The organism is Peribacillus acanthi (assembly GCF_003073175.1).
Lineage (GTDB): Bacteria > Bacillota > Bacilli > Bacillales > DSM-1321 > Bacillus_BN > Bacillus_BN acanthi.
Genome location: NZ_QBBX01000001.1, coordinates 201,774 through 259,444, shown reverse-complemented (window position 1 = coordinate 259,444; position 57,671 = coordinate 201,774). Strand labels below are relative to the sequence as shown.

49 protein-coding genes and 2 riboswitches (1 of these 51 only partly in view) are annotated in these 57,671 nt (G+C 36.0%); of the genes, 11 read left to right on the top strand and 38 right to left on the bottom strand.

Going from position 1 to position 57,671, the window contains the following annotated elements; genetic code table 11:
* Positions 1-24: 24 nt before the first annotated feature.
* A complete protein-coding gene (locus tag DBX25_RS01315; RefSeq protein ID WP_108668976.1) occupies positions 25-348 on the bottom strand; it encodes a hypothetical protein in 324 nt (107 codons plus the stop codon).
* 171 nt (positions 349-519) lie between these two features.
* Here DBX25_RS01315 and DBX25_RS01310 point away from each other — a divergent pair, with 171 nt between their 5' ends.
* The 3 genes from DBX25_RS01310 (at position 520) to DBX25_RS01300 (ending at position 2,248) form a co-directional block, all read left to right on the top strand.
* Positions 520-1,689, top strand: a complete 1,170-nt coding sequence (locus DBX25_RS01310; RefSeq protein ID WP_157950838.1) for an SEC-C metal-binding domain-containing protein — start codon at positions 520-522, stop codon at positions 1,687-1,689.
* A gap of 20 nt (positions 1,690-1,709) precedes the next feature.
* Entirely contained in the window at positions 1,710-1,970 is a 261-nt protein-coding gene (locus DBX25_RS01305; protein ID WP_240620102.1) for a hypothetical protein, read from the top strand.
* Between the two features lie 83 nt (positions 1,971-2,053).
* Positions 2,054-2,248: a hypothetical protein gene (locus tag DBX25_RS01300; RefSeq protein ID WP_108668974.1), complete on the top strand. Its 195-nt coding sequence runs from the start codon at positions 2,054-2,056 to the stop codon at positions 2,246-2,248.
* Between the two features lie 400 nt (positions 2,249-2,648).
* On the opposite strand, the gene DBX25_RS01295 is transcribed toward DBX25_RS01300, so the two are convergent.
* From DBX25_RS01295 to DBX25_RS01270, 6 genes are all read right to left on the bottom strand, one after another.
* On the bottom strand, positions 2,649-3,929 hold the full coding sequence (locus tag DBX25_RS01295) for an S-layer homology domain-containing protein (RefSeq protein WP_108668973.1): 1,281 nt from the start codon (positions 3,927-3,929) through the stop codon (positions 2,649-2,651).
* 196 nt (positions 3,930-4,125) lie between these two features.
* Positions 4,126-6,399: an S-layer homology domain-containing protein gene (locus tag DBX25_RS01290; RefSeq protein WP_108668972.1), complete on the bottom strand. Its 2,274-nt coding sequence runs from the start codon at positions 6,397-6,399 to the stop codon at positions 4,126-4,128.
* 99 nt (positions 6,400-6,498) lie between these two features.
* Positions 6,499-6,969 carry a transposase gene (locus tag DBX25_RS01285; protein ID WP_108668971.1) on the bottom strand — a complete coding sequence of 157 codons (471 nt, stop codon included), beginning with the start codon at positions 6,967-6,969 and terminating at the stop codon, positions 6,499-6,501.
* Between the two features lie 241 nt (positions 6,970-7,210).
* Positions 7,211-8,212 carry a VanW family protein gene (locus DBX25_RS01280; RefSeq protein WP_108668970.1) on the bottom strand — a complete coding sequence of 334 codons (1,002 nt, stop codon included), beginning with the start codon at positions 8,210-8,212 and terminating at the stop codon, positions 7,211-7,213.
* 144 nt (positions 8,213-8,356) lie between these two features.
* Positions 8,357-9,778: an outer membrane protein assembly factor BamB family protein gene (locus DBX25_RS01275; protein WP_108668969.1), complete on the bottom strand. Its 1,422-nt coding sequence runs from the start codon at positions 9,776-9,778 to the stop codon at positions 8,357-8,359.
* Between the two features lie 102 nt (positions 9,779-9,880).
* Entirely contained in the window at positions 9,881-10,612 is a 732-nt protein-coding gene (locus DBX25_RS01270) for a glycerophosphodiester phosphodiesterase (RefSeq protein ID WP_108668968.1), read from the bottom strand.
* Between the two features lie 91 nt (positions 10,613-10,703).
* Positions 10,704-10,804: riboswitch (purine riboswitch) on the top strand.
* A gap of 153 nt (positions 10,805-10,957) precedes the next feature.
* On the opposite strand from DBX25_RS01270, the gene DBX25_RS01265 reads away from it, so the two are divergent.
* Together DBX25_RS01265 and DBX25_RS01260 are read left to right on the top strand one after the other, a co-directional pair.
* Positions 10,958-12,151: a NupC/NupG family nucleoside CNT transporter gene (locus DBX25_RS01265; protein ID WP_108668967.1), complete on the top strand. Its 1,194-nt coding sequence runs from the start codon at positions 10,958-10,960 to the stop codon at positions 12,149-12,151.
* A 148-nt stretch (positions 12,152-12,299) separates the two neighbouring features.
* A complete protein-coding gene (locus DBX25_RS01260; protein WP_108668966.1) occupies positions 12,300-12,572 on the top strand; it encodes a hypothetical protein in 273 nt (90 codons plus the stop codon).
* A gap of 170 nt (positions 12,573-12,742) precedes the next feature.
* Here the strand turns inward: DBX25_RS01260 and DBX25_RS01255 are convergent, their stop codons facing one another.
* From DBX25_RS01255 to DBX25_RS01235, 5 genes are all read right to left on the bottom strand, one after another.
* Positions 12,743-15,541: an S-layer homology domain-containing protein gene (locus tag DBX25_RS01255; protein WP_108668965.1), complete on the bottom strand. Its 2,799-nt coding sequence runs from the start codon at positions 15,539-15,541 to the stop codon at positions 12,743-12,745.
* Positions 15,542-16,012: 471 nt separating this feature from the next.
* Positions 16,013-16,879, bottom strand: a complete 867-nt coding sequence (locus DBX25_RS01250; protein ID WP_108668964.1) for a hypothetical protein — start codon at positions 16,877-16,879, stop codon at positions 16,013-16,015.
* A 33-nt stretch (positions 16,880-16,912) separates the two neighbouring features.
* Entirely contained in the window at positions 16,913-18,295 is a 1,383-nt protein-coding gene (locus DBX25_RS01245) for a S41 family peptidase (protein WP_240620101.1), read from the bottom strand.
* 220 nt (positions 18,296-18,515) lie between these two features.
* Entirely contained in the window at positions 18,516-20,459 is a 1,944-nt protein-coding gene (locus tag DBX25_RS01240) for a lamin tail domain-containing protein (RefSeq protein ID WP_108668963.1), read from the bottom strand.
* A 319-nt stretch (positions 20,460-20,778) separates the two neighbouring features.
* On the bottom strand, positions 20,779-23,277 hold the full coding sequence (locus tag DBX25_RS01235; protein WP_157950836.1) for a hypothetical protein: 2,499 nt from the start codon (positions 23,275-23,277) through the stop codon (positions 20,779-20,781).
* 112 nt (positions 23,278-23,389) lie between these two features.
* Positions 23,390-23,479: riboswitch (cyclic di-GMP riboswitch) on the bottom strand.
* A 752-nt stretch (positions 23,480-24,231) separates the two neighbouring features.
* Between DBX25_RS01235 and DBX25_RS01230 the strand changes: the two genes are divergently transcribed.
* Both DBX25_RS01230 and DBX25_RS01225 read left to right on the top strand, forming a co-directional pair.
* Entirely contained in the window at positions 24,232-25,143 is a 912-nt protein-coding gene (locus tag DBX25_RS01230; protein WP_157950834.1) for a uracil-DNA glycosylase, read from the top strand.
* A 96-nt stretch (positions 25,144-25,239) separates the two neighbouring features.
* Positions 25,240-25,887 (top strand): hypothetical protein, encoded by a 648-nt coding sequence (locus DBX25_RS01225; protein ID WP_108668960.1) that lies wholly within the window; start codon positions 25,240-25,242, stop codon positions 25,885-25,887.
* 187 nt (positions 25,888-26,074) lie between these two features.
* On the opposite strand, the gene DBX25_RS01220 is transcribed toward DBX25_RS01225, so the two are convergent.
* From DBX25_RS01220 to DBX25_RS01185, 10 genes are all read right to left on the bottom strand, one after another.
* Entirely contained in the window at positions 26,075-27,604 is a 1,530-nt protein-coding gene (locus DBX25_RS01220) for a YifB family Mg chelatase-like AAA ATPase (protein ID WP_108668959.1), read from the bottom strand.
* A 2-nt stretch (positions 27,605-27,606) separates the two neighbouring features.
* Complete coding sequence (locus tag DBX25_RS01215) at positions 27,607-28,191, bottom strand: transposase (protein ID WP_240620100.1); 585 nt, start codon at positions 28,189-28,191, stop codon at positions 27,607-27,609.
* 344 nt (positions 28,192-28,535) lie between these two features.
* The gene (locus DBX25_RS01210) at positions 28,536-29,231 is read right to left on the bottom strand and encodes a hypothetical protein (protein WP_108668958.1); all 696 of its coding nucleotides are present in this window, start codon (positions 29,229-29,231) and stop codon (positions 28,536-28,538) included.
* Positions 29,232-29,688: 457 nt separating this feature from the next.
* Entirely contained in the window at positions 29,689-29,823 is a 135-nt protein-coding gene (locus tag DBX25_RS21595) for a hypothetical protein (protein WP_276309560.1), read from the bottom strand.
* A 64-nt stretch (positions 29,824-29,887) separates the two neighbouring features.
* Complete coding sequence (locus tag DBX25_RS01205; protein WP_108668957.1) at positions 29,888-30,091, bottom strand: hypothetical protein; 204 nt, start codon at positions 30,089-30,091, stop codon at positions 29,888-29,890.
* A gap of 767 nt (positions 30,092-30,858) precedes the next feature.
* Positions 30,859-31,176: a JAB domain-containing protein gene (locus DBX25_RS01200; protein ID WP_108668956.1), complete on the bottom strand. Its 318-nt coding sequence runs from the start codon at positions 31,174-31,176 to the stop codon at positions 30,859-30,861.
* 137 nt (positions 31,177-31,313) lie between these two features.
* Positions 31,314-31,574: a JAB domain-containing protein gene (locus tag DBX25_RS21730; protein WP_420812885.1), complete on the bottom strand. Its 261-nt coding sequence runs from the start codon at positions 31,572-31,574 to the stop codon at positions 31,314-31,316.
* The gene (locus DBX25_RS21725; protein ID WP_420812884.1) at positions 31,574-31,744 is read right to left on the bottom strand and encodes a hypothetical protein; all 171 of its coding nucleotides are present in this window, start codon (positions 31,742-31,744) and stop codon (positions 31,574-31,576) included. Before DBX25_RS21725 ends, DBX25_RS21730 begins: the two co-directional genes overlap by 1 nt.
* Positions 31,745-32,036: 292 nt before the next feature.
* Positions 32,037-32,408: a hypothetical protein gene (locus DBX25_RS01190; RefSeq protein WP_108668955.1), complete on the bottom strand. Its 372-nt coding sequence runs from the start codon at positions 32,406-32,408 to the stop codon at positions 32,037-32,039.
* A gap of 359 nt (positions 32,409-32,767) precedes the next feature.
* Positions 32,768-33,004, bottom strand: a complete 237-nt coding sequence (locus tag DBX25_RS01185; protein ID WP_108668954.1) for a hypothetical protein — start codon at positions 33,002-33,004, stop codon at positions 32,768-32,770.
* A gap of 87 nt (positions 33,005-33,091) precedes the next feature.
* On the opposite strand from DBX25_RS01185, the gene DBX25_RS01180 reads away from it, so the two are divergent.
* A complete protein-coding gene (locus tag DBX25_RS01180; protein WP_108668953.1) occupies positions 33,092-33,316 on the top strand; it encodes a hypothetical protein in 225 nt (74 codons plus the stop codon).
* A gap of 312 nt (positions 33,317-33,628) precedes the next feature.
* Here DBX25_RS01180 and DBX25_RS01175 read toward each other — a convergent pair whose 3' ends face one another.
* The gene (locus DBX25_RS01175; protein ID WP_157950832.1) at positions 33,629-34,591 is read right to left on the bottom strand and encodes a hypothetical protein; all 963 of its coding nucleotides are present in this window, start codon (positions 34,589-34,591) and stop codon (positions 33,629-33,631) included.
* Positions 34,592-35,512: 921 nt separating this feature from the next.
* Entirely contained in the window at positions 35,513-38,179 is a 2,667-nt protein-coding gene (locus tag DBX25_RS01170; RefSeq protein WP_157950830.1) for an Ig-like domain-containing protein, read from the bottom strand.
* Between the two features lie 393 nt (positions 38,180-38,572).
* Here DBX25_RS01170 and DBX25_RS01165 point away from each other — a divergent pair, with 393 nt between their 5' ends.
* From DBX25_RS01165 to DBX25_RS01155, 3 genes are all read left to right on the top strand, one after another.
* On the top strand, positions 38,573-39,217 hold the full coding sequence (locus DBX25_RS01165; protein ID WP_108668950.1) for a hypothetical protein: 645 nt from the start codon (positions 38,573-38,575) through the stop codon (positions 39,215-39,217).
* 168 nt (positions 39,218-39,385) lie between these two features.
* A complete protein-coding gene (locus DBX25_RS01160; RefSeq protein WP_108668949.1) occupies positions 39,386-40,531 on the top strand; it encodes a uracil-DNA glycosylase in 1,146 nt (381 codons plus the stop codon).
* A gap of 19 nt (positions 40,532-40,550) precedes the next feature.
* Entirely contained in the window at positions 40,551-40,790 is a 240-nt protein-coding gene (locus DBX25_RS01155; RefSeq protein ID WP_108668948.1) for a uracil-DNA glycosylase family protein, read from the top strand.
* A gap of 299 nt (positions 40,791-41,089) precedes the next feature.
* On the opposite strand, the gene DBX25_RS01150 is transcribed toward DBX25_RS01155, so the two are convergent.
* The 14 genes from DBX25_RS01150 to DBX25_RS01080 all read right to left on the bottom strand — a co-directional run.
* Complete coding sequence (locus DBX25_RS01150; protein WP_157950828.1) at positions 41,090-41,890, bottom strand: hypothetical protein; 801 nt, start codon at positions 41,888-41,890, stop codon at positions 41,090-41,092.
* Between the two features lie 54 nt (positions 41,891-41,944).
* The gene (locus DBX25_RS01145; protein WP_108668946.1) at positions 41,945-42,853 is read right to left on the bottom strand and encodes a tyrosine-type recombinase/integrase; all 909 of its coding nucleotides are present in this window, start codon (positions 42,851-42,853) and stop codon (positions 41,945-41,947) included.
* A 96-nt stretch (positions 42,854-42,949) separates the two neighbouring features.
* Positions 42,950-44,761, bottom strand: coding sequence for a DUF927 domain-containing protein (locus tag DBX25_RS01140; protein ID WP_108668945.1), 1,812 nt, complete (start codon positions 44,759-44,761; stop codon positions 42,950-42,952).
* A gap of 127 nt (positions 44,762-44,888) precedes the next feature.
* A complete protein-coding gene (locus tag DBX25_RS01135; RefSeq protein WP_108668944.1) occupies positions 44,889-45,428 on the bottom strand; it encodes a hypothetical protein in 540 nt (179 codons plus the stop codon).
* 174 nt (positions 45,429-45,602) lie between these two features.
* Positions 45,603-46,025: a hypothetical protein gene (locus DBX25_RS01130; RefSeq protein WP_108668943.1), complete on the bottom strand. Its 423-nt coding sequence runs from the start codon at positions 46,023-46,025 to the stop codon at positions 45,603-45,605.
* A 531-nt stretch (positions 46,026-46,556) separates the two neighbouring features.
* The gene (locus DBX25_RS01125; protein ID WP_108668942.1) at positions 46,557-46,982 is read right to left on the bottom strand and encodes a hypothetical protein; all 426 of its coding nucleotides are present in this window, start codon (positions 46,980-46,982) and stop codon (positions 46,557-46,559) included.
* A 193-nt stretch (positions 46,983-47,175) separates the two neighbouring features.
* On the bottom strand, positions 47,176-48,054 hold the full coding sequence (locus DBX25_RS01120) for a tyrosine-type recombinase/integrase (RefSeq protein WP_108668941.1): 879 nt from the start codon (positions 48,052-48,054) through the stop codon (positions 47,176-47,178).
* Between the two features lie 411 nt (positions 48,055-48,465).
* On the bottom strand, positions 48,466-48,726 hold the full coding sequence (locus tag DBX25_RS01115; RefSeq protein ID WP_108668940.1) for a hypothetical protein: 261 nt from the start codon (positions 48,724-48,726) through the stop codon (positions 48,466-48,468).
* The gene (locus DBX25_RS01110; protein ID WP_108668939.1) at positions 48,723-49,037 is read right to left on the bottom strand and encodes a hypothetical protein; all 315 of its coding nucleotides are present in this window, start codon (positions 49,035-49,037) and stop codon (positions 48,723-48,725) included. Before DBX25_RS01110 ends, DBX25_RS01115 begins: the two co-directional genes overlap by 4 nt.
* A 15-nt stretch (positions 49,038-49,052) precedes the next feature.
* Positions 49,053-49,562, bottom strand: a complete 510-nt coding sequence (locus DBX25_RS01105; RefSeq protein ID WP_108668938.1) for a JAB domain-containing protein — start codon at positions 49,560-49,562, stop codon at positions 49,053-49,055.
* Between the two features lie 441 nt (positions 49,563-50,003).
* On the bottom strand, positions 50,004-51,311 hold the full coding sequence (locus tag DBX25_RS01095; protein WP_108668936.1) for an IS4 family transposase: 1,308 nt from the start codon (positions 51,309-51,311) through the stop codon (positions 50,004-50,006).
* Between the two features lie 120 nt (positions 51,312-51,431).
* Positions 51,432-55,001 carry a beta strand repeat-containing protein gene (locus DBX25_RS01090; protein ID WP_108668935.1) on the bottom strand — a complete coding sequence of 1,190 codons (3,570 nt, stop codon included), beginning with the start codon at positions 54,999-55,001 and terminating at the stop codon, positions 51,432-51,434.
* A 617-nt stretch (positions 55,002-55,618) separates the two neighbouring features.
* Entirely contained in the window at positions 55,619-57,001 is a 1,383-nt protein-coding gene (locus DBX25_RS01085) for an O-antigen ligase family protein (protein ID WP_108668934.1), read from the bottom strand.
* A gap of 105 nt (positions 57,002-57,106) precedes the next feature.
* Positions 57,107-57,671 carry the 3' portion of a glycosyltransferase family 4 protein gene (locus DBX25_RS01080; protein ID WP_108668933.1) on the bottom strand. The gene runs 524 nt beyond the window's last position, so the window shows 565 of its 1,089 coding nt (coding positions 525-1,089); the start codon falls outside the window, past its right edge — the gene reads right to left on this strand; its stop codon occupies positions 57,107-57,109.

Below are 57,671 nucleotides of genomic sequence, written 5' to 3'. Positions count from 1 at the left end.
TTTTGAAGCTACAAAATCAAGACGTCAATTTAGTTTAGCAATTTCTCTCTCATTTCTAATCGCCTTTTCCCAAGTAAGTTCTTGAACTCCTCGCATTTCGGTAAGAACATTGGTAAAATCATCAAAATTCTTCCCGGTCTGTTTACGTAAGCTGTACTTTTCGTCTGCGGAATCCAATGTATCTTTTTTTAATCCAATGTTTTTGAATTCATAATTGAATTGGACCATATCTTCTTTGAAATCCTTCATTTCTTTTCTGAATTCTGCTAATTCGCTTCTTATATCGCTAACCATTGTAATTAAATTCGTTAGCATCTCTTCCATACGATCTAAGCGCTTTTCGTCCATTTTTATCAACTCCTTCAATTACCCTATTATATCACCCATATTTCATGATTAGAATTTCTATCATCTTTCCAATTTGTTTACATCTGTATGAACAATACTTACTTTGAATAGATGACACTTAATATAATTCTCGGTACACTAATAGAAACAAGATCGAAAGGATTAAACCGTATGACCAATTTTCTTGAAAGAATGGAACAAGCTCTGTTGAATGAAGATCAATTCGTTCAACAGTATGCTGTGAGAATATTAAAAGATAGCTATCTTCTAAAAACGGATACTCTCTTAACAGCTTTAAAAGGAGTCGACATTGGCTTAAAAAACAAAAATAGAGTGACCATTCTTCCCCATATCGATTTTCTCCCTATAAGCGAAGCTGGACTTAAAGAAATCATCAAAAGATTTGAATCCGAACCGAAGCTAGAGAACAAACATTGGTACGCTAAGCTGCTGTTGAATGCTAGCACAAACCTTCTCTTAAGCTATCGGAATGAACTACCTGAATATATTAATAGAGGTTTTTTAGAGTCTCTTGAAAAAATGAAATCGCTCGACAATAAGCAATTATCTTTGGAGTTAATCGAACTTGCGCAGTATTTAGATGAAAACGGACATCAGCCTGAGAATTTTTCTTTAGCAAAAAGGATGATGGATGAGTTACTAAGTCGTGGAGAAAATCTAGATGTGAAGTTGGAAAATGGACTCCAAAGTAAATTAAATCAAAATAACTTCCTTTCATTTGAAGGAATATTTATGATTTATTTAATTGGTGAACTACGAAATGAGAACATGATTACAGAATTAGTCGATATTCTCTGTCAAGTAGATGATTATCTTGCACATGAAGAGGCAATGAAAGCATTGATTAAGATTGGTACTGACGCTGTAGTCAATCAAGTTGAACAGATTGCCTTCAATGAAAATTCTTATTTTTACACAATAGATATACTAGGAAAAATCAAGTCAAAGTCCGCTCATGAAGCTTTACTTCGACTATTTTCGCATACTACCAACAAATCCATCCAAACACTGATAGCAGATGCCTTGTGCCAACATTTATCTGTGGAAGCAATTCCATTAGTCGAGAACATGCTTCAGAATGGGTATGATAAATCACTGCTCGATCTCGAAGAACCTCTTTACGTCAATCTAATCTTAAATAAGATTGATAAGCCATATTTGAATAATTTGAGAATGAACTTATTAGCAGAAGATAGAAGACTAGAGGATTTACAACAGCACATGGTAGCTGCACCACCAGCAGGAATTAAAGAAACAGTAGGTAGAAATGACCCTTGTCCTTGTGGCAGTGGCAAGAAATATAAAAAATGTTGTTTGTAAGATTAGAAAGGTAGAGCACATTGGGTAGAAAAAGAAAACCAGTAACAAAAAAGAAGAAAGAAGATTTCGCAACCTGTTCCTTCTATTGTAAGCATTGTGATTATAACTTTGATATCGAATGGGAAACGATTTGGGGCATTCAAGAATGTACACATGGGTATGTAGGCTTTCACACAAATGATACGTACGTTGATTGCCCGAAATGTAGTCAAACGGTAAATGACAATGACGAAGAGGATTCATTTAAGGATGATCTGTTAGTAAAGGATTTTTTCACATAACTGGAGTGCTCTCTCAAGTAAGGACAGAGATTATTAATCTCTCTGTCCTTAACCAAGCCTGAAACCACCTAGAAGGACAACCTATGCAAAATATTCAAAAAGCGATGCAGCAAGCAAAGGCTTCACTACAACTTGAAGGTTATGAAATTACTAGTCAGCATTCCGAACTAGTTCGTGCTATATTATTGAATGTAATAACTGAAGAAGAGTTCCAGGAAGAAGTGATGGAGCTCGTACAAAAACAAATGAATAACAATGAATTTAAACTACAGTATTAGTTCTTAGATAGAGTGGTATTGAAACTCCAGGACCTTTTCTCACCGCCTTCTCATCGCCTCTGTTTAAAACCTGCTTCGAATAATCTACATCTCCAAAAGTTAAAACACTTTTTAGTCGCTAAGTCTTTCCCATTTTATTAGAAAATCCCACACACTAGGGGAAAATTTTATCTTTTCTTTCCATACTTTTGCTTTTCAAAATAAAAATTAGACCCTATCCATTTATATAAACAAGCTTCTGCAATCTTACGTACTTTTATTTGAGATCTAGTCGAGGAGAGAAATATAGTTTCTTAGCTGGTAATAGCTCCTTTGAAGTTCCAATTTTCTTTGTTTATCATTCAGATACCCACAAATCATAATAACCAGAACTAAAACAGTCCTGGTTATCAATATAATCTTATTTTGTTAATATAGTAGCTTGTGCCCTCACTACAATTACGGCAAACTGAGCTCGATTTATAGGATCGTGCAAACCAAATTTTCCGTTCTTATAGCCAAGCATTAGTTTATGAGTTGAAACAGCATTAATAAATGGAGTTCCCCAATATTTAGCATTGATATCTTTAAAAGAAGGTACTTTACCATCTCCTTTTAATTGAAAGGCTAGAGTTAGAACCTTTGCAGCTTGAACCCTTGTTAGAGAGGAATCCGGATTGAATTTTTCACTTTTTGAGAAAATCCCTGCTTCCGTAAGTTTAGCAATAGCCATGTAGGCCGGGTGTGTCTCTGGAACATCTTGATACCCTGGATTTTGCGGTATGGATTTTGTCATTGGAATCGATTTATAGAGAATATCTGCAACTTCTGCTCTAGTGATTGGCTTTTCTGGATAGACATTTCCTTTATCATCTAGTGTTAGTAGATTATTAGCTATTAAGAGTTCTAATTCTTTCTTTGCCCAATAATCACTTGGAATATCATTAGCTTTCGGCTTCGTTTTAGCAATGCTAGTTAGCAAAGCATCACTCATTGCTTGGTAGCCCTCTATATTAGGATGAATATCCATTGGGTTTGGCAAATATTGTTTTGGATCATCTCCGAATTTTTCATATACAGAGACAAATGTCGCTCCTTGTGAAGTTACCATGCTGTCGATGGCTAAGTTAAGAGTCTTGGCAAGTTGGATTAATTGGGGCTTCTGGCTATCTGCAAGATATGGAAAAGGAAAATAGTATCCCATCACATATACTTTCGCTTGAGGGTTCAATTCTTTGATGGTTTGGAGAATAGCAGCATAGTTTTTAGAAATCGATTGTAATGTCGGAAGAACTTTAGCTGAATCGATCGTTAATGTTTTTTTCTCAATATCCATTTTAGCTTCCTTTAGTAAGTCATTTGCACCAGCTGAAATGGTAATGAGGTTCGATGCTTTTACAGCCTCTTGAAGTTCCGGTTTTGTTAAAAGGTCGTTTAAAACATTGTCAGTTTTGTAACCTGGAACCGCAAACTCCTTTGAGTATGTAGATAAGGCACCTTGCTCTTTCATATATGCTGCTGTTAAATCTGAATATCCACTACTTATTTCTTTTTGAGGAGTCATACCTGCTGCTAGCGAATCTCCTAAAGCCAAGTACCGAATGGATGCTAAGCCATTTGCAGATACTCCCGGCACAATGATGGATAAAAGCAATGAAAAAACTAAAACCAAACTCGTAATTCTTTTTTTAACGAACTTCATCCTACACTCTCCCTTATCAAACTTACATTCTCAAAATATATGAAGATCGTGATGGGTATATGTATTTATTTTAAAGGAATAATAAGGTGCCTGTCACCACCCGTTTTTTGTCGATATTCGACAAAAGTCGGGTGGTGACAGGCACTTCAAAAACTTCAAAAAAATCGGGGCGTGACTGGCACTCCCCGATTTCCTATTATTTAGCTAATTGATCTAGTTCGTCTTCTGGTAGTTTTTCATTACTTTCTTTTATGGAGCTTGCTTTATAAGTTCCAGGTAGTAAGTCTCCAAAGCCTTGCTCTTGTAGCAGCTGAACAATTGGAGGGATAATGCCCAAATTATTTTCAACGAGATATTTTGTTTTGGAGCGAACCATCTCGTCGAATTCTTTACTACGTGGAATGCCTGTTTCAGCAAAGATATTTTGGCTTAGTAATAAGTCCATTAACGTTAAATTTTCATAGTCATTACCGGTAAAGGTAAATTCACTATTTACCGAATACCAAAGATCTCCGTTTGTACGAATCCATTTTGGATGAAGTTTTTCGATAGCAACTTTGATTTGCTTAGCAGTTGTAAAATACTTAACGTCATTGGTTTGTTTGTACGACTCTAGTAAGAATCGCATTTCACCAAGTGCATGATTTAACGAGACGTGCGTTTTGGTTGTCTGGCCGTTTAATCCGAAATAATCGGAAATCAAATGACTTGATGCTGTGACAGGAATAATATTACCTAAAGCTTTTTGTTCCACTAAGAAGTCAGCATAGCGCAGATTTGCTTTTGACAGTTGAGGAATATTCAAGGTCTCACTCGAATTTTTCAAAAACAATGCCGCATTTTCATTTAGGCGAGTGTCAATATAAGGCGCTGTAATACCATACGGTTTTTTCAGCCATGTACTGGTGTATTCTGTTTTGAATATTGGATTCTCCCCTGCTGAAAGAGCTCCGTCAGACAATACATCTAAGTCAGCGAGAGCATTAATTACAAGGTTATGAAAATAACGTTCTTTATTATCTTGGTAGGCCGTTAAATAAACGCCACCCTGGATGCGGCCGATATTTCTTCCATATCCTTTTTGGTAGGATGGTTCAATGGAGTATGGCAGTTTCGTATAGGCACCCTCTGCAGTTAGCCAGTTGTTAATAGCCCTATATTCATTTATTGTCCGTTTAAACCATTGATTTCTTTTTTCTTCGTTACTAAACAGAGGTTTTTCCGATAAAAGAGCCCATGATTCTGAAACGGCTTTTCCACGGACTGAGATATTCAAGTTGGCTGTAATTACTTTAGTTGTTTTGTCTTCAATAACTTGATAGCTTTCTCTCTCTTCTATTAACTCACGGATAATGGATCGATGTCCATTGTCATAACGAGTCTCTCGTACTGTAGAAACATAGTTTTTTCCCAACATCACTTCGTTAGTAATTGAATCGCCACTTTTTGCCGAAAATATCCCGATTGGATGAGATGTATGATCCTCTCCAAAGGTTCCATTAGGCTTCTTATCAATAGTACCTTGTGATGCATACGTTGCTACGGAATAGTTATCCGAATTCTGGAATGGCAAAATTACCGAAGCATTATAAGTAGTGTCACCGTTATGAATAAATTTCGTGAAAACAAATGTATCCCCATTATCCATCTTTCTTAACGTTACTTGTAGAGTGCCTGTTGGTTTAGCTGCACTTCCCAAGTGATAGTAATAGTGATAATCGGTCGATAAAATATGCTTCACTGTAGAACTTTTGCTGTAAGTAATTGGTACACCCTTTGTGTTCATTCTTACTTTAATATCTTGGTGGTCATTGACCTTGATGACCACTTCTTGATTAACATCTGGATTCGAAGTCGTGTCTTCACCTAATAGATTAAGCTTGTCCATCATACGGTAAATCAGTACTGCAGATTCACCGCGAGAGGCAATTTTTGTAGGAGCAAAATTATTATCGGCTGTTCCTGAAATTAGACCGTAATAAGTCATTCGTTCTACCGCTTCGTACGCGTATTTTCCAATTAATCTAGAATCCTTGAAAGTAAGTGTTTGTCGTTCAGTATAGTCTCCTTTTAAATGCATAGCTCGATCTAGCATTACCGCGACATCTGAACGAGTAACCGGATTGTCCGCAAGTGCAAGTCCATCTTGATTACCTAATATAAGACCTGCTTTTTTAGCTGCTGAAATATCGGTATACAGTCTACTGGTACTCGGAACATCCGGAAAAGTCGAATCTCCAGCAGGTAAATCAAGTGCACGGACAAGAAATGCCAAGAACTGACCTCTCGTCACTTGTGTATAAGGACGAAAAGTTCCATCCTCAAAACCTGAGACGACACCTTCATCTATTAGGGCTTCAATTTCCTTTTTCCCCCAATGGCTATCTATATCACTATATGATTGAGCTTGAATTTGAGAAACAAAAGCAAACAACAGAAAAACTAGTAAACTTGCAGCAACTTTCCTCATAACTTCCCCTTTCATGCTATATCTTTAGTATCAATTTAAATTATAGCATTTTGTGGTGCCTGTCACCGCCCGAATTTTGTCGAATTGAGACATGGTTATTTACTTCCATTTCGGGAATTTAGAGGGTGAGAGTTCTGTATACATAGAATAGCTGCTCCATTCATAGGTCGAGGGTATAGTAACAATGTTAGCCCTGCATGGATTGAGGTGAATGTACCGACTAACTTCAAACATTCCTTTCCTATCTTCTATAGGATCGCTGAAGTATCTTTTTTCGAATACATGGCCAGTCAACTTATACTTCGTATTGTAATAATTGGCGTAGCGTTTGTTTATGAAGGCCATGAGTTTGGATAATGATTCATGAGGCGATCGTAATTGGAGATGATAGTGGTTGGTCATTAGGCAATATGCGATGACTTCATAGGGGATTTTATCGTAGAGTTGCTGAAGAATGTAGAGGAAGACCTTAAAGTCTTCTCTTGATCGAAACAGAGGATCTCTTCTATTTCCTCTTGTGGTTACGTGGTAATATAGGTCTGGCAACCAAACCCTTTGTTTTCTACCCATTTTTTAAACCTCCGTATATATTTTTTAGGGATGAGAAGGAACGAAAGAGGTTAGATGAGGATAAAAGTGTAAATCTACCTTAATTATAAGAGCTTCTTTCATATAAATCAGTCGGTATGATTCGACAAAATCCGAGGAATTTCGGGTGGTGACAGGCACTGAAAAATTCGACAAAAACCGGGGCGTGCCTGTCACGCCCCGGTTTCACAGGCACCACCCCCGCTGATTTGTAGCGTGATTTCTAATCGATTAAACCTGCATTAGCCTTAGAAGTCCTTACTTCAACCGTTAAGGAGCCTTTTTCCTTGTTAACAAATGTTTTTATCAAGAGTGGGACACTCAGTGTGTTCATAAATCTAAAATCAGGTCCTCCCCACGAAACAGTGGCATCTCTTCCCTTTGGCACATATCCAACATTGAGAGAATGATTGTGGTGTTCCACGTATTCTACTTCTAATTGGTCAATTGCGTTATAAAGTGTTGAGGAAGTCTGACAGATTCCTCCGCCAATGCCCTCAACAAATTCCTTATCTACGATTTCTTTTGCAGGTTGATATCCTCTAGCTACTGTCCGTTCTCCCACCTGTGTATTAAAAGAAAAGATATCTCCCACCCCAATAATCACATTATCGATAGTCTTTGAGGATAATTCGATATTAGCTACTCGGCCAGTAACACTCCTATCAAAATGGGTCGTATATGAAGCCACCACCACCTCGCTGAGACTCTGAACTTCTTCAGCTTTATATCCAGACTCCGTTACAGTTAGTGGTAATGGAACTTCTCCACCCTTTTCGGACAATCCTAGAATACTCTTGACTAGTTCTTTCTCAGATAATATGACTCTCGGCTTCCCTTTAATAATTTCTCCATTCTCTCCTATCTTGTCTAATACCATTCGTTGATCATAGTTTGATCTCGCTAAATCCCTAACCCAATCGTTTAATTGTTTTTTATATTCTTCTTTATTCAATTCAAAGCCCAACTCAATCGGAATGATTTCCTTAATTAACTTTCCGGTATTTGGCTCAATAATCTTTACCGAAACCTCTTCTACTTCCTCAGGTTTATTTACTACATTTTTTCCCTGCTCCACTACCCTCTTTTCTAATTCGGATACCTTTTTTTCTAAATGCATGATTTTATTCTCTAATTCTTTCTGATTCTCGTAATCCTGATTGCAGGCAGTTAATCCGATCAAGCTTCCTGCAAGTACCCCTGTAATAACCCATTTTTGTTTCATTTTGCCCCCTAATATCTTTGTAATCATTTTGAAATATATGTATGTAATCATATATATTTACATTTAATTACAGTTATGTTCGGAAAATAAAAAGGGATAAAAAATAGTCCTAACACCATAGGGCATTAGGACTGATTGAGTAAATTACTTTCGAGAATACGAATACACGCCAAAATTATTTACTATATATACTTGAAAGTTGTCTAAAACATAGATTTGAGCAGGATCCATTGGATTTGTATGGGTGATAGCCCCTACTAATTTCCCTGTCTTGTTGTAAATTTGATGCCGTGAAGACCAGATATTCTTTGTAAATTCTTCGTCTAGGCTTGTTGCCCAGTCATCGGATCCGATGATACTGTTTCCAGTTCTTTTTATTATTGGGGCCTTCGTATAATCCGCATATTTTACTGCAGCTTTTCTTACAAATGGTGTTTTCTGTATAAGCCTTCCCTTGGCATTATCCAGTTTATAATATCCTTTTTCCCCCATCATATTGATGACTTTTCCACTAGATAAGTAACCTGAAACTGTTAATCTCCCAGTTTCCTTGAGTGAGCTGATATTCGCCCCCCAGCGATTTCTACCGTCAGGTCCTATAGAGTAAATCGCTTTATATACTAATTGCCCTGGCAAAATATCTGTATTACCAATCGTCACAAAAAAATTGCCTAACGAATCTTCCTCAAGAGAGTGATCATCTTTCAAGAAAAAACTTAAATATTCAGAAGAACCTACTTTAAATGTTTTGCTCCATAGTTTTGTTCCATCTGAAAAGCTATAGGCCGATACCACTCCATCCCCTTCAGAAACAATGATTCTTTTTCCATCTCCTGATAGAAAGAATTCCCAAGTCTTAACCCTATTTTTCCATACAACTTGCTTACCATCTTTTTTGGAAAGAATCATTAATTCATCCCTATCAAGCATGGAACAAAGCTCACTTCCTGAACAATTAAAACTTGTAACAAGATAGTCATCTTTTACTACAGGGGAACTAAAAGTAAGGTCCAAATTGACAGGTAATGTTTTGTCCAGTTCCCATAGCTTTTTCCCTTGACTATTCATAGCAATTAAACGACTTTTGGAAGTTACAAAAATATTTAATTGATTATCTACCACTACATTGGGTTCTGTTGCATGTAGGATCTTAGAAGACTTATAAGATATATGTCTTATTGAACTTCCATTTAATTTATTGATGATACTTACCACTAGATAATCTTCCTTATCATACGATTGGACGATGATATAATTCCCTTTTACAGAAACTATTTCAAAATTCACTTGAGTTTTTTTCCATACTTTTTTTCCTTTGGAGTTCATTAAACCTAACTCCAATATCGTACCCCAACTACTATTCTCTGTATAAACGATGTTTCCTGACTTACTGTCCACTTCTACAATATTAAATGCTCCATTATTTTTTGTATAACTTCCTGTTGAGTATTTCCAGTTATATTTGTATCCTTCTAGTGACTTAACGGTTACTGCATCCGCGGTTTGATTGAAAAATATACATACTCCACAAACAAAAAAAATAATAAACAAGATTTTTTTAGTCACTTAACCACTCCATCTTTACAATTTTATACTTATTATAAAATATTTTCCTGGTTTATCGAAGTAAAAGTTAGCCTCTTATGTACATAAGAGGCTAACTTTATATTACGATTGATTTCTAATTTGCATTGCTTTTTGTGGAAAATCCGTCATGATCGTATCTATGTTCATTTCGATTAACTTCTTCATTTCAACCTCATCATTAACTGTCCAAACCCTTACAGGATAATTATTTCTCTCAGCTTCTCGGCTCATTTCTGTATAAGCGATTGGTATGTAAACATGTAAGGCTGATGCCCCAATAGAAGCTGCGTATTTCCAAGGTTCTACTAATATCTCCACGAACAGAATAGCTGTTTGGATTTCTGGATCAAGCTGTTTGATTTTACGTACGCTATAGTGATTAAAAGAAGAAATGATGGCTTTATCTTTATAGGCGTATTCCTCTAAATCCTTTAAAACTTTCTCTTCTATTCCTACATATTGAATCACGTCATTCTTTATTTCGACGTTTAGAAGAATATTGGTGCCCTGCAATAGCTGAAGGATTTCCTTTAATGTGGGAATGGTTTCACTTTGAAATTCTTTAGAAAACCAAGAACCTGCATCCAACTTTTTCAGCTGGGACAAAGTTAAATCCTTCACTTGACCAGTTCCATCCGTCGTCCGATCCACAGTCTCATCATGAATAACAACCAGCTCTCCATCCTTTGACAAATGAACATCCAGCTCAATCCCATCCACCCCAAGTCGAACCGCTTCACGGAAAGCTGCCATTGTATTCTCTGGATGTGTTCCTTTGCTACCTCTATGTGCATAAATATGGGTCTTTTTCATTACTTTTCACCCCTTTTGAAAAATTCGAACTACATCTTCTATTCCGACTATACCATTTACCATTGTATGATTCATTATATGCTGTTAAACTAACAAAAACTTATATACTCCTTATATAGGATGGAGATATGGTCCATTCGTTTCTACCCGGCAGCCGTAAAATGCCGGACTATAGGGAAAAGCGATTTGGAGATCGTGCATGTGCATGCCATGTACCCAAGCTTTTCTTCTATAAAGAAAAAGCTTGAGTACATGGTTTTTTTATTTCTTGAGAGGTCTGACATCAGACTAATAATATTTGGAAGTTAGGGAAAAATAAGCAAAGTATTATAGGAGGTCGTTGAGATGAGTATCTTATATGGATTATTATCACTTATTGGTGTCTTATTCGTAGGTTTTCTTTTAAGTAGCAATCGTAAGTCGATTCCTTGGAAAACGATTGTAATAGGCTTGATTTTAGAAGGATTATTTGTCCTATTTGTCATGAAATCCAAATTAGGTCAAACCATCCTCCAAAAAGTATCTGCAGGGGTACAGAAAGTCATCGATTATAGTAACGAAGGTATTCAATTTGTATTCGGTGGTTTTTTTGGCGAAGGAACGAACATAACCTTCGTATTCGCCATTCAAGTTCTTTCCGTTGTCATTTTCATCTCCGCACTTGTATCACTTTTATATCACTTACGCATCATCCCTTTTGTCGTACGTATCGCTGGATTAACTCTTGGAAAATTGTTAGGAACGACTAAAGTAGAAACATTCAGTGCTGTCGGAAACTCTTTCTTGGGATTAGTAGAAGCACCTTTACTCGTTAGACCGTACATTAAACATTTAACACGGTCGGAATTATTTGCAGTTATGGTTGGGGGAACAGCTTCCGCGAGTGGTGCAATCCTAGTTGGTTATTCATTAATGGGAGTGGACATGAAGTACTTGCTGATTTCCGTTTTCAGTGTTCCTTTAGCCTCATTAATAACCGCTAAGCTCCTTGAACCTGAAACAGAAAAAAGCTTAACGAACGATGATATCAAAATCGAAAGTACAGAATACACCAACGGTTTTGAAGCCATTGCTGAAGGTGCAATCAACGGGGTTAAGCTTGCTCTTAATATTGGTGGATTGTTAATTGCCTTCATCGGATTATTGGCCTTATTAAATGGAATCTTAGGTTTAGTTGGAACTAATCTTGTAGAAATCTTAGGATACCTTTTCTATCCTTTCGCCCTACTAATCGGCGTTCCTTTCGACGATGCATTCCGTGCAGCATCTATCATCGGAACAAAAGTATCTGTCAATGAATTCGTAGCTTATGGTGAACTGACTAAAAAGATGAGTGAATTATCACCTAAAACTGTTGCCATTTTATCAGTAGCTCTATGTAACTTTGCAAACCTTTCTTCTATCGGACAACTTATTGTCGGGTTGGGATCAATGGACAAAACGAAAAGACCATTAATTTCGAAGCTTGGATTGAAGGCTGTTATTGGTGGGACATTGGCTAGTTTTATCACGGCTGTTTTTGTGGGGATGTTCTTTTAAATAGTAGAATAAACATCTGGTGCTTAGTTTAATCTAGGCACTTTTTTTGTAAATTTCATCAGTTGGTAGTAAATCAAAATAGGAATAAATAACTATAAAAGTGAATAACTTTTTATGTGATTATTTTTTATTCGATTTTTAGGGGGGAATGTTTCTGAAAAAAGGAAAAGGACTATTAAAAGGAATTGGTATTCTTATTCTTTTGTTGGGCATTTTTCTAATCTTTATTGATTTAGAAGGTCTAGGTACTCTAGCCATAATTCTTGGTGCCATTATGATTCCTATTGGTAGCAAATCGAATAAAAAAGCACATAGCATCGATCATGACCGTGATCACCCTCCTGATAATGATCATCACCAAAACACAAATGATCATAATGATTCAGATAATGATGGAGATTTTGACGGAAGTGATGATTAACTAATAAAGGCGGTCCCAGTAAAATCAATGATTCACTGGGACCGCCTTTTAATTTTCTAGTCGACAATTATCGAGTAAATCCGGGTGGTGACAGGCACCAAATGCTTATTTTTGCTTTTAAAAAAGAGTTATCGCCAGGCGATAACTCTTTTTTTTTGCATTGTTAGTTATTACTTAACAGTAACAGCTACCTTTACAGATTGTCCACCAACATAGATTGTTGCGTCGAAAGTATCTCCATCTTCAAGGTCTGCTAGAGATGCTGCAGCAGTACCGTTTGCAGAAATTACGATAGGAGTTGTAGTAACCTTATCCTTGATGTTAGAGAAGGTAATACGAGTTACTTCATTAGCAGCAGCTAATACTACTTCTTCACCGTAAGAGTCAGTAGTATAGATGTTTGCATATACATCATCTGCACTGAATGTGTCATCAGAAGCATTATCAAACTCTAAAGTAGTTACAGCTTCTTCAGAAACGATGTATTCTACTTTTTCAACTGATGGAGCTACGTTAGAAACTACTACGTCTTTAGTTAGCTCTTGACCAGTTTCATTTAATGTAACTGTCAATTTAACAGTTTTAGCTGTGTTATCAGCTAAAGCAGCAGTATCAACACCATCGATAACCCACTTGTCAGCAAGAGCTTCTACTTCTAGTTCAGTTGCATTTGAAGTTACGTTGAAATCATCTTTACCTAATTTAACTTTTAATCCACCAGAAGTCATTCCATAAACAACTACTTCTCTGTCATAAGCATCTACTGTATTGTCTACAGAATCAGTGTTAGCATAAACAGTTGGAAGTGATTCAATTCCGTAAGAAACAAAATCAGACTTTTCAACTACTGTGAAGCTAACAGCTTTTTCGCTATCTACAACTGAAGCAGCACCATTTTTCAGTTCAAATACTACTTGTTCAGTACCTTTTTTCACTGCAGCAGCTGTAAGACCAGTGAAAGTTAACACATTGTTATCACTACCAGCAGCGTAAGCTTCTGATTTAACAGCTACAGTATATCCAACTGGTAAAGCATCAACTGTTCTACCATATTGATCTTTAATAATAAAGTCAGTAGCTGTTAGAGTTTTTGAACCATAAACCGCTGTGCTTACAGTAGATTTAAGGCCTTGAATTAACGTTGGTGTAGCAGCTTCTTGTACATCAACAAGTTGAGATACAGCTTTACCTGTTGGGCTTACTACTAATAAAGTAGTTTTACCTTCAGTTACATCACCTTTAGCGAACTTTAATACTAATTTTCCATCTTTAGTAGTTTCAAAAGTTCCTGTAGCATTTCCAAGTTTAGCAGTTACGTTTGTAACTTTGCTAGCATCAGTTACAACATTTCCTTTAGTGTCGATAACAGTAGCTGGGATTACTAAATCTTCGCCTTCAACTACTAATTCAGGAGTAGTTAATGAGATTGAATCAACTTTTGCAGCTTCTTGTACAGAAATGCTGTAGTTAGCATATGCACCAGTTGCATTAGCAACTAAAGTCACAAGGTTTGAACCAGCAACAGTAGTACCAGTTAATTTAATACCAGTTTTCTTAACATTATCAGCAGTTGTGAATTCTACAACAGTTGGAACATTTGTTACATCAGTTGCATCTACAACTGTAGGATTAGATTCAGTTAGGTATAAACCAGTTGTTAACTCATCAGCTTTCAATACGTTACCATATTGATCTTTAGCTTCTACTTCTAAGTAGAATGCATCTGTAGAAGTTGCTAGGTTAGTACCTTCAACTAACGTTTTTCCATCTTTGTTGTATACACCTTTGAATTGAACATTTGATACTACTGCTGCTGCAGTTGCTTTAACTGTTACAGTTTTCGCTAAACCTGTAGCAGAATGAATCAATGTAAATGTTCTTGAATCTGGTGTAGCTGTAGTAGCATCAAGGTCTAATGTAGAAACAGTTATAGTTTTTTCTGATTTGTTAACTGCAACATTAGTATCTGGGCTGCTGATTGTAACATCAGAAGTAATATCTTCACCATATTGGTTAGATACTTTGTAACCTACAGTTGCTTTTCCAGCTTTAATAGGAGCTTCAGTAGCTAATACTTGAATATCAGAAACAGTTTCAGCAGAAACAGTTGCTTTTTTCGTCAATGTTTCTTCAGTAATTCCTTTAACATTGATTGTATATTCACCAGCAGCTAGTTTATTAGAGAATTCTAATACTGCTGCAGTTTTATCTTCATTGAAAGAAACGTTTGCTACGTTAATTGTTGAAGATCCTTTTTTAACTTCAAAAGTAGCTTTTGTAGTGTCTACTTCTTTAGAAAAGTTAACTTCCAACTTCTTCGCAGCTACTGCACTTACATTTACAACTGTAGGAACAGTCACAGGATTCATTGCTCTGTATAAAGCAATAGCGATATCGCCACGAGTCATTTCTGTTTCAGCACCGAAAGATGTAGCAGACTTAGGATCGATGATTCCGTTGTCAACTGCAGCTTTTACGTATTCTTTGAAACGAGCGTTAACGTCTGTGAATGGAAGTTCTTTGTCGTCTTTTTTCACTAAGTCAAAAGCGTCAACAAGGATTTTTGCCATTTCAGCACGAGTGATTTTAGATTCAACACCGAATTGAGTTGCAGATTTTCCATCTACGATTTCTTCAGCTTTAAGAGCGTTTACATAAGGAGCTCTTTCTGCTTTTACATCAGTGAAGTTAGAAGCTGGGTAGCTAGCAACATCTAATTTAAGAGCTTTTGCGATCATAACTGCAGCGTCAATACGTTTTACGCTATCGTTAGTTCCGAAAGTAACGCCATCAGCGTAACCTTTAGCGATTCCTTCAGCAACGATGAAATCTACAGCTTTAGTAAGCTCTTCACCTTGAACATCATTGAAGCTAGCAGCAGATGCTAATGGAGCCATTGCAGAAGCTACTAGAGTTGCTGTTGCAGCAGTTGCAACGAATTTGCGATAAGACTTTTGTTGGTAAGCCATGTTAAAAAATCCTCCCCGAGTTGTAAAAAGTATTTTAATTGAATGAATGTATAATTCATCAACTATGTAACAATAATTTTGTTTAACAATCTCCTAATCACCTACCATTATTGGTAGTTTTGTAATGATTGAGGAAAAGTTCTGTTAAACTTGTAATTTATTCTAGCACGAGAATTTTAAACATGCATTGTTATAATGTGGAAACAAAACGTATATCTGGAACTTAGTGAACCTCTACTCCTATAACTAGTTAAACATGTTAGAGCTAAATTCTTATAAGTATTGAAACCTCATTGAGATATGTTGGAAAAACTATAAATCAAATTTATTAGTTTATAGGAAACTAGTGGAAAAAACTAAATTCATAAACTTTTTATTAGGTATTTTTAACTGTTTTTATATTTCTCCATTAGAGGAAAGTGCGCCCAATAATAAGACCTCTTTGCCAAATATGGAAAGAGGTCTGTCGGACTACGAATACCTATATTTATCAATAATTTCTTGAGGATTTGGTTTAATGGTTTGTTGCAATTTTGCTAGATTTTGCATTATCAATGTCTGTATTTCAAAAGAACTCTCCTGATTAGGTGGTGAAGTTTTTCCCTCAACATTTTTATTTAATTCTTCAATTGAGCTCTCTACATTTTCTTTAGAAACTGAATCATTACTCGTTTCAACTGCTACATTTTCCTTTGAAGCTGAAACAGGGAATGTTCCAGCTACTAGCGTTTCAATCTTGTTCTTTAATGCAACATTCTCTTCAAAAATAGCATTTTCATACCACATATTCTCTTTGAACTTGCCCTGATCCATAACCAATGAAGAATTATACTTACTATTAAAGTACTCTTCTGACGGTTGCTCGACTTCGTATTGTGCTGCAAGTTTCTCTGTATGATTCAAACCAACTACATAAGGGACTATGCCAGGTGCCTTTTTAAAATCCTCAATAGCTTCGAGTAGATTTTTCTCCCACTTCTCTACTTCTTTTTGATCACCGTTCATTCTAGCTTCTTGCAGAGATTCTAGCTTGGACTCTATCAAATTCCCAAAATAGATTTTGTTTGGAATTTGTTTTCCATCTACTTCTTGATACCACGCTGGATGTTGCTTAGCCTGAAAGGAATGATATTTGGACCAATCATTCTTCTGAATTGATTCCATTATTAAACTATTCTGTGATACTTTCACATCAAAAAGCGGATTAATCTTTCGTGCCTCATCCTCAAGAATCAATTTCCAAGACTGATTACTTTCCGTTCCATTTGAACTATTATTTCGTATGTACATCCCATTATTTGGTATCGACCCCTGAAACAATGGTGTTGTAAAGACCATAAAAAGAGACCTTCTTTCTATATTCCAATATTTTTATTCTACCGTTATTTCTAAATATAACCCTTGCTTCATTTTTACAAATCGATTTGATTGCCAATTCGGGTGAATCGTTAGGAGGTATTTCCCTTTTGATTGCAAGTATTCTCTTGGAATTATCTTCACTGTCCGCTCATCGATAATGTTCATATCTACGGAAACTTGTTTTTCTCCTAGTTGGACTAGCTGGATATCCTTTTCTGAAATACCTGTCCAATTCATTCTTTGATTCATCTTCACAGTAAACGTTTTGGTTATAGGTACATTTTCTAATGAAGGCATCTTTTTGTATCCCGGGACCATAGCCAATATATGATCTCGATGCGATTGAGTTAATTCTCCTCCTATTGTTGTTTCGACATTAGGTGTCACACCTACCTCATGTACAGGAGTGCCTTTAGGAGAAAAAAATCTAGCGGTCGTTAGTTTTAAAACACTTTCATCACTTAACGAAAATATCGTTTGCATAGACCCTTTCCCATATGATGTTTGTCCGTATAAAACAGCACCTTGTTGCTCTTTGACAGAAGCAGCTACCATTTCGGATGCACTTGCACTGTTTTTATTAATCAAGATATGGGTTGGTGCATTAAATTGAAGGGTTTGCTTTGTTACATCATATACTTCAGGGACGTTGTCTTTCCCTCTCAATTGAAACGCTTGAGTCACACTCTGGAAAAACCCTGCTATTTCAAGCGCTTCAGACACATACCCTCCCCCATTATTCCGGAGGTCAAGAATCCATCCTTTAGCTCCTTTCAGCTGATCAATCGCCTGAAGGATTTCCTTTGATGAATTTTCTGCAAAGCTATTTAATTGAATATAACCGATGTCACCACCGAGCATTTCGTATTCAACGTTTTGAATTTTGATGACTTCTCTAGTCATCGTCTTTGTGATTGTTTGGCCCGTCAGTTGACTGTGAAACGTAATTGTCACTTGGGTATTTTCTTTCCCGCTTATGTATGGTATCGCCGTTTGAACGGCCTTTCCTTTTAAACTAGTACCATCAACATCTAGTAAAATATCTCCTGCTTGGATTCCCGCTCGTTCCGCAGGTCCCCCGGCAATCACAGAAACTACTTTTATTCCCATCTCGTGCTCTTCTAACACAACACCTATTCCGATTAGCTTCTGATTAATTGCATTCATGAACCTTTCGAATTCTTCTGGTGTCATGTAGGCAGAGAATTTATCTAGATATCGGACCATTTCATTTATCGTTGATTTAGACAATGTCTCTTCTGGGACTTCATCTACATAATAGTTTCGAATAATCTCTCTTGCTTCATCAATTGGAGCTGCAGAGACAGTTGTTACATTTAAAAAGATAAGAAATGCAAAGAATAAAGGTAAAACCCTTCCCATGTTTAACAACATTGTTTCCTCCTAGCTCTATAAACCTCCCTGATTATATCGACAGAAATTTGGTATTTTATATGTATTTTGGAATTTTTTATATAAAAAAGAGGTTACTGTCGGTTTAAACAATAACCTCTTACAAGACTACCAATGCTATTTGATTTGGATATTTACATTTAAGCCAACTTTCTGTGAAACATTCCTGTGAAACAAGATTTTTCGGGTGGTGACAGGCACCTTATCGATAAATCTTTACCTTCTCATCCAACTTGATCTTCGTTTCCCCTTCTCCATCATAGGTCAACGTATAAGGTATCCCCGACTCCATTAAATGTATGTCTGGAATATCTACCTGGAGTCTTTTAATATGGTCATAATAAAAACCACCCGTTACATACGCATCTAAACTTGGTTTTCCAGGAGCAGATAATGTAAATTTAATCTGATTATTCTCTAAAAGTTCTTTTATATCAACTTCAGTTAAATAATCTTTGATATTTAAAACTAAATCTGTTTTTGGTTGTAGGTTCTTAAACTCTGATATATCTTGTCTTAGGAAGTAACTTCCTATCGTTATTTCAGCCGGATTGTTAATTTTCTCACCTATCAGAAAATATCTTTTCCAATTTTGGATAATTTCTTTTTCTGTACTTCCTAGAATATCCTTTGTAGTATTTACTAAGTTTTGACTTTCAGTAGCCACGGTAACCCAATTTAGGAACGCTTCTTTTCCATACTGCTTTTCTAAGTAATAAACCAAAGATTCATATGGTCTATAATCCATAGGACTCCAAAAGTTCGGCCAAGAATTTAGTTCTAGCAAGTCCTTTTCATAAAACACTTCGTACTCATCGATTAATGTTATTAAATCCTGCTTGGAATAATGAGTGTATCTTAAAAATAAATCCTTAGGATAAGCCAATTCAGGATAACTCACATACTGCCTTGCAACGTATTCTGCCATTCCTTCCGTTAACCAAATTGCATCCTCATTATTGATCTTGAATACCGGATAAATTCGTTCATAGTTCCAACGATGTCCTTGAAATGCATGAATCATTTCGTGAGCAAACACCGGCCGCATGTCCCAAGTTTTAGAACCATCCATACCTGTTGGATTCACAAAAACATATTCATAGTCTCTATTTTTTCGATATTGATTTCCTGTATTATAGATTGGTTTACCGTCATAAACGAATACATCTAATTTATACTTCAGTTCAGAGCCCATGTAATCCTTGATTTGTTTATTAATGGCATCTCCATACTCATACAAATATATATGATTCTTAAGGGCATCTTTCGTAAAATACAAGTTTATATCCTTCAATTCATAGCCGTACCATTTTATTGTATCAGCCGATTCGACGGATAATTTCTTTAACGCTAGTAAATCATTATTGGTGATGAGAGTTTTATTATACTGTGAAGCAAGTAATTCTTGGTTCTTTTTCTGTTCAATCGTTTTTTGTTCATTTAAATTGGTTGTACTAGCTTGATCTATTAACATATCATTAGCATCATATAATTGGGCTCGATCTCCATAATTGTTCCATTGATATGACTGTGACCATAATAAATGAGTCGGTTTACTCTCAAAGCCCTCTTTGCCCGAGGTAATAATAACCTTTTCACCTTTCTTTAGCACGAAATCAGATGGAAAATAATAAATTTCTTTGCCATCTTCACTCACAATTCTCCAACCATCCATCAATATATCTTCTGAGTCGTTATTGTGTATCCAAACCGTTTCTCTATTTAACTCTAAACTTTCAATTTTTACCTTACCTGTCTTTACTACGTCTTCCTTTGTAGTAAAATCCATTTCTACCGTTTCTCTCATGTTTCTTCCATTAAGTGCTTTAATCGTTTGCCGTAAATATAATGTATATTTCTCTTTACTTAAATAGCCTTTTGGAGGTGCCTCTACTTTAACAGTCTTTTTATCCGAACTTAGTGTAATTTTTACCTCATCAATCCTATCCCCATTTAATAATACATACACACTCTCTTCATTAACAGTACCTGCATCTAATTCAACATTGAAATCAATAGTAAAATCATGGTGCCGATCAATATTAGTTTTTGGGTTTAATACTTTTGTACTTGAAACTGCGAATCCTGTTAAATTATTTCCTAATACAAATAAAACTGTTAAACAAAAAGTTAAAATGGCTTTCAATAAAAAATCCCACCTTTGGTTACTAATAAATTTTTACTCTCCTTTAAAATAATTATAAACGTTTTGCTAAAATTTGGATATTTATAAAAATTATAATTAAAAATATGGAAGGCGAATTGCCTTGTTAAAAGAGGAAAGCCCTGCAAAGATTTCTCTCCACAGGGCCTCCTTATAGTTAACATTACACGCAAACATATACCAAAATGTCTACGGATTGTGTCTGACACCGTTATATGTCTATTTAGACAATACCCTCTCAAAAAAATTCCGTGAAACATTCCTGTGAAACAAGATTTTTCGGGTGGTGACAGGCACCCCCTTAAATCTTTATTTCTTTGAATGTTTTTAAATCCATTTTATATTTGCCTATTATTTTTTCGTTTGTTGTATTGGTTTTTTTGTAGGTGATGTAGCTTTCAGTGACTGTTAGGATTTCTAGTAGGATATTTTTTGTTCCTTTGGCCAGTACTTTTCGGGCACTGCCGTCCATATTCATCTGGACAATTAGATCACTTTCAAAAGTACTATAGATTATTTTATTCTTTAGAAAATAATACGGCGCAACTGCATCTTTAGTTAAGAGCTTTTTTCCGCTTCCATCCAAGTTCATTGAATAGAATCTTCCTACCATTTCAAAGGTGCCAGGAACTAAGTCATCAGCATTCTTATAGTAGATTTTATTCTGGTAAATTTGATAGCCCTTAACATAAGCTATATCTTTTTCTACCGATCCGTCTTTTTTCACCATATGAAGCTTATATTTCTGACCTGCCCTGTGTTCTTCGATATCCAATGGATTGGTGAAATAGTACAGATAATCACCATAAACTTTTATATCGTCATTATAATGACGGGACGGAACTGAGCTCAGTAGATGGAGTTCACTTCCATCAAACTTCACTTTGACTGGGATTCCCGGGTAGGGATGATCATGCGCCTCTGCCCACCAGGTATAGATATAGTTACCGTCAAAGTGTTCAAGTGAAATTTCCAAAGGCTCTCCTTCATGCAAGTAATCCCATCCATTGAGTAATGGTTTAAGCCTGTTATGGGCAAGCTTAGGATATGGCTTAATTAAAGGAGTTCCATATACTTCCCCAAGTGATTTCTTCAATAGATATCTATTCTGTACAAAATAAAGAGTCCCATCCTCTTCTTTTAGAAATTCGGATGATCCACCATTTACAAACTCAACGGCACCTCTTTTTTCCCGTAGAATATAATCATACGTATACTCAGTTCCTTCCGAATTAAACAAATGAGAAGGGTATTTATCCCGAACATAATATTTAGTGTAAGTCCAACCAGCTTCTTCAAAAAGCTTTGATTTCTTCACAATAGAACCTTCGTATGCAATTCCTAATCGGTGATTCGGGTCATACCACGTCAGCCATCTGTCATAATCATGTTTATCAAAGTAAATGGGCTTAGATGACAATAATATCAGATCTCCAGTTCTAGCCACTTGCTGATTAGTCGCCTTTGCAAAATCATTTAAAAGGAAATAGGACTTCCCATTAATCTTTTTTACACTAGGTGACTTCTCCACTTGAAATAGTGATAGGGCCGTAGTAGGGATATAAACCTGCTTATTGATCATTACTGGAGAATACCCAAGATTCCTACTCTCTGCTTTTGTATTTACCATCGGATTATTTAATTTTAGTACACTTGCACTTTCTTTGTATTGGTATGTCGCTTTACTCTTACTACGCAAGTTTGTTGAAATCTTCAGCTTTTCGACTGGCATGGTTTTTCCGCCACTAGAGCCAAAAACCAATAAGTCATTGTTAGACAACGGCACTAATACTGGCTTTTCGTGCTTCGTTTTCATAGTAGGGCCATTCGTCCAAGTATTCGTTCTAGGGTCATAAATTTCTGTCGTCTGCAAATATTGATAGTGTATTGCATCCATCCCGCCTACAACAATCACTCTTCCATCTGGAAGTAGAGCAGCTGTTGCCATTGCACGCGATGTTTTCATGGGAGAAATATTCTTCCAATGATTTGTTACTGGATCAAAGATTGACGCCACATTCGTAGGTTGAATTCCCCCTGGCCAAGAACCACCTGCCAATAAAAACTTCCCATCCAATAAAGGCGCATGTGCAGAAAGAACAATATGTTTTAATAAACGGGAAGCAGGAACAATCTTGTCTAGTTTTGTATCATAGAACTGAGCATGACTAATACTTTCTCCAGGTTTACCTCCATATAATAGGGCATCACCGTTATTATTCATGACGAGCTTATCAGCTTGATAGGACAGTTTTTCTCTTTCCATCCACACATCCTTTGTTGGATCATACTCAAAAACAAACTCATATTCTTGTTTATATAATTGATAGCTTCCCATAACGAGAACATGATTATTTTTCAAAGTTGTGCTTTGAATATTTGTGATATATTCATAGTACCCTGGCAGAGGACTTACCATCTTAAAAGTCTTCTTCTTCACATCAAATATCTGGTTTTGGTTAAAGTTTTCTTCCCCTTTTTTCTTTCCTGCTATGAATAAAACATTTCCATTCTGTAAGGCTGCCAACGACCTCGGTTGGTATATATGGCCACCTTTCAAGTACTCCCAACTATTTTTGAGTGCGTCATACATAAATGGTCTAGATTCAGCTAGGACAACAACTTTGTCTCCCTTTGTTACAATCGCATCGGTAATATAAATAGCATCTTGGTTATGAACAAGCCCTTTTACAGGCTGAAAAGTTCCTATTGGATCTGCTGCATTTGCTTCGAATCCATTTATATGAAGCAATACACAAAAAACTGAAACCAATAACAACATTCTCATTTTAGTAAACATATTCATCATCCTCGTTTTCGCTCGATTTGTTGTTACAACTAAAAAAACTCAGCATTCTCCCTTCACAAATAAAGGGTGAACGCTGAGCGGCTCAATCATTTCATTAGGAAATACAAGCAACCCGGCGATCATAGTCTCAAAATATGACTTTAGACCCGTAGCTTTGCGTCCCTCCCTTTCGAAAGGTTTGCCAATAAAACTATTTAAATGTACTAATATGTTACTATTATACTATATTTATCCAAATTTAATTGAATAAATTCAAATTATGAGCGAAACTACCTTGGTTAGTTCTCGGGAAAATCTTTTGAAGCAAAATTTACCGGGTGATAATGATCCTTTAAAGACCATTCCACTAGGTATTGTTGGCTGAATCTTATTGAATATGGGAAGCGTTTATTAATATAAATCAATGTTAAAAAATGTAAATTTATTTAATGAGTAGTAAATATACCTAACAAATTAGAGGTATTTTAATGAGAAAAGCCATAGAAGATTTATTAACCCGAGCACTCGAACCAGAAAATGGACTTAACAAATAAAAACAAGACCTATTAAACCTTAGCAGAATTGAAAGATTCATAGGAAGGATGAATGGGAAGTACCAAAGGGATACAGAAAGATTTTTCAAATGACCTGGACTAAGACCGAATAGACCTAGGTCACACACTCACGGGGGCAATATTGGGAAAAGGTAATTGAATTACAAGTAACTTACGGTTTGGGTGGCATTTTAACCAAAAATTTCGGTGGTGATCCCCCCACCTATTTGATACTTGATGAAGCTTTACAATTTGCAGGACAGAAGACGATGTTAGACTAAATGGGCAAAACTATCTCACTAAAAGAACGTTTAATTTCAAGCATTGGAAACAATTCACGCTCTTTCTCTTCGCTGAATTACCCTCCAGTTAAATTAGGTTTACCAACTCTAAGTAAAAAGGAGTAATGAATATGATTAACCATTTTGCGAGATTAAAAGAAATATCAGATACAGTAATACCCTATGAAATACGTTTATTGACAAATTATGATGGATGGGAAGATAGCATTGATTTAAGGGGAAAGAATCTAAAATTATCTATAATAGATGAAGTTTCTGAATTTGATTACACCTTAAAACTATCTGATGAAAGAGGATTAACTGTAACTATACCATGTGATGGATTAGAGATTATAAACGAATACAGAAATGGTGATGAATGTTTTGTAGAATTTTACTTCTATGTATATGAAGGGGTTGCAGTATTAACCATTAAAGGAAAAGAAATCACTATCAATAATACAGCTAAAGACATTAAATTTAGTACATTAATATCTCAGGCAAAAAACTGTCCATTATGTGATGCGATGAAAGATAAAGAAGCAGTAATCGGTTATCAAAATGGAAACCTAAATGCGGATATTATGTTTATTGCTGAAGCACCAGGTCCACATGGTGCAAATGTCTCTGGCATCCCTTTACATGGTGATATAACAGGTAATAATTTTGAGAAGCTGTTATCCACTACAAATTGGACACGATCAGATGTTTTTATTACAAATGCCGTACTTTGCTGTCCAACTGCTGAAAATGGAAATGTTAGGCCACCTAATCATTCAGAGGTACGAAATTGTAGCTCTCATCTTGCTAATATAATTGATTTGGTCAATCCCAAAATTGTAGTTACATTAGGACAGAAAGCACTAGAAGCCCTTAAAATAATTGAAAACCACCAGTTGATACTAAATAAGGATGTTGCTTCCTACACAAAATGGAATAATCGCTGGTTATACCCCCTTTATCATCCAAGTCCAAAAGTTATACATACCAGGATTAGAAATTATGAACAACAAAAAATAGACTTTAAACAGTTAGCACACTAAGAATTTCAAGAGGATTGGAACCTATAAACTTTCAAAGTAAGAATTTACTATAATAAAAACAGATTATATGTTCAATGAATGAGGGGAAAAATTATTATGTCTATAAACAACAAACTAGAAACCCTGTATAAAAACTGGCAACAAACCCATCCAGGACACTTTGTTTCTGGTGGCGTTGTGGATGAAAGCATGTATGAGAGTTGTGAAGTTAAACTACTCTTTCTATTAAAAGAAGTAAATGATGTAGAACAATTAGAAAATTGGTCGTTGGTACAGCTTATGCATAATCAAATAAAAAGAATGAAGTTCTATAGAGTCTGGGAAACGGTAGGACTATGGAGTTTTGCTATGCTACAAGGGTTTCCATCCTATCAATCCTTTAATTTTATCAAGGAGTTTAATATTACCGAAGGATTATTGAATATAGCTACCACAAACCTCAAAAAATCTGGTGGTTCAGGTGAAAGTAATTATGATGAAATAAGAACTCATGCTATCCAAAACAAAGAACTCTGGATAAAAGAAATAGAAATTATCAAACCTGATGTAGTTATATGTGGAGGTACATTTACAATTGTTCAAGAAATACTAGAATTTGAAAGTACTAAATGTGGATCAGGAGCCATGTTCGGTAAAGCATTGGATACTCTCTTCGTGGACTTTTATCATCCCATGTACCGTATCAGTCCTAAAGTGCTTTATGCATACTTTAAAGAAACCATGATAGCTCTGGGCTATAAATAATTTTGAATTTCTGTAGTGTATAGTTAATTTTTCTTGCTTCTAATAATCTAGTGAAAGGTACTAATATTTTTCCTTTCACTAGATTATTCCCATGAAATGCAGCCGATTCAGGATAATCCATTTAAATTTGAAATAGAAATAAAGTATATCGACACTAATCTCACTAAAACTTGAATGTTAGTACATTCTAGAACCAACCAGTTACATTCTCTATTCTGTTCTTTCCACTAGGCCGTTGATTCAATTGAATAGCTTCCCAAATACTTCGGTCAGTAATTAGCTTACTGCCTTGTAAATCGGAAATGGTTCTAGCTAATTTAATGATTTTAATTTGTGTACGATTACTCCAATTTCTCTTAGATCCAACTTGTTGAAGAGTTCTTTGTTGATTAGTTGTCAATGGACTGGTTTTTAAAATGGTCTCGTACTGTACTCTACTATTACATATTTCCTTACCATAACGATCATATTGTCTCCTTCTTGCTTCTTCTACTCTCTTGCGAACTTCCTCAGATAACTCTATTCTTTTCTCTTCAGATACTTTTAAATCCACAGGTTTTAACGATAAAAATATATCAAAGCGGTCTCTTAATGGCCCTGAGAGCTTATTCTGATAGGCCAGGATTTGTTTAGGGGAACATGAGCAATAGTGGGTATTTGATCCTGAATATCCACACGGACAAGGATTCATGGCCGCAACTAAGATAAAGGAAGCTGGATATTTAATAGTGGCTTGAGTACGACTTATCGTGACAGAGCCTGTCTCCAATGGTTGTCGAAGCATGTCCAATGTCTTTTTAGAGAACTCCGCGATCTCGTCTAAAAATAGTACCCCACGGTGAGCCAAGGAGACTTCTCCTGGTTTCGGGTACTGGCCTCCTCCTACAATGGATACTCCAGAAGCAGAATGGTGTGGATTTCGATATGGAGGGAGTTTCACATGAGGATAGGTCAAGCCACTAAGTTGATAAAGACTGATCATCTCTAATTGGGGTTCTCTAGAAAGAGGTGGTAATATAGAAGGAAAACTTTCCGCTAACATACTTTTCCCACAGCCAGGAGGACCTGTCATCAGTAAATGATGTTCACCTGCAGCAGCCACTTCAAGCGCCGTCTTAGCATAACTATGACCAATAATTTGTTGAAAATCTATCGTAGATACTAACATTTCTTCTTCTTTAGGTTGAGAAATGATCTGAGGTATTTCTTTTCCAGAAAGATGATCAATGACCTCATGTAATGTTGACACGTAAACAATTTCTAATTCCTTAAAATCTAAGATCGGAAGTCTTTCATCAAATGGCATATACAATCGTGTTAAACCTAGTTTTTTCGCCGATAACACAGCTGGGAGCATTCCTTCTACTGGTTGTATCTCCCCATGGAGGGATAAAGCCCCAATAAAGCCAGTATGAGATGGGATTTTCACATTTAGTTCTTGTGTACTTACTAACACACAGAGTGCCATCGCCAAGTCAAACATGGGACCATTTTTCTTTTGCTCAGATGGTGAGAGGCTAATAATAATTCTTCGTTCTGCAAGCGAATAACCTAAAGAATGAAGCGAAGCCATAATTCGATCCTTAGATTCTTTTACTGAAGCATCTGGCAGCCCTACTATCACTACAGATTCAACGCCTACTAATGACTTTACTTCCACATTTACACGATACCCCTCCATCCCTTTTAACCCAATGCTTGTTACTTTCTCACTCAAGGTTATACACCTCCACTTTTGTTTGGATGAATAGAAGTAAGCTCCAAGTAGCCAGACTTACAATACTTCTCATAATTTTCAGATTGAGGTTCAGGAAAATAGGAAAGAATTTGTTTTGAATATATGAGTGAAGATGTCTCTTGTAATAGGTAGACTCGAAAACTGCTCCATCGGTAGTCTTCTAATTGTTTAACCATATTAGCCTTAAAAGGATTTAGATGGATGTACTTGCTGACATCCAGCTCATATTCAGAAGTGTCAATAATCTCCGCACCATAACGTTTTTCAAAAACATGTCCTGAATGATGGTACTTCTTATTAAAATATTTCGCGTATTTAGTATGGATAAGTTTCATGATAATGGATGGAGGAGTATTAGATGTTTCCATCTGTAAGTGTATGTGGTTGGTCATTAAGCAGTAAGTGTGAAGACGAAAAGAATATCGATACATAGCTTCTTCTAGTAAAGAGAGGTAGGTAGTGCGATCTTCATCATCATGAAAAAGATTCGTCCGTCTCACTCCCCGACTAGTAATGTGATACTTCGCCCCCGGAAACCAAAGACGTCCTTTTCTTACCAGATCCATCAGTCCTTTCATAGAAAAATGAAATAATAGAATGGAAAATAATAAATAGAATAAAGCGGGAGAAGTAGCTGCTTATTTTGAAGAACAAAGGGGTATTGATTTGAGGAATATTAACTATCTTTATCTACTATATTTCGACATAAACCTTCAATATCCTTCAAAATAAAAAAAACTTTAAAAGATTATTTACCTTCAAAAAAAGTACAGAGATAGAAAAAATTTCTGTCCTCTCCATATACTTTTTGTCCTTCCACATATACTAAATCATCCAATTTGTCCACGAATAGTGTCTGACACCAGACATTCTAAGATATTCCATAGATATCGGGTGGTGAACCATTCCTTCATTCCTTAGATTTGGCTAAGGTCATAATAAATGGTGTTAGCCCATCTAAAAATTCCTTGTAGGAATCTCCTTTATTTCCGAAGTATTGAAGATGGCGACATGAAAATACCTGCGCTATTTTTCCACTAGAATATTGGAAAGTGAAATGTGGAAACTGTGTTTCTCTATCCTCAATTGGAGTCTTTTTAAAAAGCCTTTTAGATGGTTTCCAATTCTTCTTTTTCAACATGTCCATGAACATAGTAATCGTTTGCTGCCCATGTAAAATGATTAAAGCAGGTTCATGAGCCTCTATTACTTTAATAAATCGTTTCTCTCCCTCTTCTACCTCTTGCCTAATATGACTTTGTGCTAATTGTTCAGCCTTAGAAGTAGGGTACGAGTTAAAATTGGTTTCAATAAGGGAATGAGTATAGTGCTTTTTTACAAATGTTAAAAAGCCATTAATTCCCCTACGTGTAGATCCTTTTGAAGAGAAATCTCTATTATATAATCTATAGTCTACAATTGTATTAATCCAGGTTTCAATATTAACTTCGGAAGGGTATACGGAAGTAGCTGGATTAATTCCTACTAAGAATATATCCACCTGTTGCAGTTCACCATGCAATAGAAAAGGTCTGTAATACGGAGCTTTATCAGAATAAGGAAGAACTAGTGCCTTTAGATTTTCAAAATCATAAAATGAATACATTTTTCAATCTCCTTTAGTTTGCATTAATATCACTATCATGATATCTACTAGATTTATCCTGTCTATATTCTATTTTAAATCATACCTTCCTATAGTGACTATATAAAAAGAAAAGCCCCGCAAAGATTTCTCTCCACAGAGCTTTCTTCATAGTGTACCCTTCACACAAACAAATTCATCAATATATCTACGTATTGTGTCTGACACCAGATATTCCAAATTTGTCCATAAATTGTGTCTGACACCAGATATCTCGAATATTAACTATCTTTATCTATATATATTTCGACAAATACCTTCATTATCTTTCAAAAAAGAAAACCAGAAAAAGTTTTTATTATCTTTTATGAATAAGTACAGAAATCAAAAAAATCTCTGTCCTCTCCATATGATCAAAACTACTTACTTGTCCACGAATGGTGTCTGACACAGATATTTCAAATAAAACTTATTGATCCTAGTTTTTCTTATTAATTAGAGCTTTTATTTGCTTACCATAAGCAACTGCAGTTGGTGCTTCTTTTTTTATTGATTCCTTAATACCTTCTTTTAGCCCTTCCTTAATTTGAGAAGCGATTGATTTTTTAAACATAAAAATTACCTCCTTATTTAAAATAAGTGCTATTTTGTATTTGTAATTTCACATTACTATTTTACTATACTAATCCTCTTCTCCTTGCTTCCTCATAAGCTATATTCCTTGCCCATTGCTCGTCAGCATTATTCATTGCTCTTAGGACACGTTCATCAGAAAAAGTCCTAATTTGCTCTCTTGCTCTTCTTTCAGCTTGTTCTGAAGCATCTTGCAAAACCTTTGCAGTACCTCTAGCAATTTTTCCCGCCGTATCCCAAAAACTCATATCAAAACTCTCCTTTAAATAATTTATTTTTTACTACACTTCTCACAAAAACTACCATTACCACAGTTATTACATACAAGTTTGTCACAACGATTGCAAGAAAATCCTTGAGAAATAAATGTTTTTTTCAAACAAACCCTACACTTAAAATATCCATTTTGATCTACATGATTTGAATTTATTGACATTTCCCTTATCCCTTCTAACACTTATGTACAATGTCAGATTAGTATTTTTTCTTCCATTCCCCACATGAATTCCAAGCAGCTTTTTCTATATGTTTTTTATAGCAAACCTGTCTTTCATTAGGTTCGTATTGCCAAGTGTGAGACATCCCCTCTCTTGGCATAACATTTTTACCACCTACAAAACCATTCCAGTGCGAACACATAGCACAAATCCTAGTATTAGGACTACATGATTTTAGTATCAATTAATCACCTTATTTAATTTTATCGAAATAAAATAGGAAATTTATACTACTATAATAACAGAAATATCACCAATTTCTAACAATTTATTCCAACATTTTTCGACATGGTTATACATTCTAAGCCCCCCTCTTAGATATCAAAACAAAAGAAGACCAGGAAAAGCGAACCCTCCCTTTTTTGTTTAGCTCTTATTCGAGGGTTTATAACCGAAATCAGGTACTCCCTTGTAAGGTTCGGGGTACGTTTCTAGTTGTGAAAATAAAGGTGGATTTGTGGGAATTTCTTGATCAATAAAAAATGCGAGACATTATTCTCGCTTCATTTCGATTTAGTTTAACAATAGTCGACTTCTCTAGGGTTAACGATGCTGGCATTTAGACTACCTACATGGAATATGTTAATGGAAACAGGTTGATTCTTTGTTTCCATGCTAATGACGATGAAGGCTTCACGATCTAAGTCACCTAAAAAGTTTTTCATGAGCTTGTATCCATCCTCTGGTGATTTGCTGCTTCTTTCTTTGTAGAGTAAGCTGGATTCCTTCACTAATTTTAGTTTTACGATGTTGATGCGTTTGGCTGGTTTTTGGGACGATGTTCCTTTCTCGAATAGCTCTAATTGTTTCTGATTTTTCACCTCATAATTTCTCACAATGTTTCCTCCTCAAATAGATATAGCCCTAACTCCACGAAAGGAATTTGGGCTGTTGTTTTCGTTTACACGAATATAATATAAGCTTATTTTTCTATTTGATTTGGGTCTAGAAAAAAGAAAAGCCCTGCAGAAATTTATCTCCACAGAACTTCCTTCATGGTGTTCATTCCATGAAAACATATTTTTAAAAATGTCCACGAATGGTGTCTGACATTAGATATTCTCATCGAAGCTGAATTGGCAAGGATAGCAGCCTTCATTATCTCCCTAGGGTGAACTATACTTGCATTCAAACTGCCTACATGGCATATATTTATGGCAGTAGGCTGATTCTTTGTATCTAGACAAACTACAACAAACCTCTCTCGATCACAATCAACTAAAAGGTCCCTCATCAATTTGTAAGCATCATCTGGTGATGTAATTTTTCTATTATATACAAAATACTAGATTCCTTTACTAATTTTAGGCTTACGATGTTGATTCGTTTGGCTGGTTTCTGGAACGATGTTCCTTTCTCTAATAGTTCTAATTGCTTTTGTTTCTTTACCTCATACATTTTCACAATGTTTCCTCCTCAAATAGAAATAGCCCTAACTCCTCGAAAGAAATTAGGGCTGATGTTTTCTTATCACTATTATAATATAAACTTATTTTTCTAGTTGATTCGGTTATAGAAAAAAGAAAAGCCCTGTAGAGATTTCTCTCCACAAGGCTTCCTTCATAGTGTACACTCCATGCGAACAAAATTATCAATTTGTCCACGAATGGTGTCTGACACCAGATATTTTAAAACTACTTATTTGTCCTCGGATGGTGTCTGACACCGATATTCATGAGGAGTGTCAGGCATCCAATCATTTTCTCTTTGTTGGTCTATTCTTTGGTATCCAAATTGGCCCTTCCCAAATAAAGCGAATAAGTAATTCTTCTCCATTTTTATTTTTTCTAACCAAGTTCATTTTCCCGTCCATCATTAACTTACATAAGCCAATTTCCGTTTGCGGTCCCCATTCACTTACTTTATCTGTTTTGTGATCAAACACTACAATATAAGCCGGAAAATCGGTGGCTAGTGCCTCAATCATACTCATATTTAAATGATAAATAGAACCATGATGGTCCCCAATATAATACGAAACTGGCTCTTGATTATAACGAAATCCAAACAAACCATTTGTATAAGAAGGACCAACAAATTCGTTTACTTTCAGAATCCTTTCTTCCACTTCATTCGCTCCCCTTTATGACAATATTCTTTATAAAAATTCGACATATTTCCCATCCACTCCTTCTTTTCAAAATAATGATAAGTCCCTTCTCTCATGGACAAAATGATTTTGCATAGTCTTTAATTTTGAATTTCAAAAAAGAATAGCCACGCAGAGATTTCTCTCCACAGAGCTTTCTACATAGTGTACGCTACACGTAAACAAATTCATCAAAATGTCCACGGATGGTGTCTGACACCAGATATTCAAGATATCCTAAATTTAAAATAGGAGTTTTCATCACACAAATAGAAAAGCCCTGTAGAGATTTCTCTCCACAGAGCTTTCTTCACAGTGTACGTTCCACGTAAACAAATTTACAGATCTGTCCACGAATGGTGTCTGACACCGATATTTACTTCATCACCTGTCCAACCATACTTTTTTATTTCATCTCTCAGTATATCTTCAACAAGTACCTTTACTATCATTTTTAGATCATTTGGTGCTTTGCCTGCTCCTAATTCAGATAGAGTATTCTTTATGTGATCCTCCAGCCAATCGACTAAATCATTGAATGTTTCAATGTCAGCTAAGTACAGTCCATATCCCATTTTTTAATCACTACTTTCCAATTCTATATCATCCATTTTAGCATGGAATATAAGACTAATAGGATAATACCTGAAGAAAACTGTCAAATGGTACAATGGCTAAAAGCTCTTTATAAAAAGACATTTAAAAATCAAGCAGATGAATTCTTCATCTTTTTAGAATTCATCCAATACATGAAAAAAGATACTATTAAAAAGATGATGAAGTGGCATGAAGTTAACGAACAAACATTAACGATTAATTCTGCGATTGAATTTGTCTTAAGAAGTTTACATCCTCTAATCTGTTCTTTGACAATATTATTTTTATAAAATTCTTCATATTTCTTCATACCTTTTTTTACCCAAAAATATTTTTGTAATATTCTGAGTATAATAACTTAAAAAAAATAGATAGATAGATCGGTAATTCAACCATGCTCTCCATTCTTTGTTCTACTTTTAATTAGACAGATGTTCTGGTTTTCAAAAACTTTGTCCATGTTTACAAGAGTAGGAATTTCACCTACTAATTGGAAGTAATAGTTAGAACAAAAACCTCAAACAAGAGGCCAAAGGCATTGTAATGAGGTTCTTGTTCCACTTCTTTCATTCACCTAAGAACTTATGAAGTAACGTTTCGTATTAAGGTTGTACAGGAGTAAACAGACTATCCCATGAAATCTGATCTGGGCTATCTGCATCTACAAATTGCTCATTTAGTGCAGCACTACTAGTTGATGTAGAAACCAATGCACCATTTCTAAACACTTCTACTTTTACACCAGTGGGCTTATCAGCAGCAGTAACGTTTGTCCATGAAGTAGTATTCCAACTTGATGAAGTATAAGTTTTGTTAGGTGTAAAGTATGTGGAGCCATATCCAGTTACTCCATCAAATACATTTACAAACTTATCTGCAATACTAGTACCTGTATTAATAAGTGTGCTAGTAGCAAGAACTGAACTACCTTTTAATAACGACACTTTTAAAGTATCACCATTTGCTAGTTTATCTTTTTCAGCATCACTTAGAGTCATTCTTACTTGAACACCATAGAAAGTGTCAGTTCCTTTAACAACTTTAAGAGTAACATAATCTTCAATCTTAACAGTTGGAGCAACAACGTTATTCTGAGTAACTGCACCTGTACCACTAACCGGAGTTGTAATTGCACCACCCTGTACAACAACAGGAGCATTTGCAGTTAATGCAGTAATTGTTCCACCTGTCAGGTCAATAGTAGTTGTTTGAGAAACAATTACAGAACTAAAAGTACCTTCAAGTTTCACTGTGCCTGGCGTATTAACTGTTAAACCAGCAGTTAATGTCCCATTATTAACAATACGAGCATTATTATCAGTTACAGTTACTCCACCAGTAAGAATACCATTATTAGTGAAAGTGGAAGAAGCAACATCAGTAATTGTTGTAGTACCTGTAACAGTAGCATTATTCACGAAACTCACATTTGGTGTGTTAACTGTAAGATTTCCAGCTAATGTACCTGCACCAAGTGTGATTGTACCACTCTCGGTAGTAGTGAATGTAACGTTTCCTGTTAGGGTTTTACCATTTAAATTCAAATCCAATTTACGTGTAATCAATGCATTTGCTGAGAAGCTGCTTCCTAATACAATTTTTGTAATCGATGGATTTAATAAAGCATTATTAAATGCAGTTTGATTTGATACAGTTACTACGCTATTCTCGGCTTATACCATTTACACATGGCTTTCGATTCGAGCCTACACCGTACAGGCGCCTTTCAACGCATACGGCGTTCCGTCAACAGAAGAATTAATCCTACACATATAGTATTAATTACCTATACTATATCCATAATAGGACCAATCATATCTACATATGATTGGTCTATTAAACTTATTCTTGAGAATAATTTGATTAATACTCTACTACTGACTGCACCCCTTCGCTCCATCAGTTTTACCCTCCCACTATGTTACCACAGCAGTACAAACGGCTGACTTCTTAGCTACTACGGATGCGCCGCCATCTTACTAGTCTCACTGGTGCTAATCCACCTATTCTAGTAGGACTTCAAACGTTCCATTACTTCCATCCCTCTTTTTGATGACCTTAGGCTTCCACTATTCAGGAATGAGAACGACCAGTTTAATAGTCAATTATGCTGATCGCCATTAAATCATTTCATATTTAAGGATGAATACTAAACTCCTAGCTATTCGTAGTATCCACTACCTCACCCTGCCTACATGGATTCGTCTCCTAACCATAGCCACCTTTTAAGGAGCCCCGCCTCACTTTTGTGAGTACGACTTCACCTGACTTCATCCCTTTGGTTGAATTAGAACCTCACTGGATGCAGGAGGATTAGGCACAAGTATTCTGACTATTTACAAGAGTAGGAATTTCACCCACTTTTTGGAAGTTACAGTTAGAACAAAACCTCATACAAGAGGCCACTAAGCTTGTGATGAGGTCTCGTTCCACTTCTTTCATTCATTTATTACTGAACTTATGAAGTAACGTTTCGTTTATTTTTATTAAGGAGCAACTACTAGAGTCAATACCCACTGATTAGTTGAAGCATCAAATTTAGCTTCATAAGAAGTTGTGTTTCCAGCTAAATCAGTTACTGTAAATTCAACTAAATCATTGTTTGAAGCATTTGTTAGAGTAGTCCCATCAGTAGCTGTTATAATGAAACTTGCTGTTTTATCAGTACCATCAGTACTAAAGTTAGCTAATACAGCTTTATCAGTTCCACCATTACCTGCAAATGTAGTGTCTTCAATTGTAATAGCGCTTAAGAACTCATCTGCAGCAATGCCAAAACCAGCTGAAGAATTCACAGCAGTTAATGTAGCCCCAGCAACATCAGCATCAACTGTAATTGTGTAGTTAGTTGAAATAGCTGATAGATTTCCAGCAAAATCAGTTACTGTAGCAGTAAGTACATAGCTTCCGTCAGCTAAGCCAGTTAAATCTGCAGCAGGAATAGCAACAATTGCATTATCATTAGTGATGTTAGTAGTCGTTAAAGTATGGCTATAAACTTTACCATTGAAAGTTACTTTTACAACATCTCCAGCAACCGGTTCAGTAGCAGATGCACCATTTAGGTTAACTCGTACTTCTGTAGGAGCATTAAGCTCAGTTGCATTTAAAATGTTATCAGCTAAACTTCCTGATCCAACCAATGTAGGAGCAGCTGGTGCTGTAGAATCAGCTAATGCATTAAATTCTGTTGTGAATGTAGTGTCTAATTGAGTTTGAGTATATCCAGCACCAGGGCGCTTAGTTAAGATTGCACTAGCTACTGTAAGTTGATTTGCTCCAGAAATTGTATCTAGTTTAGATTTGTAAGTTGAACTCGCTCTTAAAGCATCCAATATATCTTGAGCATTTGTAGCAGCGTTCACACGATCTAAAGTTCCAGCTACGCCAGTGTAAGTTACAGTAGCAGCTTGAACTGGAAGGATGTGGTTAGCTCCAGAAACATTCACTGAAATAGTATCTTGGTTAGAAGACACTAATTTAATTACAGCCTTACCATTTAGATCTGACTTAACATTATAAGTCTTAACAGTTCCTAAGTTTTGTACTGCATTTAAAGTAGCACCAGTCTCATCTTTAACTGTAACATTGCCAAAAGTAGAAGCTACATCGAATGATAAGTCATAGCGTACACCTGTTGGATAAGCAAAACCGTTTTGATCAACAGCTTGGTAAGTTACAGTTGCTTCACTATTAACTACGAAGCTAGAAGCTGCATTACCAGCACTGTTTGTTGTAGAAATAACTGCGTTACGTACAGTTGCATCAGTGAAGTATGTAGCTTCGCCAACAAGTTGTACATCAGTTTTATCTAGAGCAGGAGCCACTGTACCAGCAGTGTTTAAGAATACTGTTGGAATTGCATACGTTGTTTCACCAGAACCTAAAATACGGAATGAAGCTTTACCTTCGTCTCCTACTGTAACTGGAATTACACCAGTTGAAGCGTGGATTGTTCCTCCAGAAACTACAAATACATTACCTGGATTTGCAATGTTTCCAGCTGCGAATGTTACATAAGCAACAGTACCTTTAGGAGCTAATTTACCGTCTTTATCAGTAACAGTTACTGAATATTTACGTCCACCTAGACCAGTTGCAGTTGCAGTTTGACCTACTGGATATACTGCATATTTCGCAGCTTGTTGTACACCTTCAGCTTGAACAGCTAATTGAAGTACATTTGTTAGTGAATATGTTACTGATGGAGCAATAGTTTGCAAATCAGTTGACTTGTAAGTTTTGCTTGCATTTGTTGCAGAGTAAACGATTGGTGTTACAGTTGCATCTTCAGCATATAGAGTGAAAGTAGCTTCACCTTTTGCATCTGTTTTAATTTCAACAGTTTGGTAAGCACCAGTAGTTAATGTGTAAGGGTTTTTCCATTGACCGTTAAAATCTAATACAGCTACATCAGTTAGTTTGTTTGGAGCAACATTTAAGTTTTCTTTAATAGCTACAAAGTAAGAAGTATTAGCAAGACCTGTTACTTTATAAGTCTTTTTAGCATTGTTAGCTAGAGCATTACCAGCAGTTAATTCTGATACTGTTAATTGTTTAGCAGCTGCAAAGTAAACATAACCAGTAGAGAATTTAGTACGATCGCCAGTTGCATATGCTACAACTGTATCAGTTGTGCTTGCATAACGAGTATAAGTATAAGAAGCAACACCGTCAGCATTTGTTACAGCCTCAACAACTTGTGGTGCATTAAGTGCAGGAGCATCACTAGTAACGTTGAAAGTTACAGGGATACCAGCTTTTGATTGACCTTCAGCAACTGTAACACTTGCAGAAACAGTAACTTGTTGTCCAAGAACACCTTGTTGTGATTTTTCAGTAACGCTGATTGCTGTTGGAATTACAGCAGAAATCCCTTTGAATTTACCAAGAGTAGTTTCACCAGACTTAACAGTGTACTCTTTAGTACCATCTTGAGCAGAAGTAGTAAGAACTACAACTTTGCTGTCTGTTTGTTTTACAGCTGCGTTTGAAACTGTTAAACCTTCGATTTTAAAATCGCTTGCTTTAACGTCTTTAACAGCATCTTTGAAAGTTAACTCAACAGTAGTAGCGTTAATCGCACGAAAGCAACGAGAAAAAATCCGAGTTTCTTCTATAATATATGCCCATGTGTCCCAAGGAGTTTGCAAGCCTCCATCTTTGTCTCTATAGTTGCTCCATACAAAAAAACTAGATAGTTTTCGAATAAAATACGAAAACCATACAGACTCAATCATGACAAAAAACATAGGAAATTTGTTCCGAAAATGTTCGTCCCCTAGAAAACTATAATTCCCCAAAACCAAAATACATGAGAATTGATGTACTCCAACATTTCCCCACGGTCCCCTATCTCCCCAAATCTAAACAATGAAAATTGTAGAACTACGTCTGTAAAAAGTAAGGGTTTTGTCCAACTTTCCATATTCTAAGTATGTAATAATATGGATATAGGGTTGGTGGAATGAAAGTGAAATGAAATTTTGCCTTTGCAGGTTGAAAGTTCGATTTAACTAAAGGATTTCAAAGGGGTAAATTATACAATGGGTAAGTTCTATAAGCAATTCATTGAAGCAGAAATGAAAACTAGAAAAGAAGTAATTGAGGATAGAAAGAGAATTATGTCTTGGGAGCTTGACCCAAGATTACCATCTTTCTTTATCGAAAAGACACTTGAGCTAAAATTAATGGTCTTACTTGCAATGGACAATTTCACCTACAAGTGTTTAAGTGTCTATATAGAGGAGATATTAATGCATGTTATAGTATCAAGTGAAATCAACTCTCCCGATGAATACATTCCTAGGCTTCAAGAATGTGAAAAGAAATATAGAAGTGGGCATAAAATACTATCAGAACTAAATAAACGTGAATTAATCCATGAGGACGATTATTTATATTGCAGACGTTTCTTAAATGATAGTAAAGATGGTGGAGAAAGAATACGAAACATAGAAGTACATAATTTATATGCTGAGAAAATTAGTACCTTTGAGTTGAGGCCAGAGATTGCAGAAAAAATTGATGATGATTTTGGTAGAAACTTTCTTATACAACAAATTCAAACAAAACCAAGCTTCGTTCATATTGGAGCGAGAGATATGGTTTCAAGAAATATTGTCAATGACATAGCAGGTTTAAACGACTTGTTGAATCGAAATGTTGATTTACTTTCTAAATTAAGTTGACGTTGAATGACTATATTTAAATTGCTCTGTTCTAGTATTTCACTTTATTAATAGAATGTACTAAAAAAGTACAGGAGGAATGGATCATGACCTCCTAAACTACTACCCTTTTTTAAAACAACTTGTAATAAATTACTAAGTAATTCATGAAAATCGAGGTCGATAAAAATGATGAAAGAATCCATTGAAGAACTTTTAACCACTCTTCAGATATTGCCCATCTCAAATCCAATTTGGAAAAAGTTTGAGGTAACATTATATTCAAATTCAACTCTTCAACAATTTCAATCAGTAAAAGAAATCATTCGAGACAATGTTTCTGAAGGTATTGGTGGACTTTATATAATAGCCAAGAATAATAAGATTCTTTACGTCGGAGAAAGCGAAGAGAGAATTAGGTATAGATTGAGAAGACATATGGAAAAAATTTTCTCAAGAACAGATAGTCGTTCAGATTTTTTTAAATTAGGACAATATCAAGGAAAGCTTACGATTTTTTTCATGCAACTTCCTTCGAACTTAATAAATCAAAGGAAAGCTATTGAAGATTTATTAACGAATGCTCTCGAACCCGAGTACAAGAGATGGGACTTTAAAAATAAAATGTTATATTTAGAGAAACTCTTCGGTAAGGAAAGAATCATAAATAAAACAATTGCAGGCACCACCAATAAAACTGATAAAGACATAGTGTACAGTCAATTAATATCCCAAGCTAAGAATTGTCAATTATGTGTAGCTATGAAAGATAAAGAAGCTGTCATTGGATATAAAAATGGAAACCTTAATGCTGATATTATGTTTATTGCTGAAGCTCCTGGCCCGCGTGGAGCTGACATTTCAGGTATTCCTTTACACGGCGATGAGACAGGAAAAAATTTCGAAAAGCTTTTATCTTCAATAAATTGGACACGTTCTGATGTTTTTATTACAAATGCAGTACTTTGTTGTCCAACTAATGAAAATGGAAAAGTTAGGCCTCCTAATAAATCAGAAGTGAAAAATTGCAGCTCTCACCTTGCTAGAATCATTGATTTGGTCAACCCCAAAGTCGTAGTCACATTAGGAAAGAAAGCATTAGAAGCCCTAAATGATATTGAAAAACACCAATTAGTATTTAGTAATGATATAGCTACCTTCACAAAATGGAATAATCGATGGCTTTACCCACTATATCACCCAAGTCCACAAGTAATAAATACAAGGAAAAGGACTTATGAACAACAAGAAACTGACTTTAAACAATTAGCACATAAATATCCAATAAGAATTTCTAAGGGCTTGGAACCAATCAATTTCCAAAGTAAGAACTAACAATAAAAACGATACTATATTGAACGAGGGAAGCAATTATGATGAAATTAGAGCCCACGCTATCACTAACAACGAACTTTGGATGAAAGAAATTGAAATCATCAAACCTGATGTAATAATTTGTGGTGGAACATTTTCTATCGTTCAAGAAATACTAGGGTTCGAGAGTACTAAGTGTGGTTCTGGAGCCTTATTTGGTAAAGCATTGGATACTCTTTTTGTGGACTTTTATCATCCCATGTACCGCATCGTCCTATAGTGTTATAGCGTACTTTAATGAAACGATGATTGCCTTAGGATATAAATAGTAAAATCAATACAGGAACAATCCAAATCAGGGTACTAGGAAGCATAATACCCTTACTGCTTATTCCATCCTCCTTCTCACAAAATGGATTGAGTCCATCTCTTTTATGTAAGAGATTTTTTTGCTAGGGGAACTGGGGGAAGGTCCGGTTTTCCTTGGTATTACTGGGTTTGTTTTTCCCCCATGCGGGGGAATGGTTGGTGGGAATTAGGGGCAAAAAAAGAACAGCTGAGCAAAATAGCACCAGCTGTTCAATGGGATCGCATTAGTTTAGTGACTTCATACTCATATCCATTACGCTTGAAAAATTCGATGAGGGCTATTTCAAACAATTCTCGTTGTTTGATATTCCTTTCATTACAGAACTTGACGGCCATGTCCTGCAAAGGTTCAGCCATTTGTATGGTTTTTCCACTAGTTCTCCCTGGAACGATGTATCTTGGTAAGGTATCGGAGGAACTATCTGGTGTAATGACTTCTAGCAATCTCTCTTTATGCATATCCAACATCTCAAATAATGGTAAGAACCTCTCGAGTCTTGCTAGGATGTCGTCTGAAACGGCATTGCTAAGCAACCTTAGACTATCCTCTGGTACACTTTTTGGATTAATTTCCTCCATCTCTTGTACCTTATCATTCTGGACTTCTCTTTCTAGGTCCAATTTATATACATAATTACGCTCTTCAGGCGACCAAACGTAGCTTTTAGCAGTCATATATTCCGCTAACTCCCTGTGGTCTCTGAATCCTACTTTTTGGCAAATCTCTTCAATGTTAAAGTCTAGCTGTTTCAGTAACTCTATGACCATTCCAGCTTTATGAGTGGGCATGGATCGTTCATTATTTCCCATTCTATCGTTTTCTTGCTTGGGAACATAGTTTTGTAAGGCTTGGTCCCAAGTGAAATTCCTACGCCTCATGTAGATGTCTAAGGTCTTATAGTTTTTATGACCAAACCTTTTGGCCAATTCATCTCTTGGTATTTTCTCATCTAATCCTTTCAAAATTTCATTGACTCTTCTATCATAAACTGGAGCATCTTCTTGTTTCATTTCCCTTATCCTCACTTTCATATGATAAAAATAGGGAAGCTTAACGCTCCCCTTTTACAATGCTGCTACTGCTTCGGCTAATTGATCCTGATTGGCATGGACATAAACAGAAGTCGTTTTCAAATCTGCATGGCCTAATAGATTTTGGATGTGTACGACATGGATGTTCTTTTTCACCAGATTTGATGCAAAGCTATGGCGTAGAACGTGACAGGTAATGACCTTTTTCCATCCAAGCTTTTGAGTCGTCTCATGAAGGGTACGATTGACATACACATCTGAAACTTTACCCGTTTTCGCAAGAGCGAAAAAACGGTTGCTGTCGACATATGGACGCACATCTTCTAGATAGGTGTTAAGGAGTGGCACTAGCTTTTCACTAATAGGAACTTTCCTTTCCTTCTTCCCTTTACCATTTTTCACATGGATGATTTTTGTTTCCAGGTCCACATCTTCCAGAGTAAGGGTTAAGCATTCCGTAATACGAAGTCCTGTATAGAACAGGAATTGGATAATCGTTTTGATGATAGGGTGTTCAATGGCATGGACGAGCTCATGGTATTCTTGTTCGTCTATAAAAGTACGTTCTTTTCTCGGTACCTTGAGTTGGTCAATGGGTGCTGCTGCATGGAACTGAGTCCATCCTTTTTTGACCGCAAAATTATAAAAGGATCGAATGGTACACAAATGACGATTCACACTACCTGGTTGATAGTTTTTGACCGTTTTAAGCATCATGAGGTAGTCTTCAATATCATGCGTCTTCACATCCTCCAGCATGACAATTCCGTTATATCTTTCTTCTAGGAAACGATTGAACATCTCTAAGTCTAGTCCATAGCCGCTAATGGTTTCACCACTCGCATTCCTTAGTGATAGCCCCTCAAGAAAATCTTTGGTATATGAACCGAATGGTCGGCTACCTAGAATCTCAACAGGTGTTTGGTTAGCAAAGTAATTCATTTTCTTTCCCCTTTCAAATGCAAGAGATGAAGAAGATCCTACCTTCTCTCAATCTCTCGAAAATTAACTTCATAGGTTATTTATTCACTTTTTTACTTACTTCTTTGACTTTTTTGGTCGTGCCATGTTTTTGATTTCATCTATTGTTGCAATTTTTCGTACACCCAGGTCAGTTAATTGCTTGCTAGGAATATGAAGTACATACACTACATCCTCACCTTTAGAGCCTGCTCTTGTTTTAAGACCACTTTGTTTTCTTAATTCTTCTTCACCTGATTTCATTACGATTCTTCGATTCGAATGTTTTCCTGTTTCCGCCTTTAAGTAGCCCTTTTCTTTCCAGTTTTGAAAGACGACTTTAGGATCGGTGACTCCGTTTTCTGTCAGAAACTGTTTCATTTTATGTCTAAGGATCGCTACTTCATGGTATACATCACCATATGTGATTTTCCCCCAACATTCACGACCCTTGAACTCTCGATCATCGGAACGAAAAAGATCATGGTTTTGGACGATTTTTTCTAGAATATAATCGTATGCTTTCTCCCCTTGGTCTCGTTCATTAGCACTCTCAAGTTCGACTTCATAAAGGACTTCCAACATCTTTGCAATATCCAATGGCAGATTCAAAGCTTCATTCACCAGCTCGGCTGTCGCTAGGATAATTCCGAATTTTTCGGAAATTCTAGAGATAAAGGGAGAATCCTTTAACGTTTCCTCACAAGTTTTCATCCATTTCTTACATCTTTTATCTACTTCTTCTACACCAAGTTGCTGTACGTATTGGATGAATTCTATTCCCGCATGACCGTAATTCTCCATCAATCCTTCTTTGATGGCATTGGAGTTTTCCGCAGAAGTAGTCCAGGTCGTATTGGGGAATTCAAAGGCTCGAACACGTAATCCCTCGTTTGAGTTGGTTTTTTGGAACAATGAATGTTCGGCAGTCGAGATGATGGTCGTAGACCAATCGCCTTGATTTCTAAGTCCGCCATCTTTCGTCATTCGATCCTTTTCACGGTTTTCTGCAAATGTGTAGATGAGTGCCGTAAAGTCTTTCAAATTACTCATGGAGGCTTCATCCAAAACTATTGGTACACCATGATTATTTCGAACGTAGGTCACAATCGCATTTCCAGTAGCATTCCAGCTTTTGATAAGACCCTTATCATTTTTACTTGGGCGTCCAAACGGTGAAACACCTGTTTGAGCGGCTGTGGTTTTTCCTTTCGAACTCTTACCACATATATGGACTATAAGACTATCAATATCTTTGATGGTCGATAACATCCCCACAATTACTGCAGAGAATCCAAATGTAAGGGCAATCTCTAGATGACTGTTCCCAACGACTTCCTCTTCAATGACATCCTTCCATCCTTGAAGAGTGCCTTTAGGTTCTATATTGAATTTACCTTTATATGTCGATATTCTAGTAGGCTGTCCAATGATTTCATGGTGCTTGAAATACAATCCGCCTTTATGCTCTTCCCATCCTAAATGGGTGTGTACAGATTCATATGGAGCCTGTTCTTCTTGGCATCTTAAAAATTGTACGATACCTTTTACGTTATGATAGAATACATCAATGCCTTTTATAGTCAGTTTTTGTAATTCATTTGGTTGTAATTGGTCCCTAGTAATTTCAATGGTTTTATATTGATTGAGGTATAAGAATTCAAGGGTAAGAGTAACATCATGGGATTCCTCAGCTTGTTCAATTTTGGTGATTTTCACATACTTACTGACTGGATCATACGAAGGTGTACCTTCTCCTTCAGCCTTGATATACAACTTATTAGGAGTCAATTTAAAGAACTTATTGGAGCCGAAGTACTCGATCTGTTTTGCTGGTGCTTGGGTATGTTTCCTTTTCTTTGGTACAACCCCGTTTGAGCTTTGTGTCATACAATACCCATCCCTTTCAATTTATTTTTTTGATGGTATCACGAGAAAGTCTACTTTAGACTTTCTCGTATTATTAATAATCAAGACTAGAAATCTCTTCATCTTCTAGTCTAGTAAATGAATAAATCTATGATTGAGCATCAATCACTTCAATTAGTGCAATAGGTTTACCATTGTTAGTCTTATAGATTGCTTTAGCGAAAGTAATGGAAGTTCGATCTTGAAAATCCAACTCAAAATGGTCCTTGATTTGCCTCACTAACTCACTCCTATAAATAACACTCTTGGCACCACTTTTACTCCAACATGGATAGGAAGTAAAATCATCCCCTAAATATTCAGCCATAGCAATGTGGTAATCTGATAAACCTACTTGAACAGTTTTGGGATTTCCGAGTTGTTCCATTAGATCCTTGCTAGGAACTACTCTCATACCATTTTTCGAATAAATTACGGACATGATTCCAGCTTCACCGATTACTCTATTCGATTGGCTAGACACAGATGGGATGAATGCTGACAAATCCAACTCAGTCTCTTCCTCATCCTCTTTAACTTGTTTTAAAAGTTCATCTTCTTTTGATTCCTTCGAATCATCAAGATCGACTTTCAAATCGAACTCTTCATCCAAACCGATTTCATTTTCTGAATCATTAAAGCTTTTCATGTTTTGAGTCTCCTTATGGGTATAAAATATACGGATTTATTCTATTCGACAATCCGTTGTTTTTTAATGAAGTGCGAGAAAGTCTCTAACAGACTTTCTCATTTTTAAGGTATACAGATGATACAAATATCTTTATTTATAAATCTGGTAAGTTATTAATACATCATTACTATCCTAATCTATTGCCCAATCTATATTTGAGTAGGTACAATTACAATGGTCATCGCATTCAATATCTTCACCTCGTATTTCCTCATATATTTCTAATTCAATGTACCAATTAGTGCATCCTAATGGAGAAAGAATTACTTTGCAGGCATCATTGACTATCTCCCACCGTTTATTCATTTCATTTAAACCATCTATATATGGCCTATCATCACCTAGTTCGAACTCTATGACTATATTTCCATCTTTTAGGTAAATTTCTCTTAAAGAGGATTTCGCTTCTTTCGCCAACCTATTACTTACGTTATAAAATGTTAATAAATTGCCACCTAATGTTTCATTTCTTACGATTACAGACGTTCCTACATGAATAAAATCCTTTTTGTTATTTTCCTCCATTGATCCTTGCTTTCGATAAACTGCATTCATCCTAATCTCTCCTCTCAAATTGTAACTAAACCGTGCTTTAGCACCTTTTTTGAGACAACAAAAAGACGCCAAAGCATAACAAAGACTTCATAGAAATGGGTTACCTTACCCGTTCCTATTGATTGAAATCTTTGTTGCTAAGGCGTCTGTAGCAGGCTTCGCACGAAGTTAATGCCTGAATAGTGACTAGAGTTAGCATGGTTGGGACAATTGTCTACCAGAGGCTTCCTTATTTGCAACAATCAATAATTACTGACTGTATTTGATTTAGTTATAGGGTTATCTTAAATTATCCTCCAAACATATGTCAACACAAACTTTTTACTTACTTACGTCTATTACTACGCCTATTTCCTCTTAATCCCTAACACCTTTTGCTAATCGGGAGCCCTTGCTCCCTAGTAGCATTTTTATATGTCTCTTGTATGTAGAAAATTAGCTTGAAAATATTTTTTTCGACCTATCTCTCTCATGGAAAGATAGGTCTATTTTATATAATCATTTACTAATATTTATTTATATCAATGATTATTAATTATTCTTCTCTTGATATTGTTCCATCAAATATGATTTGATACTTTCATTCACGAATTTAGTAATAGACTCGATTTGTCCTTGCTTCTGCAACATTCGGAGGATTTGATGAACGTTTTGTTCAAGATATGTTGTTATTCTTACATGAGTATCATTGAATGATTGTTTCTTAGGTTGTTGTTTTATTTTGAATAGTTTTCCATTCAGGAATAGTTGCTCTGGATGGTCTGAATCAGATTCCCAGCTATTATTCGATTCCTCATAGGTTGTAAAATCTTCCCCATCACCTTCATCAGTTTCTTCGTATTCGTACCCTTCTTCTAGTTCTTCCTCCTTCTCCCATTCAATTGAAGGTGAAGTATTTTCTTGACGATAACGACTAAGATCAATGTTTCGTTTTCTTCTCGTTCCATAGTAGTCCATGTTTTTGTCTCCTCTTCTATAGTAGTCAACGTAGACGTAGCGGTATATTTTTACATCTACTTAGACGCATTATTTTATTGTTTTTATACCCCTATGAAAAGAAAAGACAAAAAAATGGAATGCTAACATTGTAATGGCTGAAGCGATTACTGCCTGTTTACATGAATAGTTGTAAACAAGCAGTAACCGTTCATTATAATTTATCAACTGCATCCTGTTTCTCTTGTCGTGTCGTTTGAATGTAGAATTTAGCAGTCATGTTGACTGATGAGTGACCTGTTAGTTTACTTACGGTTGTTAAATCAACTCCTTTTCTTAGAAGTCTCGTAGCAAAGGTATGGCGAAAGAGATGAGGATGAAGCTTCATTCCTACCTCATCTGAAATGTTCGCTAACCAATCTCGCACTGCGTCTCGATGCATTTTTACGGATCGTTGACTGATCAATAGGTATTCACTTTCCCTAAATCTCGATTTAGCCCTTTCTTCTTTTTGGTACTGCTTAATAAGTTGAAGAACATCTTGTCGTAAACTTATCTCTCGTACTTTTCCACCCTTTCCACGAACAGTTAATGTAGCGGTTAAAGCATCTATGTCACCTTGTTTGATGTTGACTAACTCTGACACACGAATGCCAGTGTATAAAAGTAAGTAAAAAATCAACTTATTTCGTTGACTGACTTTTGTGTGATCTTCAAGATAGAACAGAAGATTTTCTACTTCCTCTTCAGACAATGAGGTGACGATATGTTCACTGCCTGCGGCAACCTGTACTTTGTCTTTCTTAAGAGAAATGTAGGTTTCTTTTACTTCTCCTTTTTTCTGAAGGAAATCGTTATATACTTTCAAGCTATTAATTTTCTTATTAATGGTGGCAATCGCAAACTGTCGATCCAACAAGTATTGCTTATATCGAACAAAGGAAAAGCGAGAAAGAGGCCGTTTTTCATCAGCCGCCTTCTCTGCTAGGTAGTTTTGGAATCCCTGGACATCTCCCACATAGGACTCTATCGTTTTTGGTGCTCTTCCTTCTTCCATGAGCCACTGCTTGAAATCCTTCGCAAGTTCATTCATGGAGAACCTCCTAACATACAAAAAGAGCCATGCATGCTTTATTACCGCATCCATGACTCTTAGCTTTTAATGATTCTTATTATCTTTTTTATCGTACAACTTTGGCAAGGTTGGTTACAAAGGCAAGGGTACATCTTCAAACTTTTCATCCTTTCATTCATCATTACTTTTTGGTTACTTCTCTGACTATTTCCGTTGCGACTGCGACTACAATGGGAATGACGATTTTCTCTAGCAATCTGCTCACCTCCTTCCAATGTAGCTCACGACAGTAATATAATTATGACGTGAGTTTACTTGCATGGTTTTCATTCAAATCTATTGGTATTACTAGGTTTTACTCCTTCATGTTTTACTTTATTTAGTTTTGTCATGAGTTTTCAAACCACTTTCCATAATTTTGTCGTGAGTTTATTCCAACGACTCCACAATGGTCTCCAGGTAGTTGATGTAGTTTTGAACCATTTCTCGTTGGAAAGGACTTGGAATGTAATTAATGGCTCTCTCTATTTCAACTTCATCAATTTCAATCTCCGATTCCACTACCTCTTCTAACAGTCTCTCAATGACTTCCTTTTCACTAAGCATTTCGTTTTCGTAGTGACCTAATGTCGAATCGAATTCTCGGTAGAATTCCTTTCCGTTGATGATGATTTTATGGTATTTGGTCATTGTAAATTCTCCTTATCTACTAATCTTCTTAATACTGGCACTCCATCCTTTAGGATCATCTGAAGACACCACTCATAGGTTTCTGGATGCAAAGCAATGATTCCTAACCATTCCGTCCCTTGTTGATCCTCAATCAGCATCGTCTCAAAGAGAAGAGATTCAGGAAGGTCCTCAAACATTTCTCTAGGAATCAGTGACTCATCGATTTCATCTAGGTACAACTCATTACCTTCGTAGCTGATTTGATTCATCTCTACCTTCACATCAAACTCGTTTTCTAGTATACTTACAAACCATTCTAATTCTTCCATCTTCTCTTCCTCCCTTCATAGGTATCCTTTTTCTTTTAGTGATACGAACTTTTCTTCACATACAATGAGATGATCAAGAACATCAATGCCAATAATTTCCCCAGCTTCTGCTAGACGCTTTGTAACCTCAAGGTCTTCATTACTCGGAGTTGGATCTTGAGATGGATGATTATGAAATAGGATTATTGAAGCTGAATTGGCAAGGATAGCAGCCTTCATGACCTCTCTTGGATGAACTATACTTGCATTCAAACTGCCTACATGGCATATATTTATGTCAGTAGGCTGATTCTTTGTATCAAGACAAACTACAACAAACCTCTCTCGATCACAATCAACTAATAGTTCTTTCATCAAATGGTAAGCATCCTCTGGTGATGTTACTCTTCTTTTCTTATACAAAATACTCGATTCCTTCACTAATTTTAGGCTGACGATGTTGATTCGTTTGGCTGGTTTCTGGAGCGATGAGCCTTTTTCGAATAGTTCTAATTGCTTCTGCTTCTTTACCTCGTACTTTTTCACAATGATTCCTCCTCAAATAGAAATAGCCCTAACTCCTCAAAAGGAATTAGGGCTGATGTTTTCTTATCACTATTATAATATAAGTTTATTTTTCTAATTGATTCGGTTTCTTCCATATAAAAAGAAAAGCCCTGCAGAGATTTCTCTCCACAGAGCTTCCTTCATAGTGTACACTCCATGCGAACAAATTTATCAATTTGTCCACGAAAGGTGTCTGACACCGATATTTCAAGATATCAGATATCTTATAGATAAAAGAAAATATTTCTACTCTTTGTCCTTTCCACATATACTAAATCACCCAATTTGTCCACAAATGGTGTCTGACACCAGATATCAATATTTTATATACATGAATATAATATAAGTTTATTTATCTAGTTGATTCGGTTCTAATGAAAAAGAAAAGCCCTGCAGAGATTTCTCTCCACAGGGCTTCCTTCATAGTGTACACTCCACGCGTACATATTTATCAATATGTCCACGAATGGTGTCTGACACCAGATATTCCCCGCTAATTAGAGTTTTTTGCAGTATGGGTATGTATTCTAATGCAATCGAAATCGCCTTAAACTCACTTATTTCTTTCTTTTTCTTTCGATAAAGAGACTCTCTGATCTGAAAGGCTAATGTTGACGTGATAAGTAAAGAAATAAGTGTACCGTAAAGGTGACATTCAAATCGCTCCATCTTCATTTTTTTCACTTCATGAATTTTAAAGAGAGATTTCCATGTTTTAAATAAAATCTCAACCTGCCAACGAAGGGAATAAAAGGTTTGAATGTCTTCCTTCGGAATGCATTGATATGGTATATTTGATATGAATATGTTTAATCTTGTGAGTTTTTTTGTGTGGTGTGAATATTTCACACCCTTCTTTTTTTCTTGTCTATTTCTTCTGATTAATCTTTGTTCAGTTTGTTCATCGGTTAACTTACATAATATAAGTCGTGGAATATGTTTTTTTGCCTGACTTACATAAATATCTTCGATTTCTCTAACTTCTCCTATTTCCATATCCTCCATTACTTCTTCTAAATCGATCTTAGTATAGTGATGATTTTCTCTTGTAAATAAAAGCAATTTTGGTTTTAATCTTGTAATATAGTACGCGTCACGATCGTGAATTTGAACTAGCTCATCTAATGAAAAATAGCCTAAATCACGGATAATCAAGTCATTTGCTTGTATGGTATTAATAAGAGAAGGGCCGAAGGTTGCATCACTATCTCTACCGTTCTGAACCTCTAAGTGAATAAATTCTCCCTTTAACAACTCATACTCTAATTGAATCTTCACACCAGATTTATGATACCCTCTGTAATTACCTAAGTATTGACAGGGAAGTTCGAATCCCGTGGAATCTAATATTCGAATCCGATAAAAATCTATATCATGGAAATTTGGAATATGATGAGACAAAAATTGCTTGCCCATTAGGATATGAAATACTTTCTTTAACAACCTAACTCCTGCTTCGTTAAATCGTTGATTTAATCCTTCCGTAGTAAGTGATACATTTTGATTGGAATCTAAAATTCCACATAACTGTGCTAGCGATTTTTTTCCTGAATCTTGATTCCAAACGGAACACAAGGCAACAAAATCCTTTGGTTTTAATTTAGTGGTACGTTGAACAAATAATTCCTTTCTGGCTATATCATCTAAAAAATTAGAAGAGAAAATTCGAGTCAACTCCTCTGAAATCAGCTGGAAATTATCTTCTGAAGTTAAACTATGTTGTAGCATAAAATTAAAAAGCCTACCTTTTCTATAAATCTATAGAAAGAATAGGCTTTTTTATCTTAAAGTGGTAATAATTTGCTTAACTTGATGGCTATGGTGTCTGACACCAGATATTTCATAAAATTATTTGATTGATAATGTAGGAGCTGCAGCACCGTCAGCAACTGCATCTGTTAATGTGATTACTCCAACAGCAGCAACAGCTGTAGCGAAACGAGTATCTTTTCCTACGATAGCAGCAGCTAAGTTAGCAGCTGTTACTGTAGCAGAAGAACCTACTACAAAGTCAGTACCTGCTACATAAGTTTTACCGTTAAGAGTAATTACATCACCAACAGTTAAGTTGTTTTCAAGAGTGAATTCATATTCACCTACTTGAGCAGCAGTTAGTGATACTCCACCTGCTAGTGTAATCGTTTGAGCAGCAGCAACGTCAGCAAATGCTAATGCAGTACCAGTTAGTGTAATTGTACTGAAATCAATGTTTCCATTATCAGTCAACCCTTGGATTGCAGTGTTCATAAGAGCTAAAGTATTATTAGCATCAACATATCCTAAAGAAACTGTTACTTCATTTGTAGTAGCATTATATGATGCCGCTGGATTTCCTGTAGAAGTACCATCTTGAACAAATTTAATTTTCAAACCGTTAAAGGCTTCTTGAACTTCACCAGTTGCAACAGTTGCAGTAGCTGTTTTAGCACCAACAGTTACGCTACCTTTAGCAAGTACTTCAGCAGCAGCTTTAACGTTTGCATCATTTGTAGTTAATACAGAGATCTTGTTAACTACTGGTTGAGTAATAGCTTTTGAAAGAACTGCATTAGATGTACCATCTGCAAATACAATGTTATCAGCAACAACATCAACAGTAGAAGCTGCAGCAACATTTGTTACATTTAATACTACAGTATTACCAGATACAGAACCAATTGCAATTGTTTCAGCAACATCAGAAGTTGTGAAGTCTCCAGCTACAACTGATGAAGCTAATAAATTCTTATCAAATGTTAATGTTAACTTAGTACCATCAGCAGACAATACTGCAGTAGAAATTGTACCAGTTCCAGGTGTTCCAGGTGTTACAGGTGTAATAGACTCAATCTCAAGAGTATAAGTACCATCAGCATTTTGAACTGCAGTTACTAATACGTTATCTCCAGCAGCAAGACCAGCACCTACTAAAGATTCAAATTTAGCTTCATCAATTACAACACCAGCTGCATTTTTGAATGATGAAGTTGAATATTTAACTGCATCGTAGCCAGCAAATGTTAAGCTGTTTGTAGCTGTGTTGATAGTTGTTACAGCACCTGTATAAACTGAAGGTAATTGAGTACCTTTAGTGAATGCAATAGTAGCTGATTGGTTAGGTAAGCTTACTTGAGAAGCAGAAGCTTGAACAGTTACGTTAGATGAAACGTTTTCTGAACGTACTTCTAGAGAAGCTTTACCAGCAGAAGCTTGAACTTTTACAGTTTCAGTTGTTCCTTTTTTAACTAGTTTAGAACCGAATGTTCCAAACACAGTTACATCAGCGAAGTGAGCAGTTACTTGGTAAGATACTTCATAAGAACCAGTACCTACATAGTAATCAAATCCGTTTTGATCAACTGATTGATAGTTAAAGAACGCTGATTGTGAACTTGGTAATGTAGAAACTGCTTTACCCGCTGCATTTGTAGCAGTTAATGTTGCGTTTGTTACAACTGCATTTACAAAGTATGTAGTTTCTCCAACTACTTGTAGATCATTTTTATCTAATGCAAACTCACTGCCTGTTTCTAAGTAAACAGTTGGAGCTGCGAATGCATCACGGTTACCAACTAAAGTAAATGTTGCTTCACCTTTAGTTCCAGTAACTGTAATTTCATAGCGAGTGTTTTTATTTACAGGAGTGTAAGAACCATCTGCATTTAAAATGTATGCAGCTTTATCAGTGCTATAGCTTCCTTCTGCAAATGTAACATACGCTTTAGTTCCAGCTGGTGCAACTTTACCGTCTTTATCAGTAACAGTTACAGTGTAATCACGACCACCAACACCAACACCTGAAGCGTTCATTGCTGCTGCGTTTGTTACACCTTTAGCAGTAATTGCTAAGCCTAAAGTATGAGTTAATTCAAATTTAACTGTTGAAGCAGAAGCTTGAAGTTCAGTAGCTCCTAATTTACCATTTTTAGTATCAGCATCTACGAATACGATCGGTGTTACAGAAGCATTAGCACCAGTTAATGTGAATGTAGCTTCACCGCTAGCATTAACTTTAACACGTACTTCGTTTACTCCACCTGTTGTAACTTGTGATGGATAGCTAGCGTTTGTTGTTACACCTGTATCAATAACATTTACGCCACGAACTAATTTATCAGGAGTTACGTCTAAGTTTTCAGCGAATGCTACGTTTACATAGTTGTATAATGCGTTACCAGCTGCATCATATGCTGTTGCATAGCTGTTTGCTTTTACTTTGTAAACTTTCTTAGCACCATTAGCTAAAGTATTAGATTCTGTAACTTCAGTTAATGTAAGAGAATTTGCCCAGTAAACAGTACCAGTACTGAATTTAGTACGATCTCCAGTAGAGTAAGCTACAACACTGTCGTTTGAAGCTTGGTAACGAGTGTAAGAGTAAGAAGCTACACCGTCAGCGTTTGTTTTCACTTCAACCACTTGTGGTGCGTTTAGTGAACCACTGTTAGTGATGTTGAAAGTTACAGGGATACCTGCTTTTGATTGTCCTTCTGGAACTGTTACAGAAGCTTTTACAGTTACTTCTTTACCAAGAGTACCTTGGATTGAAGGAGTTGTAACTTTAATACCAGTAGGGATTACAGCAGATAGACCTTTAAATTTACCAAGAGTAGTTTCTCCAGATTTAACTGTGTACTCTTTGTCACCTGTTTGTGCTTCAGTAGTAAGAACTACTACTTTGCTGTCAGTTTGTTTAACAGCAGCGTTTGAAATTTTAAGACCTTCGATAGAGAAGTCTAAAGACTCAACATCAGTAACAGCATCTTTAAAAGCAACTTCAACAGTAGTAGCGTTAATCGCACTTACGCCTACAACTGAAGGAGCAACAGCTTTGTTCATAATACGGTAAAGAGCAGTAGCTACTTCACCACGAGTGATTTTAGCTTCAGCACCGAATGAAGTTGCAGAAGCAGCGTCCATAGCTCCGTTGTCTACGATTGCTTTAACATAGTTTTTGAAACGTGGGCTTACATCAGAGTAAGTAGTTCCACTGTTGTTGTTAGCTACTAAGCCAAAAGCGTCAACAAGGATTTTTGCCATTTCAGCGCGAGTGATGTTGCTAGACACATCGAATTGAGTTGTAGTTTTTCCGTTAACAGCTCCAATTGCATAAAGAGCGTTTACATAACCAGCTCTGTCTTTTGGTACGTCAGTGAATGTAGAAGCTGTAGCAGTTGCTGGATCAAGTTTAAGTGCTTTCGCAATCATTACTGCAGCGTCAATACGTTTTACGCTATCAGCAGTTCCGAAAGTAACGCCATCAGCGTAACCTTGAGCAATTTTTTCTGCAACTACGAAGTCAACAGCTTTAGTAAGCTCTTCACCTTGAACATCTTTGAATGCAGCTAGAGAAGCTACTGGAGCAACAGCAGATGCTACTAAAGTAGCAGTTGCAGCAGTTGCTACGAACTTGCGGTAAGACTTTGGTTGGTAAGCCATGTAATAAATCCTCCCCGTTTTGTAAAAAAGTTTTCTTTTAAATCATCAGGATTAATCCCGAGTGATAATGGATTCAAGCGTGAATCTTTGCTTTTGCTATACCTTTTTGGTAATTTTTATATTTTTTAGCAAAAATAAGATTCAAACTTGTATATTATTCTACCAAATTAACCAGATTTTTCAACTATTTTTTACAAATTTCTTGTTTTTCTAGTTTTATCCAGCTAGTTATGTAGAATAATAGGTCTTGTTTCCTACTAGAAGAAACGCACTTTCTCATTATACATATTTTCCTATAAAAATGGAATATTTTTTATAAAAAACTTAAAATAACCAGTTTCTCTAAGGAAAACCAATTATAAAGACGCAGATAGTTACAAGAAAGTTTCATATTTAGAAAATTTTTCTTGTAAATTTTTAAAACTATTTTCATAGCTTCGGAAAACAGTTAAATGTATGTACTCAGTTTCGTATTAATGTAAGATTCAATAGTGAGATCTGTTTGAAGTAAAAAGAATAATTCGGGTCGAAGTTTTCATCATTACAATCCATTCTTCCCCAACAAAAAAACCTGTATAGAAAAATTTCTACACAGGTTTTAATAGTTTTATTAAGATTTACAGATTCTTTTGGCTTTGATTCTGATACAAGAATGCAATCCCCAAACCACCGATCAACCAAAAGATAATGTTGAGTTGTGGAATGAAAATTAAGTTATTTGATAAATTCTGCACCATGTACGTTACGCTACCAACAAAGACTCCCGCAGCAATTACTTGTCCAAGGACATTATTTTGTTTGAAATATAGTCGAGCTAGATATAAGAAATACGTGACATAAATCGACAGGAATGACAAAATACCGACTGTTCCTGTTTCAGCAGCTACCTTCAAATAAGAATTATGAACGGAATAGGCTTCATGACCAATATCCAATTCTTTATACTTCGTTACGAAGTCTTTATAACGAACATAGTAGTTCCCCATGCCAACCCCTAGAATTGGGTTATCCTTGTACATCACATAGCCTGTTTTCCAAAGTGTTACACGTGAGACAACCGCTTTATTCGTTGTTTCGTCATCAATTTCTTCTTGCTCTTCTTCTTCGCTTAGTTCTTCGCCTTCTTCTCCAGGCTCGCCACTTGCAATATGTCCAGCAGAGTTCTTAAATACTAGCTTTTCAAATGCGTAAATAGCTGAGCTTGTACGAGATTGTACGTCAGGCATGAAATATACGCCAACTAATAATACGATGAACGATAATAAAATATGTGGCTTAGTAAGGTTACGTAAGAACCTTTTCGGCATGATCATGATGATTAAGATGAATGCACATGCCATGGTTACCCATGCAGCACGTGTATACGTCAAAATCAAATTAATGACATAAATCGCGTAAAAAGCGAACAGCATGAGTTGAACTTTTTTATCTTTGAAGTAAACCACTGCCAATAAAAGCAGAGATGGAATTACAAAGTTCAAGAATGCAGAATAATAGTTCGGATTGATTAACGTAGAGTCTACACGACCCTTCGCATCTTTAAGGGCGTACAATCCTGCTTTGTTTAACGAGAAATTGAACACATATTGGATGATTCCGAACAACCCAACAATTAATGCAGAAGCACCAAACGCTTTAGCAAACGAAACGTACTGTTCTTTCGTAAACTGAACCTTCGTTACAATTAGGAATAATACTACGTATGATAAGTAACGACCAATTTCCATGATTCCTGGTGTTAAGCTTTCTGCTTTGACTAAAGAAATGATGGATGCGATGAAAAATAAACTAAATACGATTAAAAACGGTTTAATCGATAATGAATTAAGTTTGATGATTCCTTTTTTGTACTCCCACATCACTGCTAACACAAGCAATGGAACGAGGATGATTTCAATCGATACTGGAATGGGGCCTAGATAAGTTTTGAAATACGCTAAAGGCACCAAGAATAAATGCAATAGGATGAGGATATATGTCAGTGACTTATTATTATTCATACCTAAATCCTTTCTATTAATGTGTCTATGTCATCAGGGACTTCTCCTGAAGTTTTCACCTTTCCTACCTTACAAGAAATAGGCATGAATCACAATGACCAATATTTAGCTTAAGTTTGTATAAGATTCCCAAATACTTTTTGCTAACTGATCCAAAGAGAAATGATCTTTGGCAAATTGGTATTGTTTTTCACCTTTTTTCTTTAAGTCATTCGAAACATACGCTTCTTGAATGGCTTGTGCGAAAGCATCGACATCTTGAATTGGAACCACCCAACCATATTCTTTAGAAGGAATCAGTTCATTCACTCCACCCACATCTGTTGAGAGGAGTGGAACTTTTTGATTAGCCGCTTCTAATAAGGCAAGTGGGAAGCTTTCACTTTGTGATGCTAGGAGAGCAATATTAGAATTGCTGTAAATTTGTTCGATGTCTTTACGGAAGCCGAGCATATGTACTTGATTTTGAAGGCCAAGTTGTTGAACTAGGTCCTCCACTTCCTGTTTGATTGGGCCATCACCTACCAATAACAATGAAATATTAGGATTGTTGACTTGTTTTAGCGCCTTAAGCACGATGTCATGTCCTTTGATTGGATGTAAGCGCGCCACCATGCTCATGACAAAATGGTCGTGTGGGATGTTTAATTCATCACGAACGACAGAATTT

What these genes read in the sequence shown, in the direction of transcription:
- DBX25_RS01315 (WP_108668976.1), bottom strand. Translation starts at nt 348, where the DNA reads ATGGACGAAAAGCGCTTAGATCGTATGGAAGAGATGCTAACGAATTTA.
- DBX25_RS01310 (WP_157950838.1), top strand. Translation starts at nt 520, where the DNA reads ATGACCAATTTTCTTGAAAGAATGGAACAAGCTCTGTTGAATGAAGAT.
- DBX25_RS01300 (WP_108668974.1), top strand. Translation starts at nt 2,054, where the DNA reads ATGCAAAATATTCAAAAAGCGATGCAGCAAGCAAAGGCTTCACTACAA.
- DBX25_RS01295 (WP_108668973.1), bottom strand. Translation starts at nt 3,929, where the DNA reads ATGAAGTTCGTTAAAAAAAGAATTACGAGTTTGGTTTTAGTTTTTTCA.
- DBX25_RS01290 (WP_108668972.1), bottom strand. Translation starts at nt 6,399, where the DNA reads ATGAGGAAAGTTGCTGCAAGTTTACTAGTTTTTCTGTTGTTTGCTTTT.
- DBX25_RS01285 (WP_108668971.1), bottom strand. Translation starts at nt 6,969, where the DNA reads ATGGGTAGAAAACAAAGGGTTTGGTTGCCAGACCTATATTACCACGTA.
- DBX25_RS01280 (WP_108668970.1), bottom strand. Translation starts at nt 8,212, where the DNA reads ATGAAACAAAAATGGGTTATTACAGGGGTACTTGCAGGAAGCTTGATC.
- DBX25_RS01270 (WP_108668968.1), bottom strand. Translation starts at nt 10,612, where the DNA reads ATGAAAAAGACCCATATTTATGCACATAGAGGTAGCAAAGGAACACAT.
- DBX25_RS01265 (WP_108668967.1), top strand. Translation starts at nt 10,958, where the DNA reads ATGAGTATCTTATATGGATTATTATCACTTATTGGTGTCTTATTCGTA.
- DBX25_RS01260 (WP_108668966.1), top strand. Translation starts at nt 12,300, where the DNA reads ATGTTTCTGAAAAAAGGAAAAGGACTATTAAAAGGAATTGGTATTCTT.
- DBX25_RS01255 (WP_108668965.1), bottom strand. Translation starts at nt 15,541, where the DNA reads ATGGCTTACCAACAAAAGTCTTATCGCAAATTCGTTGCAACTGCTGCA.
- DBX25_RS01250 (WP_108668964.1), bottom strand. Translation starts at nt 16,879, where the DNA reads ATGGTCTTTACAACACCATTGTTTCAGGGGTCGATACCAAATAATGGG.
- DBX25_RS01245 (WP_240620101.1), bottom strand. Translation starts at nt 18,295, where the DNA reads ATGTTGTTAAACATGGGAAGGGTTTTACCTTTATTCTTTGCATTTCTT.
- DBX25_RS01235 (WP_157950836.1), bottom strand. Translation starts at nt 23,277, where the DNA reads ATGTTTACTAAAATGAGAATGTTGTTATTGGTTTCAGTTTTTTGTGTA.
- DBX25_RS01230 (WP_157950834.1), top strand. Translation starts at nt 24,232, where the DNA reads ATGATTAACCATTTTGCGAGATTAAAAGAAATATCAGATACAGTAATA.
- DBX25_RS01225 (WP_108668960.1), top strand. Translation starts at nt 25,240, where the DNA reads ATGTCTATAAACAACAAACTAGAAACCCTGTATAAAAACTGGCAACAA.
- DBX25_RS01215 (WP_240620100.1), bottom strand. Translation starts at nt 28,191, where the DNA reads ATGGATCTGGTAAGAAAAGGACGTCTTTGGTTTCCGGGGGCGAAGTAT.
- DBX25_RS01210 (WP_108668958.1), bottom strand. Translation starts at nt 29,231, where the DNA reads ATGTATTCATTTTATGATTTTGAAAATCTAAAGGCACTAGTTCTTCCT.
- DBX25_RS21595 (WP_276309560.1), bottom strand. Translation starts at nt 29,823, where the DNA reads ATGTTTAAAAAATCAATCGCTTCTCAAATTAAGGAAGGGCTAAAAGAA.
- DBX25_RS01205 (WP_108668957.1), bottom strand. Translation starts at nt 30,091, where the DNA reads ATGAGTTTTTGGGATACGGCGGGAAAAATTGCTAGAGGTACTGCAAAG.
- DBX25_RS21730 (WP_420812885.1), bottom strand. Translation starts at nt 31,574, where the DNA reads ATGAGGGACCTTTTAGTTGATTGTGATCGAGAGAGGTTTGTTGTAGTT.
- DBX25_RS01185 (WP_108668954.1), bottom strand. Translation starts at nt 33,004, where the DNA reads ATGGGATATGGACTGTACTTAGCTGACATTGAAACATTCAATGATTTA.
- DBX25_RS01180 (WP_108668953.1), top strand. Translation starts at nt 33,092, where the DNA reads ATGGTACAATGGCTAAAAGCTCTTTATAAAAAGACATTTAAAAATCAA.
- DBX25_RS01165 (WP_108668950.1), top strand. Translation starts at nt 38,573, where the DNA reads ATGGGTAAGTTCTATAAGCAATTCATTGAAGCAGAAATGAAAACTAGA.
- DBX25_RS01160 (WP_108668949.1), top strand. Translation starts at nt 39,386, where the DNA reads ATGATGAAAGAATCCATTGAAGAACTTTTAACCACTCTTCAGATATTG.
- DBX25_RS01150 (WP_157950828.1), bottom strand. Translation starts at nt 41,890, where the DNA reads ATGAAACAAGAAGATGCTCCAGTTTATGATAGAAGAGTCAATGAAATT.
- DBX25_RS01145 (WP_108668946.1), bottom strand. Translation starts at nt 42,853, where the DNA reads ATGAATTACTTTGCTAACCAAACACCTGTTGAGATTCTAGGTAGCCGA.
- DBX25_RS01140 (WP_108668945.1), bottom strand. Translation starts at nt 44,761, where the DNA reads ATGACACAAAGCTCAAACGGGGTTGTACCAAAGAAAAGGAAACATACC.
- DBX25_RS01135 (WP_108668944.1), bottom strand. Translation starts at nt 45,428, where the DNA reads ATGAAAAGCTTTAATGATTCAGAAAATGAAATCGGTTTGGATGAAGAG.
- DBX25_RS01130 (WP_108668943.1), bottom strand. Translation starts at nt 46,025, where the DNA reads ATGAATGCAGTTTATCGAAAGCAAGGATCAATGGAGGAAAATAACAAA.
- DBX25_RS01125 (WP_108668942.1), bottom strand. Translation starts at nt 46,982, where the DNA reads ATGGACTACTATGGAACGAGAAGAAAACGAAACATTGATCTTAGTCGT.
- DBX25_RS01120 (WP_108668941.1), bottom strand. Translation starts at nt 48,054, where the DNA reads ATGAATGAACTTGCGAAGGATTTCAAGCAGTGGCTCATGGAAGAAGGA.
- DBX25_RS01115 (WP_108668940.1), bottom strand. Translation starts at nt 48,726, where the DNA reads ATGACCAAATACCATAAAATCATCATCAACGGAAAGGAATTCTACCGA.
- DBX25_RS01110 (WP_108668939.1), bottom strand. Translation starts at nt 49,037, where the DNA reads ATGGAAGAATTAGAATGGTTTGTAAGTATACTAGAAAACGAGTTTGAT.
- DBX25_RS01095 (WP_108668936.1), bottom strand. Translation starts at nt 51,311, where the DNA reads ATGCTACAACATAGTTTAACTTCAGAAGATAATTTCCAGCTGATTTCA.
- DBX25_RS01090 (WP_108668935.1), bottom strand. Translation starts at nt 55,001, where the DNA reads ATGGCTTACCAACCAAAGTCTTACCGCAAGTTCGTAGCAACTGCTGCA.
- DBX25_RS01085 (WP_108668934.1), bottom strand. Translation starts at nt 57,001, where the DNA reads ATGAATAATAATAAGTCACTGACATATATCCTCATCCTATTGCATTTA.